This is a genomic window from Paenibacillus campi (genome assembly GCF_034659835.1).
Lineage (GTDB): Bacteria > Bacillota > Bacilli > Paenibacillales > Paenibacillaceae > Saccharibacillus > Saccharibacillus campi.
Genome location: NZ_JAXSQZ010000012.1, coordinates 1 through 57,671, shown reverse-complemented (window position 1 = coordinate 57,671; position 57,671 = coordinate 1). Strand labels below are relative to the sequence as shown.

Annotated in this window: 48 protein-coding genes, 1 tRNA gene, 1 rRNA gene, 1 pseudogene and 2 other annotated features (1 of these 53 running past the window's edge); of the genes and pseudogenes, 45 read left to right on the top strand and 6 right to left on the bottom strand. The window is 47.8% G+C overall.

The features are described 5' to 3' along the window. The 3 genes from U1I11_RS20195 to U1I11_RS20185 all read left to right on the top strand — a co-directional run. Positions 1-305: the 3' portion of an STM4013/SEN3800 family hydrolase gene (locus U1I11_RS20195; RefSeq protein WP_322907932.1), read on the top strand. Its footprint begins 484 nt before the window's first position; the window shows 305 of its 789 coding nt (coding positions 485-789); the start codon falls outside the window, past its left edge; it ends in the stop codon at positions 303-305. A 97-nt stretch (positions 306-402) separates the two neighbouring features. Beyond that, positions 403-2,019 (top strand): STM4012 family radical SAM protein, encoded by a 1,617-nt coding sequence (locus tag U1I11_RS20190; RefSeq protein WP_322907931.1) that lies wholly within the window; start codon positions 403-405, stop codon positions 2,017-2,019. 86 nt (positions 2,020-2,105) lie between these two features. Beyond that, positions 2,106-3,020, top strand: coding sequence for an STM4011 family radical SAM protein (locus tag U1I11_RS20185; protein WP_322907953.1), 915 nt, complete (start codon positions 2,106-2,108; stop codon positions 3,018-3,020). Positions 3,021-3,223: 203 nt separating this feature from the next. On the opposite strand, the gene U1I11_RS20180 is transcribed toward U1I11_RS20185, so the two are convergent. After that, complete coding sequence (locus U1I11_RS20180) at positions 3,224-5,086, bottom strand: DUF342 domain-containing protein (RefSeq protein WP_322907930.1); 1,863 nt, start codon at positions 5,084-5,086, stop codon at positions 3,224-3,226. 640 nt (positions 5,087-5,726) lie between these two features. On the opposite strand from U1I11_RS20180, the gene psiE reads away from it, so the two are divergent. Both psiE and U1I11_RS20170 read left to right on the top strand, forming a co-directional pair. After that, a complete protein-coding gene (psiE, locus tag U1I11_RS20175) occupies positions 5,727-6,140 on the top strand; it encodes a phosphate-starvation-inducible protein PsiE (RefSeq protein WP_322907929.1) in 414 nt (137 codons plus the stop codon). Between the two features lie 133 nt (positions 6,141-6,273). Next, entirely contained in the window at positions 6,274-6,717 is a 444-nt protein-coding gene (locus U1I11_RS20170; RefSeq protein ID WP_322907928.1) for a hypothetical protein, read from the top strand. Positions 6,718-7,047: 330 nt separating this feature from the next. Here U1I11_RS20170 and U1I11_RS20165 read toward each other — a convergent pair whose 3' ends face one another. After that, positions 7,048-8,088, bottom strand: a complete 1,041-nt coding sequence (locus tag U1I11_RS20165; protein WP_322907927.1) for a helix-turn-helix transcriptional regulator — start codon at positions 8,086-8,088, stop codon at positions 7,048-7,050. 152 nt (positions 8,089-8,240) lie between these two features. On the opposite strand from U1I11_RS20165, the gene U1I11_RS20160 reads away from it, so the two are divergent. Further along, a complete protein-coding gene (locus tag U1I11_RS20160; RefSeq protein WP_322907926.1) occupies positions 8,241-9,533 on the top strand; it encodes a Gfo/Idh/MocA family protein in 1,293 nt (430 codons plus the stop codon). A 256-nt stretch (positions 9,534-9,789) separates the two neighbouring features. Next, positions 9,790-10,977 carry a DNA-3-methyladenine glycosylase family protein gene (locus tag U1I11_RS20155; RefSeq protein ID WP_322907925.1) on the top strand — a complete coding sequence of 396 codons (1,188 nt, stop codon included), beginning with the start codon at positions 9,790-9,792 and terminating at the stop codon, positions 10,975-10,977. Between the two features lie 230 nt (positions 10,978-11,207). Here the strand turns inward: U1I11_RS20155 and U1I11_RS20150 are convergent. Beyond that, positions 11,208-11,281 (bottom strand) — tRNA-Arg (locus tag U1I11_RS20150). Between the two features lie 362 nt (positions 11,282-11,643). Here U1I11_RS20150 and U1I11_RS20145 point away from each other — a divergent pair. The 15 genes and pseudogenes from U1I11_RS20145 (at position 11,644) to U1I11_RS20075 (ending at position 31,650) form a co-directional block, all read left to right on the top strand. Continuing rightward, positions 11,644-12,615 carry a hypothetical protein gene (locus U1I11_RS20145; protein WP_322907952.1) on the top strand — a complete coding sequence of 324 codons (972 nt, stop codon included), beginning with the start codon at positions 11,644-11,646 and terminating at the stop codon, positions 12,613-12,615. A gap of 227 nt (positions 12,616-12,842) precedes the next feature. Continuing rightward, positions 12,843-14,156, top strand: a complete 1,314-nt coding sequence (gene tig / locus U1I11_RS20140; RefSeq protein WP_322907924.1) for a trigger factor — start codon at positions 12,843-12,845, stop codon at positions 14,154-14,156. Between the two features lie 271 nt (positions 14,157-14,427). After that, the gene (clpP, locus tag U1I11_RS20135) at positions 14,428-15,018 is read left to right on the top strand and encodes an ATP-dependent Clp endopeptidase proteolytic subunit ClpP (RefSeq protein WP_188777103.1); all 591 of its coding nucleotides are present in this window, start codon (positions 14,428-14,430) and stop codon (positions 15,016-15,018) included. 14 nt (positions 15,019-15,032) lie between these two features. Beyond that, positions 15,033-16,289: an ATP-dependent protease ATP-binding subunit ClpX gene (gene clpX / locus U1I11_RS20130; protein WP_322907923.1), complete on the top strand. Its 1,257-nt coding sequence runs from the start codon at positions 15,033-15,035 to the stop codon at positions 16,287-16,289. A gap of 161 nt (positions 16,290-16,450) precedes the next feature. Beyond that, positions 16,451-17,572: a flavodoxin-dependent (E)-4-hydroxy-3-methylbut-2-enyl-diphosphate synthase gene (gene ispG / locus U1I11_RS20125; RefSeq protein ID WP_322907922.1), complete on the top strand. Its 1,122-nt coding sequence runs from the start codon at positions 16,451-16,453 to the stop codon at positions 17,570-17,572. Positions 17,573-18,248: 676 nt separating this feature from the next. Further along, positions 18,249-20,585 (top strand): endopeptidase La, encoded by a 2,337-nt coding sequence (gene lon / locus U1I11_RS20120; RefSeq protein WP_322907921.1) that lies wholly within the window; start codon positions 18,249-18,251, stop codon positions 20,583-20,585. A gap of 58 nt (positions 20,586-20,643) precedes the next feature. Beyond that, positions 20,644-21,255: pseudogene (gene yihA, locus U1I11_RS20115) on the top strand (ribosome biogenesis GTP-binding protein YihA/YsxC); the annotation flags it as partial. Between the two features lie 582 nt (positions 21,256-21,837). Further along, on the top strand, positions 21,838-23,223 hold the full coding sequence (gene hemA / locus U1I11_RS20110; protein ID WP_322907920.1) for a glutamyl-tRNA reductase: 1,386 nt from the start codon (positions 21,838-21,840) through the stop codon (positions 23,221-23,223). A gap of 140 nt (positions 23,224-23,363) precedes the next feature. Next, on the top strand, positions 23,364-24,065 hold the full coding sequence (gene ccsA / locus U1I11_RS20105; protein ID WP_322907919.1) for a cytochrome c biogenesis protein CcsA: 702 nt from the start codon (positions 23,364-23,366) through the stop codon (positions 24,063-24,065). After that, entirely contained in the window at positions 24,062-24,808 is a 747-nt protein-coding gene (locus U1I11_RS20100) for a precorrin-2 dehydrogenase/sirohydrochlorin ferrochelatase family protein (RefSeq protein ID WP_322907918.1), read from the top strand. The genes ccsA and U1I11_RS20100 overlap by 4 nt, the downstream gene beginning before the upstream one ends. 4 nt (positions 24,809-24,812) lie before the next feature. Beyond that, positions 24,813-25,763: a hydroxymethylbilane synthase gene (hemC, locus tag U1I11_RS20095; RefSeq protein ID WP_322907917.1), complete on the top strand. Its 951-nt coding sequence runs from the start codon at positions 24,813-24,815 to the stop codon at positions 25,761-25,763. 4 nt (positions 25,764-25,767) lie between these two features. Beyond that, entirely contained in the window at positions 25,768-27,315 is a 1,548-nt protein-coding gene (gene cobA, locus U1I11_RS20090; protein ID WP_322907951.1) for a uroporphyrinogen-III C-methyltransferase, read from the top strand. 411 nt (positions 27,316-27,726) lie between these two features. Next, positions 27,727-28,740 (top strand): porphobilinogen synthase, encoded by a 1,014-nt coding sequence (gene hemB, locus U1I11_RS20085; RefSeq protein WP_322907916.1) that lies wholly within the window; start codon positions 27,727-27,729, stop codon positions 28,738-28,740. Between the two features lie 534 nt (positions 28,741-29,274). After that, entirely contained in the window at positions 29,275-30,576 is a 1,302-nt protein-coding gene (hemL, locus tag U1I11_RS20080) for a glutamate-1-semialdehyde 2,1-aminomutase (RefSeq protein WP_322907915.1), read from the top strand. Between the two features lie 15 nt (positions 30,577-30,591). Then, complete coding sequence (locus tag U1I11_RS20075; protein WP_322907914.1) at positions 30,592-31,650, top strand: RluA family pseudouridine synthase; 1,059 nt, start codon at positions 30,592-30,594, stop codon at positions 31,648-31,650. Between the two features lie 296 nt (positions 31,651-31,946). Here U1I11_RS20075 and U1I11_RS20070 read toward each other — a convergent pair whose 3' ends face one another. The 3 genes from U1I11_RS20070 to U1I11_RS20060 all read right to left on the bottom strand — a co-directional run bounded on the left by U1I11_RS20070 (position 31,947) and on the right by U1I11_RS20060 (position 33,306). Further along, on the bottom strand, positions 31,947-32,246 hold the full coding sequence (locus U1I11_RS20070) for a hypothetical protein (RefSeq protein ID WP_322907913.1): 300 nt from the start codon (positions 32,244-32,246) through the stop codon (positions 31,947-31,949). Between the two features lie 211 nt (positions 32,247-32,457). Further along, on the bottom strand, positions 32,458-32,745 hold the full coding sequence (locus U1I11_RS20065) for a hypothetical protein (protein ID WP_322907912.1): 288 nt from the start codon (positions 32,743-32,745) through the stop codon (positions 32,458-32,460). A 78-nt stretch (positions 32,746-32,823) separates the two neighbouring features. Beyond that, entirely contained in the window at positions 32,824-33,306 is a 483-nt protein-coding gene (locus tag U1I11_RS20060) for a hypothetical protein (protein WP_322907911.1), read from the bottom strand. Positions 33,307-33,541: 235 nt separating this feature from the next. Further along, positions 33,542-33,855 (top strand) — a binding site (T-box leader). 88 nt (positions 33,856-33,943) lie between these two features. On the opposite strand from U1I11_RS20060, the gene U1I11_RS20055 reads away from it, so the two are divergent. The 23 genes from U1I11_RS20055 to U1I11_RS19945 form a co-directional block, all read left to right on the top strand. Then, positions 33,944-36,610 (top strand): valine--tRNA ligase, encoded by a 2,667-nt coding sequence (locus U1I11_RS20055; protein WP_322907910.1) that lies wholly within the window; start codon positions 33,944-33,946, stop codon positions 36,608-36,610. Between the two features lie 11 nt (positions 36,611-36,621). Next, on the top strand, positions 36,622-37,998 hold the full coding sequence (locus U1I11_RS20050; RefSeq protein WP_322907909.1) for a bifunctional folylpolyglutamate synthase/dihydrofolate synthase: 1,377 nt from the start codon (positions 36,622-36,624) through the stop codon (positions 37,996-37,998). Positions 37,999-38,004: 6 nt separating this feature from the next. Next, positions 38,005-39,390, top strand: a complete 1,386-nt coding sequence (gene murC / locus U1I11_RS20045) for a UDP-N-acetylmuramate--L-alanine ligase (protein WP_322907908.1) — start codon at positions 38,005-38,007, stop codon at positions 39,388-39,390. 183 nt (positions 39,391-39,573) lie between these two features. Continuing rightward, positions 39,574-39,816, top strand: coding sequence for a DUF4321 domain-containing protein (locus U1I11_RS20040; protein ID WP_322907907.1), 243 nt, complete (start codon positions 39,574-39,576; stop codon positions 39,814-39,816). A 65-nt stretch (positions 39,817-39,881) separates the two neighbouring features. Then, entirely contained in the window at positions 39,882-40,493 is a 612-nt protein-coding gene (locus U1I11_RS20035; protein ID WP_322907906.1) for a Maf family protein, read from the top strand. Positions 40,494-40,518: 25 nt separating this feature from the next. After that, positions 40,519-41,208: a RadC family protein gene (radC, locus tag U1I11_RS20030; RefSeq protein ID WP_322907905.1), complete on the top strand. Its 690-nt coding sequence runs from the start codon at positions 40,519-40,521 to the stop codon at positions 41,206-41,208. Between the two features lie 39 nt (positions 41,209-41,247). Continuing rightward, entirely contained in the window at positions 41,248-42,282 is a 1,035-nt protein-coding gene (locus tag U1I11_RS20025) for a rod shape-determining protein (RefSeq protein ID WP_322907904.1), read from the top strand. Between the two features lie 58 nt (positions 42,283-42,340). Then, entirely contained in the window at positions 42,341-43,213 is an 873-nt protein-coding gene (gene mreC / locus U1I11_RS20020; RefSeq protein ID WP_322907903.1) for a rod shape-determining protein MreC, read from the top strand. Continuing rightward, positions 43,213-43,743, top strand: coding sequence for a rod shape-determining protein MreD (gene mreD / locus U1I11_RS20015; protein ID WP_322907902.1), 531 nt, complete (start codon positions 43,213-43,215; stop codon positions 43,741-43,743). The genes mreC and mreD overlap by 1 nt, the downstream gene beginning before the upstream one ends. A 107-nt stretch (positions 43,744-43,850) precedes the next feature. Then, on the top strand, positions 43,851-44,537 hold the full coding sequence (locus U1I11_RS20010) for a septum site-determining protein MinC (protein WP_322907901.1): 687 nt from the start codon (positions 43,851-43,853) through the stop codon (positions 44,535-44,537). A 3-nt stretch (positions 44,538-44,540) separates the two neighbouring features. Next, on the top strand, positions 44,541-45,335 hold the full coding sequence (gene minD / locus U1I11_RS20005; protein WP_322907900.1) for a septum site-determining protein MinD: 795 nt from the start codon (positions 44,541-44,543) through the stop codon (positions 45,333-45,335). Between the two features lie 6 nt (positions 45,336-45,341). Continuing rightward, positions 45,342-46,484, top strand: a complete 1,143-nt coding sequence (locus tag U1I11_RS20000; protein WP_322907899.1) for an FtsW/RodA/SpoVE family cell cycle protein — start codon at positions 45,342-45,344, stop codon at positions 46,482-46,484. 540 nt (positions 46,485-47,024) lie between these two features. Then, the gene (locus tag U1I11_RS19995) at positions 47,025-48,272 is read left to right on the top strand and encodes an Rne/Rng family ribonuclease (RefSeq protein WP_322907898.1); all 1,248 of its coding nucleotides are present in this window, start codon (positions 47,025-47,027) and stop codon (positions 48,270-48,272) included. A 54-nt stretch (positions 48,273-48,326) separates the two neighbouring features. Beyond that, positions 48,327-48,410 (top strand) — a sequence feature (ribosomal protein L21 leader region). A gap of 13 nt (positions 48,411-48,423) precedes the next feature. Further along, entirely contained in the window at positions 48,424-48,735 is a 312-nt protein-coding gene (rplU, locus tag U1I11_RS19990) for a 50S ribosomal protein L21 (RefSeq protein WP_322907897.1), read from the top strand. 13 nt (positions 48,736-48,748) lie between these two features. Beyond that, positions 48,749-49,096 carry a ribosomal-processing cysteine protease Prp gene (locus tag U1I11_RS19985; protein WP_322907896.1) on the top strand — a complete coding sequence of 116 codons (348 nt, stop codon included), beginning with the start codon at positions 48,749-48,751 and terminating at the stop codon, positions 49,094-49,096. A 5-nt stretch (positions 49,097-49,101) separates the two neighbouring features. Continuing rightward, positions 49,102-49,413, top strand: a complete 312-nt coding sequence (gene rpmA / locus U1I11_RS19980) for a 50S ribosomal protein L27 (RefSeq protein WP_188777152.1) — start codon at positions 49,102-49,104, stop codon at positions 49,411-49,413. Positions 49,414-49,678: 265 nt separating this feature from the next. Then, a complete protein-coding gene (locus tag U1I11_RS19975; RefSeq protein ID WP_322907895.1) occupies positions 49,679-50,500 on the top strand; it encodes a Spo0B domain-containing protein in 822 nt (273 codons plus the stop codon). A 50-nt stretch (positions 50,501-50,550) separates the two neighbouring features. Next, the gene (obgE, locus tag U1I11_RS19970) at positions 50,551-51,861 is read left to right on the top strand and encodes a GTPase ObgE (RefSeq protein WP_322907894.1); all 1,311 of its coding nucleotides are present in this window, start codon (positions 50,551-50,553) and stop codon (positions 51,859-51,861) included. Positions 51,862-52,175: 314 nt separating this feature from the next. Further along, positions 52,176-52,613: an ACT domain-containing protein gene (locus tag U1I11_RS19965; protein ID WP_322907893.1), complete on the top strand. Its 438-nt coding sequence runs from the start codon at positions 52,176-52,178 to the stop codon at positions 52,611-52,613. Positions 52,614-52,720: 107 nt separating this feature from the next. Beyond that, positions 52,721-54,010: a homoserine dehydrogenase gene (locus tag U1I11_RS19960; RefSeq protein WP_322907892.1), complete on the top strand. Its 1,290-nt coding sequence runs from the start codon at positions 52,721-52,723 to the stop codon at positions 54,008-54,010. Positions 54,011-54,025: 15 nt separating this feature from the next. Beyond that, a complete protein-coding gene (gene thrB, locus U1I11_RS19955) occupies positions 54,026-55,024 on the top strand; it encodes a homoserine kinase (RefSeq protein ID WP_322907891.1) in 999 nt (332 codons plus the stop codon). Beyond that, positions 55,021-55,932: a prephenate dehydratase gene (pheA, locus tag U1I11_RS19950; RefSeq protein WP_322907890.1), complete on the top strand. Its 912-nt coding sequence runs from the start codon at positions 55,021-55,023 to the stop codon at positions 55,930-55,932. The genes thrB and pheA overlap by 4 nt, the downstream gene beginning before the upstream one ends. Before the next feature lie 719 nt (positions 55,933-56,651). After that, positions 56,652-57,671 (top strand): 16S ribosomal RNA (locus U1I11_RS19945); the annotation flags it as partial.

The following is a 57,671-nucleotide window of genomic DNA, read 5'->3' as shown; positions in this document are numbered from 1 at the left end:
TGCTGGATGATATCGATGAGCAGCAGCGGCTGTTTCTGTTTATGAATGTATCAGCGATTCATGGGCCGAATTATTATTTTATTCCGGGCAATCGTCGTGATTCGGTTGACAGTCAGCGGGCGGCGCTGCGTTATGTAGATGGGGAGCTGGGGCGTTTATTCGCCGCTTTGCGGCAGCGGGAGCGTCCGGTATTGTGTCTCGTCTTTTCAGATCATGGCACCGCTTATGGTGAGAATGGCTATGAAGGGCATCGATTGGCGCATGAGGTCGTTTGGGATGTGCCGTATCGCGAGTTTTTTGTGTAAATTATATTTTGTTATGAATTCTATTGTGGTAGCAAGGTGGAGTCGTACGAAACAAACGAGCAAGTTAGACGAATAGGAAGCGAAGGAGTGAGCACTCATGATACAGAAGCAGACACAATTGCCGCTGCGCGCGCTAACACAAGCACAATGGACACCCGAGCTGCGGACGTGGGAGCAGGAGCTGACGGCGGCACCGTATCGTTCTTATCTGTATTCCTATCCGCACAAGACCGCGTATCGTGAGCTGAATCCTCCGCTTGCGCTGGAGCGCTTATGGGCGCAGGAGCGGCTGGAAAGTTATTTTTTGTATATGCATATTCCGTTTTGCGCGGCGCGTTGCGGATTTTGCAATCTGTTTACGTTACCGGACAAACGATTGGACGTACATACACAATACGTTGATGCGCTGGAGAGGCAGGCGCAGCAGTGGGCACCGTTTATGCAAGGCACACCGTTTTCGCGATTTGCGATCGGTGGGGGCACGCCGACATTGCTTGCACCAGAGCAACTGAAAAGATTGTTCGATATTGCAGAGCGTGTGATGGGAGTACAGCTAGATCAGACGTCGATCTCGGTTGAAACATCACCGGATACGGTGACGGCGGATCGATTGGATATTTTGCGCTCTGTTGGCGTGGATCGGATTAGTATGGGCATTCAGAGCTTTATCGAAGCGGAAAGCAAAGCGATCTATCGTCCGCAAAATCCCGATCTAGCAAGGCGGGCGTTAGAACTGCTTAAACGGTATGAATTTCCATTGCTTAATGTTGATCTGATCTATGGTTTGCCGGGACAGACGGTCGATTCCTGGCTGTATTCGTTACAGGAGGCGCTCGCGTATGAGCCAGGCGAAATTTTTATTTACCCGCTCTATGTGCGTGAACATACGATTTTGAAACCCGGACAGACCGGGTTGGAGCATGATATTCGGATGGAGTTGTATGAAGCGGCACGGACGCGTTTGATCCAGGCGGGCTATACGCAATATTCGATGCGCCGTTTTGCGAAGCCGTTTAGCTCGCATAAGTCATTGTTGCCGTACAGTTGTCAGGAGGAAGGCATGGTCGGTCTTGGCTGTGGAGCACGTTCGTATACACGTGATGTGCATTATGCTTCACGGTATGGCGTAAGCGTTGCAGCAACACGCAGCATTATCGCTAATTATGTAGCTGCCGATCGATATGATGTGGCGGATTATGGATTTGTATTGAATGAACAGGAAAGCCGCCGCCGGTTTGTGCTGAAGGCGCTGCTGCACCGAGAAGGGTTGGAACAGGCGGCATATACGACACGATTCGGCAGTTTGCTGTTTGAAGATTTGCCGGAGTTAAAGCAGCTCGTATGGACGGGATTAGCAACATTGGAGCAGCCAGAGCAGCCAGAGCAGCCGGAGACAGAAGGCGGAACTATATTGACTGAAGCTGCTGTACATGAGCGTGTGACAGATGATGATGCAGATGTCACAGATGCTAACGCTCGTCTGAACGATAGCGCTGTATATGCCGAGCAGCGCTTGGCGGTAGATGCGTCATATGCTGTAGCTTTCGATCATAATGATGCGGCGACTGCCGCTGCGAGCGGATTAGCGGATCAGCTACTGCATCAAGGTGTGCTGCGTTTGAGCGCGCGTGGTATGGCGTTATCCGATAGCATTGGCGACTGGCTCATCTCGCCAGAAGTGTATGCGCTGATGGAACGGTATGAGGGCGTATGAAGCGGTTGACCGAAATTCCCAACGCTGCCTCGGCTGCCCGTAGTCCATTCCTATCGAGCACATCCGCAGTCGTGCCAGCGGTACCGATGTTGAATGCTGCGTCTAAGGATAGTCGAAACTCCTCCTCTATCCCGACAGCAGTATCGCTATATTATCGTGGCAGCTTGTCATCATGCAATTACGCTTGCCCATACTGCCCATTCAGCAAAACGATCGACAGCCGTGAAACGTTGGAGCGGGATCGGCAGCAATTGGAGCGGTTTATCGATTGGGTGCGAGCGCAGGCGGGCAAGTCGTATCGACTGTCGATCTTTTTCAATCCGTATGGAGAAGCGCTTGTGCATGGCTGGTACAGACGGGCGATGATTGAGCTGTCTCATTTGCCGCATGTCGATAAGGTAGCTGTACAGACGAATTTGTCGGTTAAACTGGATTGGACGATGAAGTTACAGCGGGATAAAGTTGCTTTCTGGGCGACCTATCATCCGGGGCAAACGAGTGAAGCACAGTTTGTGCGTCAATGTATGACATTGTACGAGCAAGGAATCGATTTTAGCGCTGGTACGGTCGGATTACGGGAATCGTTTGCTGCGATTGCTGCGCTACGCAAGCAACTTCCGGACGATGTGTATGTATGGATTAATGCGTTCAAAGATCGTCCAGCCTATTATGAGCCGGGTGAGGTGGAAGCGCTGGAACGAATTGATCCGTATTTTCGCTATAATTTAAACGATTATGCTAGCTTGGGGCAAGCTTGTTTGGCAGGGCAATCTGTATTTTATGTACAAGGCAATGGTATGGTGAAGCGCTGTTACCAGGACAAGCGTGTGATCGGCAACATTTACCGTCATGAGCTGGAGCAGATCGCTGCCGAGCGTACTTGCCAAATGAAAAAGTGTGGCTGTTATATCGGTTATATCCATATGCCGGAGCAGCCGTTTGCAGATCAGTATGGGCAGCGTCTATTGGAACGCATTCCGCTGCAATATAACGCTCATTAGCATGAACAACCGAGGTGAAGATGAGTTTGTATCGAGTCATTGTGCCGTATAAATGGAAAATAAACAGCCTGCATGCAAGCTACACAAGCTGCATACAGGCTGTTTGTGATGACGCTGACAGAGAAATAAACTTAGCAGCAGAGCTATCCAGTCGCTCCTTCAAGTCGGTTCCGGTGCTGATTGCCACGCAGTAAATAGGTGTTTCATACGCTTGCCGACGGATGCATCGCTTGCCGGTTTTGCATAAATTCAGCATCAAACAATTGATTTTGCATCGTTTCAAATACATGATGATGATAATCGCCGATCGTAATCGTTCCATTGTACAGCTTGCGCACATACACTTGCTGCTTCGCTTGCAGTATACAGCGTGCATTTGCATCGCTGCCAACCATACCGGCGACGATGCGATCTTCGGCTTGCAGACGGGAACCGCGACAGACCGAATTTTCGAGCATAAAAGCGATCGTACCAGCGGAATACAGATCGCTCTGTACGACACCTTCGCGTGTGATCATAATATCGCCGTTCGATTTAATTTCGCTCGATTGACAGCGATATAGCTCCACATGCACTTCGACTTCCTGCATGCTGCACACACTGGCATATAACCTTTCCAGCAATGTGCGGGAAGTGGATAGCTTTTCTTCATCCAGTTGCTCCAAAATCGTAGTCGAATGCAGAAAATGCTGCAACAGTTCATTCAGTTGCTCGGATTCACGACTTTCCACACGTTGTATACTGGAAAAAACTTGCAAAAGTTCGCGTGCAAGCTCAGGCACATTGCGGAATTTCCGTTCAATTAGCAGCATAATCATCTGGCTATACCGCACTGTTTGTTTGCGTGCTGCCACTTCTTCCGTCAGTTTGTATGCCGCCATATCAAGCTGCCGAATTTCATGGCTAAGCTGTTTGGCAGCAGCATACATACGGTTAAACATGACGCCAAAATAGCCGGAATAAATTTTACCGCCGATAACCGTACCTTCAATAGACACACTTCCAGTCGCCGTAATCGTCGCCTTATACACATTGCCATGCACGTACACATTACCGAGCGATTCGATGATCATATGTTCGTTGACATTACCGTTTATAATTACATCACCGGCAAATACAATATTGCCGGTACGCAGATCGACATCGCCATCCACAATAAACGCGTTGGAAATATCGATCTGGCGCCGATTTCCTTTACCGGTCATACGCGGTCGACCTGGACGAAGTGCTACGATCTGACCAAGTTCGTTCATTTCGGTAAATTCACCGGCGGTGACTTCTAAATCCTGTGCTATGCGGGGTAACAGTTCATTGCCGAACACATCAAAACCCGGAATGCCTTCCACCGGTTCATGTTTAGCGGCGATGACTTCGCCTTCATGTACAGACGGAATGCGGCGATGACTCCGATAATCGATCACACCGCCTGTTTCATGAAATACCGTTTCGATCTGTTCGGGGAAAAATAGTTCCAGTTGCGCATCCGTACCCGGCACCGCTGCCTGCCCGCGCGCGATGACAATCCGCTGGCGGGTCGGTGACTCCAGCTCCTGCAAAATAGCAGCTTTGTCGATGTTTTTGTAAATACCACGATGCTCCAGCGCATTAATAACATGTTTGAACTGCACCGTATCGATAATACGTTCCCGGTTCGGCACAGCACGTACCGTAACGGAAGACGATGCCGGAACATCAACCAGATTCCATTCGAAACGCTCACGTGTATTCAGCAGCAGATACGCTTCCATCTGATCAGCTGAAATGTGAACTTCGAACATCGGTGCATGTTGCAGCTCCCAAGTGAGCGTATCTTCTTCGCTCACATTAGCTTTACCGGAAATCGTATTTTGATTTACGATCAATGCGACCGGAGGCAGTGCATGAATAGACGCCATTTTGCCGCCAGACTTCGGTGAGAACACATGGATGTTGTTGTCTTTTATTTTGATCCAGCCATCTTTGCCATCTGCAAATAGTTGTTCTGTCGGTTGCTGGCTGCTTTTGTCATTGTCGTCAACGTCTTGAATCATGCGTCCCAATTCCTCGTCGGAGATGGGCCAGGACATTGTATATCCCTCCAATGAAATTTATTTGTATTACATGTTTGCGCACGCACAGAAGATTTTTAATAGTGTACTGTAGACGCTTGGAAAATTAAATAGTTCGACTTGCCTGAATCGCTTCGACTTTGTATGGATGAGTACGCTTACAGTAGGATGGGGTCAAAACCAATCAAGCGGAGTATGTAAATTAGTAATATAGTCATATTGTATTATAATACATATTTTCCCATTTAAAACTTATTTTTGGGTGGGAGGAGTAGTTTGCTTGTAAAGTTTAGTAAAACAGGTTAATGTGCACTGTTATCGTAACCGTTTGCAATCTATATGTCTAGATGTTTATAGGACTTTTAGCCTGAATTTGCAAAGAAAATTTTATTTGAGAAATAGGGGATGTCATGTATAATATTTTGGCTTGTGCACAGATTTGTTTGTGTTTGTACATATCGACCTGATTCGGTCAAGGAATCGGTGTAAAATGGTGGTGAGGCAAACTGCTCGTCGCTATCAACGCATCGTAATATATCCTTTACCGCTTACAAGTTTGAAAAAGGTTGCTGTATTGCAGCTTGTTTTAGTAAAATGTATACTTTATTCACTTCAATCCTTTCAAAATTACATCATCTAAAAAGGGGTATCGAACAAAATGAATTTCTGGATGCGTTATGTGTACAAATTTCCCATTTTTTTGCAAGCATTGCTGAATGTGACGCTCGCTTTAGTTGCGCTGACGTTATGCTTTTTTCTGTTAAAAGAAACTTGGCATATTTTCAGTTTTATTTTTTTGGAAGAAACGGAGGTGACCGCATATGATTTGGCAGCACGGTTGCTTGTGTTTTTTCTGTATTTTGAGTTTATTGCGCTCATTATTAAGTATTTTAAAAGCGGCTTTCATTTTCCGTTGCGGTATTTTATTTATATCGGGGTGACCGCGATCATTCGACTAATCATCGTCGATTATGATACAGCGTCCAATACGGTGATGTGGGCGTTGGCGATTCTGATTTTGCTGGGAGCACTGTTTTTGGCGAATTCACGCCCGATTCGTAATGAGGATTAATTCGGTCAGGTAGCTATAATGGATTGGATCATATGATGGATGCGGAGCAGTTGGAGTTTTAAGCGATTGGAATTGTAAGCTGAGTAACGACCATTTGCATAATGACAATCCGGGTAATGATGGAGGCATACAGATGACGAATACAAACGTCAAAATTTCACAGCGTAGCGCCATACTAATCGAACGTCTGCGCAGCGAAGGCATAAGCGATGAACAATTACTGGCGGCAATCGAGCAGCATAGCGTGGCACCGTTATCCGGCTCGGCTACAGCCGCCGGAATCGATCTGCTGGAATGGCTGGATTACGCCGCCGAGCACGGCGAGCAGCTGACGAACGCTGTACGGGAAGGGTACCGCATGACTTTTACAACTGTGCCGGGAGCAGGTAACTGGCTGCGGTTTGCGCTCGGACTGGAGGAAGGGGCGGATTATACCGTTCCGGCGGCAGGACGAATAGATGGATTGCAGTTAAATGAGGCACAATTTCAGCGTATCGCCAGCGCGCTCGCGATCAACTGGATCATCGTGCGTCAGCCGGATGGCAACGCTTCGGTTATGCTCACGTCGCTGCAATAACGATGAACAGATGCCAAAAAGGATAAACGGCGACAACAACCGTATGCTGCGCCAGGCATGCTAAAATGTGTAGCACAATCACAAACCATTTACAGCCTGCTCAAACGTCATTGCGTACAACAGAAGCGCGCAAACGAATCATCATTTACGATTTACAGATGAACGGTTTGCAGATGAATTCACGAGCCGGACGTCCAACTAGTAATCGCCTAAACAAATAGCACGATCAACAAGCGACATGGGGGACGGTATCCAGTCGCTTGTTTGCTTTGTTTGAATGGAGATGATCGCACTTGTCCTATCATTGCATTTACCCGGTTGTATTTTCCTTTATCGTGATCGCGTCTCATCCGTATTGCCGTGACTCATTTTGGCGGCATGGCGGTATTCGCGTGGACTGACATGGCAGAACAGCTTGAATATTTTGCCGAAATGAGAAAAGTTGCCAAAGCCTGCGGCGGCAGCAACATCGATAATTTTCAAATTCGTATCGCGCAGCATGCGTTGCGCTTCATGTACGCGCACCGTATTAATATACTCAGTTAAATGAAAACCGGTCATACGTTTGAACGTCCGGCTCAAATGGGCAGGGCTGAGATGCACATAGTTTGCTAGCTCTGGCAATGAGATCGGTATATTATAATTGTGTTTAATATAACGTGCGGCTGCGGCAATCTGCTCTTGTGCTGCATGCGGGGGCGCGGTTGAGGGCAATGCGATACGCTTTGGCAGACGCGCACAATGCAGCAGCAATGTGATGGCAAGCTGCTGTACCATCAGCGTATAGCCTGGCGGTTGTACGGTCAGTTCGCGCACTAGCTGCTGAATGATGGCGGTGAGCAGTGTATGCTTACCTTCTTTCCGATCGGTATGTAGCACCGGATAAGGTTGCTGAAATAGCGATAACAGCCATTCCCGCTGCTGACCAAACTGCCGCTTCGCAAACTCATCGCCAAAATAAAGCACAATCCGTTCATGCTCCGGCAACTTGCCTGGCAACGTACGATGCAGTTCATGTTTGCCGATAAACACGATGTCCCCTGCATGCACATCATACACCTGATCTTGCACAAAATAACTGCGTTCGCCAGCCAGCAAAATATACAGCTCATAATGCGGATGCACATGATCGCTTGGCATCGCAAAATAATCGCTGCGCGCCGTATGCTCAGCAACGAGCAGATCGGGCATGCGGCTGTTCGTTAAATCGCTCGGCATAAAAAGGTTTGCTGTATGTTCTGTCGATTGATTGGATGTATCGATCGAAGTATCCGTAGTATCGCTAGCTTCTATATCACTGGCGGACAGCGCACGCTGGGCAGTATTTGTTGCCTGGATGTTATGATCGATTGCGGAACGATCGGGCAGCATGTTCATCCCTCTTTCTTGTAAGCGTTATCTTTATTTCAGTATAACATGACAAAATAAGCGGTGTTTATAAAAGAAAGCACGATTCGCGGCGAATCAGCCCGTCTGTTTTGTTAGGCTGGAGGGGAATCCAACTGAAGCGGAGGAACCAAGCTATGGAACGTAAACGATATGCACTCGTAGGCACAGGTGGACGCGCTGAATTTTTTTATGGCGCGATTGCCCAAGATTTTGGCGAAACAGCGGAACTGGTCGCTTTTTGTGATATGAATCAGACGCGTGCCCGGTATGCAAATCAGCTCCTTGAACAAAAGTATGGTGGCAAAGCGGTCGATGTGTATCCGGCGTCCGAATTTGAGCGTATGATCACCGATCAACGTCCACATACGATCATCGTCACCAGTGTTGACCGTACACATCATCATTATATTATTCGGGCGTTAGAGCTAGGTTGTGATGTCATTACCGAGAAACCGATGACAGTAGATGAGCAGAAATGCCAGCACATTTTGGATGCGGTGGAGCGCACTGGACGCAGTGTACGGGTGACGTTTAATTATCGATATGCCCCGCATCATACAAAAGCACGCGAGCTTATTCGCGATGGTGTGATCGGTCAGGTCACATCGGTGCATTTTGAATGGTTGCTAAATACAGAGCATGGAGCGGACTATTTCCGGCGCTGGCATCGTGATAAACGCAATAGTGGCGGATTGCTCGTACACAAATCGACACATCATTTTGATCTGGTCAATTTCTGGATTGATTCGCAGCCAGAGACGGTGTTTGCGTTTGGCGATCTATTATTTTATGGACGCGAAAATGCCGAGCAACGCGGACAGACGAGCTTTTACAATCGTGCGACTGGCAATGATTATGCACAGGATGACCCGTTCGCTCTGCATCTGGATCGTAATCCGAATCTGAAAGCGATGTATCTCGATGCCGAGCATGAAGATGGCTACGAGCGAGATCAAAGTGTGTTTGGCGACGGGATTAGTATTGAAGATACGATGAGTGTCGTCGTACGTTATCGAAATAAAGCGATGCTGACGTATTCGCTCAATGCCTATATGCCGTGGGAAGGATACCGGATTGCCTTCAACGGTACAGCTGGACGGATCGAAATGGAAATCGTCGAGAAATCGTATGTAAACGCAGGTGGTGAGAAGGCGGATGAAGGCGCGCTAGAAGGCAAACGTATGACCGTCTATCCGATGTTTGGCAAACCGTATGAAGTGCAAGTTGAAGAACGTGCAGGCGGTCATGGCGGCGGTGACCCGGTGCTGCTGAACGATCTGTTCGGTCAGCCGCAAGCAGACCCATTCCAGCGTGCTGCCGATCATCGTGACGGAGCGCGCTCGATTTTGACTGGCATCGCCGCCAATCAGTCGATTCGTACCGGGTTGCCGGTCAAGGTGGATCAGTTGGTACGGTTTTATGATTGAAGTGAGCGTGTGTGAATCGTGCATAAAGTAGCTGGGAGAGCATGATGAGTAGGCAGTTTCTTCCAGCTTTGGTGTTGATAAAATATACAGGTTATGCAGAACGAAGTGGGAAATCGGGTATATAGGAGAACAGGAACATTGCTGTACAGCAGCGGAGCATATCGATAACCGGATGACATCTACCAAACAGATGATCATCGGCTTACACTCCCGGCAATCGTTTCGCCAGCCCGATTATACACAGGAGGAACACATCATGACCGAGCATCATTCCCGCTTGCCAGCCGACGACGATCCAACGATACATGTACAGGCAGAGGATCATAAAATTATAAATGCAGAGCAACATGCTCTTATAAATAATGACCATGAAAATAATGAACATGAACGTGCCCACCAGCAGTCACATCATACCGTATCAGCGACCACTCAGCCTAAGCGAACAACTGCCGAAGTTGTACCAACCGAGAGCAAGTCGGCATATTATGCCGGCTTATCGCTGGAAGAAATTCAGCGCTTCCAGCAGCAAGGACGATGGGCGGATTACGGTGATCGACTAGTGCTGCCGGTTCCAGTCGAGTTTAGTTTTCGGATGAATGTTGATTTTTTGCGCAGTTCGCCTAACGAATGTTTATTTAGCGTCCGTGAACAAACAGTGTACAAAGCGCTTGCGGTAGGAAAGTCGCGCCCGTTGCTGCGTATTGTGGAAGCGCAAGCTGGAGGGATCGAAGTACAATTTCTCGCTGGCAGTGCGCCACAAGATGAATGGGAACGTGTTGCAGTTGCCGCTTATGTGAGCGATTGGTTTGATCTCGGAATCGATCTGTTGCCTTTTTATAAGCTGGCGAGGGGGGATGTGTTGCTCGGTCATGCGGTTGAATCGTTTTATGGTTTGCGTAATATGGGCATTCCTGATCTGTTTGAAACATTATGCTGGGGCATACTCGGTCAGCAAATTAATATCGGTTATGCGCATACGCTAAAATGTCGATTAACCGAAGCATTTGGCGAGCATGTCGATTATGAAGGGGAACGGTACTGGATTTTCCCAACTGCTGAACGCATTGCGACACTCACGATGGCAGACCTCGAATTGATGCATATGACCGTCAAAAAATGCGAATACATTCTCGATGCTGCCCGACTTGTCGCTAGCGGTGAACTGAGCAAAGCGAAGCTGCTGGCGGCAGGCGATCATAAAGGAGCGGAAAAAATGCTAACCCACATTCGTGGCATCGGGCCGTGGACAGCTAACTATGTGCTAATGCGTTGTCTGCGTCTGCCGACCGCGTTTCCGATTGATGATGTCGGGCTGCACAATGTAATCCGCCATCTAACCGGCGCCACCGCCAAGCCGACACGCGAACAACTGCTCAAGCTTGCCGCAGGCTGGAGCAACTGGGAGTCGTATGCGACGTTTTATTTGTGGCGTGTGTTGTATTAAAGGTAGCAGGCAATTTTGTCTAGTTCTATCTCTATCTAATTCTATCTATGATACGTAATGATTAAATACGAATCATACAGATATAAGCGGAGCAGTCCTGGCAGCTTCGTATGTATAGATGTCCAGTACGATGATCCAGCATAGAAGTTTTAAACATTATACGAACTTAAACGCATAAGCGAGTACACGCAAAAAAGCATCTCCACCTAATGGAGATGCTTTTTGTGTAACGTCCCAGGAGGGATTCGAACCCCCGACCGACGGCTTAGAAGGCCGTTGCTCTATCCTGCTGAGCTACTGGGACATATTAAAAATTCATTTCGAGCGCAACAAAAATATTTTAGCATATACTCGAAAAGGAAGCAAGCTCTTTTTGCCCAAATCGAGTTGTATCATATTTTATGTTTATTGAAGCTTTCAAAATAATACTGTTTTGAACGATAAAATGACGATCCTAACGAGACGATGCTATGTATTTAAATGTACTTAAAATAGTCAGAATAATGGTGATGTGAACACGCTAACTATAAAGTTTAATTTGTACAGCATAGAGGATTGCAAAGTGTGATGTAAATCTATTATTACATCTATAATCACATGAACGTTTGCTCATAGCTGTCAGCAACGACCAGCTATGCTATAATCATGAAGTCACGCGCACAAGTGATGAATGTAGGAGGTGCCATTATCGCTGATTCAACCCATTCACATACAGGGCAAAACCGGAATGTAGTTTTGTTTCCGAAGACGCTCGACTTTTATCAAATTGAACTGACCCGTATGCTGGAAACCGAGCGCTATCATGAAGCGATCGAGTTGCTTGAATTTTTACTGCAATGCCAAGGGCAAGAGGAGCGCCAGTTGGAAGAATGGCAATCGCTGCTTGGCTGGTTGCGCACAACGTTTCCCGAGGCGGCTTATGGAGATCGTGATCATGCTGAATTGTACGATGATCCAGAAGTCGATGACCCGTCAGGCACGCAGCAACAGATGATGCGTGATAAACTGCGTCTTAAACTTGCCGAAGATCGAGATTACGAGGACAAGCTGCTGCAAACGGCAATGGAGCGTCCAGTATCAGAGCGTACATTGCTTGCATTGGAACAGCTTGCTTATTTGGAGCAGCCGGAGATCGATGAGCGGATCGTCGCTTGGCTGCAAAACGATTCGCATATTCACCCGCTGATCCAGTTCCGTATTTTACAAACGTTGCGTCGCCGTGGTTATCGTGGAAATGTACATTATATGCATCAGCAGGAACAGGTTAATGTGGAAGTGGAGACGGTTCCACTTGATCCGACCGAGTTTCCGTTGCCATTTATTCAGATTTTGGAACGGGTAGCGGATAAGGCAGAGGTGAATGCGCCGAATCTGTTTTATTTTGCCCAGGAGCTGTGGTCGCAATTTATGATGAGCATCTATAGTACGCAAAATTATTGGTGGGTTTCACGTGGTGACGATGCAGAGATCGACATCTGGGCAGCAGCGCTGCACCAGACTGTTGCTATGACGCTGGAAGGTACAGCCGATGAGGAAGAAATACGCGGGCTATACGGTGTGACTGACAGTATCCGTTTTCGTTATGAGCAGGCGCATCGTGCGTTGCAACAGTTCGTTTCCAGCGGCATGCCGCATTAATTAATCGACTTGCTCGTTTGGTGAGCCATATGGAGTGGCGACAGTCGCTTGTTTGCTCTATTATGCACTTGGATAGCAGCCATTTTAGGTCATGCTTACTATATAAAGAAACGAACTTGATAAAAAATGAATAGTTGTATATACTATAGTGGTTATTCTGCACGTGAAAACGATACAACTTATTCGCAATCATTCATGTTAATATTTTTTGGAGGGGAATTCTTGAAATGACAGCAAAATGGGAAAAAACAGAAAAGAACCTTGGCGTTCTTGAAGTAGAAGTCGCTGCAGAGCGTGTAAGCGCAGCGCTTGATAAAGCATTCAACAAAGTAGCAAAAACATTGAACGTACCAGGCTTCCGTAAAGGTAAAGTACCGCGTTCGATCTTTGAAGCGCGTTTCGGTATCGAAAGCTTGTACAATGATGCAATCGACATCTTGCTGCCGGAAGCATACTCCGAAGCAATCGATGAGACTGACATCTTCCCGGTTGATCGTCCTGAAATCGAAATCGAGCAATTCGAAAAAGGTCAACCATTCAAATTCAAAGCAAAAGTAACCGTAAAACCAGAAGTTAAACTGGGTGAATACAAAGGTGTGGAAGTTCCTGCATCTGCGGTTGAAGTTACAGAAGAAGACATCAACAGCGAGCTGGAGCGTCTGCAACAGCGTCATGCTGAGCTGTCCGTCATCGAAGAAGGCGCTGCTGAAAATGGCGACACCGTATCGATCGATTTCGAAGGCTTTGTTGATGGCGAAGCATTTGAAGGTGGACAAGCAGAGCGTTATTCGCTGGAACTCGGTTCTAACTCCTTTATCCCTGGCTTTGAAGATCAAGTAGTCGGTATGGCTACTGGCGACTTCAAAGATGTTACAGTAACTTTCCCAGAAACATACCATGCAACTGAGCTGGCTGGTAAAGAAGCGGTATTCAAAGTGAAACTGCACGAAATTAAACGCAAAAACCTGCCTGAGCTGGACGATGAGTTTGCGAAGGATGTTAGCGAATTCGACACATTGGACGAATTCAAAGCAGACCTGAAACAACAGATCGCTTCCCGCAAAGAAAACGAAGTCAAAGCTGCTAAAGAAGCTGCTGCAGTAGACAAAGCAGCTGAAAATGCAGAGATTGAAATTCCAGATGCAATGGTGAACTCCGAAACCGAGAATATGGTTCGCGATTTCGACAACCGTCTGCGTCAACAAGGTATGAACTTGGAAATGTACACTAGCTTCTCCGGTCAAACAACAGATGACCTCAAAGAGCAAATGAAAGAAGAAGCTGCTAAACGTGTACGTAACAACCTCGTGCTGGAACAAATCGCCAAAGAAGAAAACATCGAAGTTTCCGAAGACGAAGTAAGCGCAGAGCTGGAGAAAATGGCTTCCCAGTTCCAACGCAGCGCAGAGGAAGTTCGCAGCATTTTGGAAGCGAACGGTTCACTGGCAAGTCTGTCCGAAGAAATCAAACTGCGTAAAACGATCGAACTGCTGGTTGATAACAGCAAAGAAGTTGAAGCAGTGGTTGAACAAGCCGAGTAATTTAAAAGTTCATAATCCGGTAGTGTACTTGCTACCATTTGGAATAAGGCACGTATTACTTGCGTGCCTTATTTTTACCTATATACAGATATATATCGGTTGCAGGTCATTATGAACATCGTGGAGCGTTATCATTTTATTCATTAATATTTCCCAAAACTTTACCTTTGAAAAAATGACATGCGCCAACGTACATGTTAAAATAGAAACTGCATCGTATTTTAAAGCATTATCTGTCGTCATATTCCTGGATAAGAAAGAGGTTGGTTGTATGAGTCTGGTACCTATGGTTGTTGAACAAACCAGTAGAGGTGAACGATCTTACGATATTTACTCAAGATTGCTCAAAGACCGTATCATTTTCCTGAATACGGCAATCGATGATCATGTAGCCAATCTTGTTATTGCACAATTATTATTTCTCGCTGCCGAAGACCCGGAAAAAGATATCCATCTGTATATCAATTCCCCGGGTGGTTCTGTAACGGCAGGGATGGGTATTTACGATACAATGCAATTTGTGAAGCCGGACGTTTCTACCATTTGTATGGGGATGGCTGCAAGTATGGGATCGCTCCTGTTAACCGCAGGTGCACCAGGCAAGCGTTTCGCGCTGCCTAACAGTGAAGTTATGATTCACCAGCCGCTTGGCGGCATCAGTGGACAGGCGTCCGATATGAAGATTCATGCGGAATGGATCATCAAAACGCGTCAGAAACTGAACCAGATTTACGTGGAGCGCACAGGTCAGTCGCTGGACAAAATCGAACGTGATACCGATCGCGATTACTTCCTCGATGCTGAGGATGCAAAAGCGTACGGCTTGATCGATCAGGTGATTACCCGTCCGCTCACAAGCTAAAAAGGGGTGTAAACATGTTTAAATTCAACGATGAAAAAGGACAGTTGAAATGTTCCTTTTGCGGCAAATCCCAGGATCAAGTTCGCAAACTGGTAGCAGGTCCTGGTGTATATATATGCGATGAGTGTATTGAACTGTGCACAGAAATCGTAGAGGAGGAGCTCGGTCACGAAGAGGAGCTTGATCTGAAAGATATTCCAAAACCACAGGAAATTCGCTCTATCCTTGACCAGTATGTCATCGGTCAGGATCAAGCGAAAAAGTCGCTGTCTGTAGCGGTATACAACCACTACAAACGTGTAAACACACAGAGCAAGATCGAAGATGTAGAACTGCAAAAAAGTAACATTATGCTTGTCGGGCCAACAGGTTCCGGTAAAACATTGCTGGCGCAAACGATGGCTCGCATCTTGAACGTGCCGTTTGCGATCGCTGATGCAACTTCCTTGACTGAAGCCGGTTATGTCGGTGAAGACGTGGAAAACATTTTGCTGAAGCTGATTCAAGCTGCTGATTATGATGTGGAAAAAGCTGAGCGTGGCATCATTTATATCGATGAAATCGATAAAGTGGCACGCAAATCCGAAAATCCGTCGATTACACGCGACGTATCCGGTGAAGGCGTACAGCAAGCATTGCTGAAAATTTTGGAAGGTACGGTTGCTTCTGTTCCACCGCAAGGCGGACGCAAACACCCGCATCAAGAATTTATTCAAATCGATACAACGAACATCTTGTTTATCGTCGGCGGTGCCTTTGATGGACTGGAACAATACATTAAACGTCGGATCGGCAAAAAAGTCATCGGCTTTAGCTCTGACAGCCAAGGTCAAAAAGACTTGAAAGCAGGCGAATACTTGAGCATGGTATTGCCGGAAGATTTGCTGAAATTCGGTCTGATTCCAGAGTTTGTCGGTCGTCTGCCAGTCATCTCCGCGCTTGAGCCGCTGGATGAAGAAACGCTCGTACGTATTTTGTCCGAGCCGAAAAACGCACTGACCAAACAGTATTCCAAAATGCTGGAAATGGACAATGTGGAGCTTGTATTCGAGCCGGGTGCGCTTAAAGCGATTGCTCGTGAAGCGATCAAGCGTAATACAGGTGCGCGTGGTCTGCGTGCAATCATCGAAGGCATTATGCTGGACGTGATGTACGAAGTGCCATCCCGCGACGATGTAACACGTTGCGTCATTACTGAACAAGTTGTGGAGAGCAAGGTTGTGCCTGAACTGCAAACCGGTAAAAATAAAAAACAAGAAGAAAGCGCCTAAGTGATTACGGCATCATGGGAAAAGTGGGTTCATCAGCGGATGAGCGGTCTCATGATGCCGCCGCTTTGTGCGGCTCTTTATAAACGATTGCGCCGGCCTTTTTCCTTTTGCAGGATAAAGGCTGGTTTGCAATAAAGCCCAAATGCAAGGGAGAAGAAACCATGTTTTTGAGAGAAAACACGAGACCTGTCAAAGTTGGCGATCTGACGATTGGCGGCAACAATGAAGTAATTATCCAAAGTATGTGCACGACGAAGACGGCGGATGTTGAGGCAACGGTAGCTGAGATTTTGCGTTTGGAAGAAGCGGGTTGCCAAGTTGTCCGTGTAACGGTCAACAATGAAGAAGCTGCCGCCGCAATCAAAGAAATTAAACAGCGTATCCATATTCCACTCGTAGCCGATATCCATTTTAACTATAAGCTGGCATTGATGGCGATTGAGAACGGCATCGATAAAGTGCGGATTAATCCAGGCAATATCGGTAAACGTGAAAAAGTGGAAGCGGTCGTACGCGCATGTAAAGAGAAGAACATTCCGATTCGGATCGGCGTTAATGCCGGCTCGCTCGAAAATCATTTGCTGGAAAAATACGGATATCCAACGCCGGAAGCGATGGTTGAAAGTGCGTTGTATCATATCGGCATTTTGGAAGAACTCGATTTCCACGATATTATCGTATCGCTCAAAGCGTCCGATGTACCGATGGCGATTGCTGCTTACAGCAAAGCGGCTGAAGTGATTCCATATCCGCTGCATCTGGGCATTACCGAAGCAGGCACATTGCATTCCGGTACGATCAAAAGCGCTGCTGGTATCGGTGCATTGCTGTCAATGGGTATCGGTTCAACTGTACGTATTTCACTTAGTGCCGATCCGGTCGAAGAAGTGAAAGTAGCGCGTGAGCTGCTGAAAACATTCGGCTTGATTTCGAACGCAGCTACGCTCGTATCGTGCCCGACGTGCGGTCGGCTTGATATCGATCTATTCTCGATTGCGAACGAAGTGGAAGAATACATTTCCAAGCTTAAAGTGCCGATCAAAGTATCTGTGCTCGGCTGTGCAGTTAACGGTCCCGGTGAAGCTAAAGAAGCGGACATCGGCATCGCTGGTGCACGTGGTGAAGGCTTATTGTTCCGTTACGGTAAAATGATCCGTAAAGTGCCGGAAGCTGACATGGTGCAGGAGCTGAAAAAGGAAATCGATGCGATTGTGGAAGCGTTCGAAGCGACTGGCAAAATCCCGGGCCGTGAAGAACGTCACCAACCGGCAGTCAAATCCTAATTGGCGACGAGCCTTTAGGCGTACATGTGTAAATAGCTACTAACTTATGATTGGATATACGTGTTATGTAGCTGGTAACTAAGTACGTCTACGCGTATATATTTATCAAGTACGCGCTGTTCCTAACAATTTCCGACTTCAATCAGACTGCAAGGTCGATAAGTGGGAGAGTTCAAGTATGTAAGACACTATACGTGTGGCTGAATGAACGCGATATAGCTGCATACCTGCGCGTAATGTGCATGCTTACAATGTTTGCGTAACCGCATCGTTCGATCTGATCTTGTTTACATGAGCATAATTGAATGAGTTTGATAGTGCATTTAATGCTTTATGTCGGGATACTGATGAATACTCGTTCATCAGTATCCTTTTTATATGGGCAAGTATGAGGTATGGCTCTGTTTGGAAGCTAGTGCCAATCTCGGTTTATGTTTGCCCAATGATTGGTGTTTCGCTGGGATATTTGTTAAACTAGGGCGTATACGCAAACTCACCACATGATCCGAGTTGATCTTTATCGTTTTCCGAATGATCAAAAGGAAAAGGCGATTTGCGTGCGCAAATACGTATGTTGTAAGCTTTCCCGTAGTGGTGGATGCCCCATCATATGAGTTTGCATGAACGCCAATTATACAGGCAGTACGATATGCACACTATAGGAGGTAAGAAAGCGATGGGACCACATAAAAATAAGGCGCGTCGTTTTCCTTTGCTGCCTTTAAGAGGACTGCTCGTCTATCCAAGTATGGTGCTTCATCTGGATGTCGGGCGGGATAAATCCGTGAAGGCCTTAGAAAAGGCAATGGTGGATGATAATCTAATTCTGCTCTGCTCTCAGTCCGAAGTTAATATCGAGGAGCCGAGCGAGGACGAAATTTTCAGAATTGGGACGATTGCCAAAGTGAGACAGATGCTGAAGCTGCCAAACGGCACGATTCGCGTCTTAGTCGAAGGTTTGGAACGTGCCGAGATTTTGGAATATACAGACAATGATGAATTTTACGAAGTGCAAGCGCGTGAACTGTCCGAAGTTGAAACCGATGACCCGGAAGTATTTGCGTTAATGCGCACGGTGTTGAACGAATTTGAACATTATATCAATTTGTCCAAAAAGGTGACACCAGAGACGATGGCTGCCGTTTCTGATATTGAGGAGCCGGGTCGTCTTGCCGATGTGATTACGAGCCATTTGGTGATCAAAGTTAAAGATAAGCAGCATATTTTGGAAGCGATTGATGTGCGGGCGCGGCTGGAACGTTTGCTTGATATTTTGCATAGTGAGCGGGAAGTGCTAGAGCTGGAACGAAAAATTAGCCAGCGTGTGAAAAAGCAAATGGAGAAGACACAGCGCGAGTATTATTTGCGTGAGCAGATGAAAGCGATCCAGAAAGAGCTTGGCGAAAAGGAAGGGCGTGCAGGGGAAGCGGAAGAATTGCGTCTGCAACTTGCCGAGCTGACCGTACCGGAAAAAGTACAGGAGAAGATCGAGAAAGAGATCGATCGCTTGGAGAAAACGCCTGCTAACTCGGCGGAAGGCGGCATTATTCGCAACTATCTCGATTGGTTGCTAAGCTTGCCGTGGGATCAGCGTACGACCGATGATCTTGATCTGAAACATGCCGAAGATATTCTCAATGCCGATCATTATGGGCTGGATAAGCCCAAAGAACGTGTGCTGGAATATTTGGCTGTACAAAAGTTAGTCAAAAAGCTCAAAGGCCCGATTCTCTGTCTCGTTGGCCCACCAGGTGTCGGTAAAACATCGCTCGCACGCTCGATTGCAAAGTCGCTTGGACGTGAATTTGTGCGTATTTCACTCGGCGGGGTACGGGATGAAGCCGAAATTCGCGGTCATCGCCGTACGTATGTGGGCGCGATGCCAGGACGAATCATTCAAGGCATGCGCAATGCCGGCAGTATGAACCCGGTGTTCCTGCTTGATGAGATCGATAAAATGGCGTCTGATTTCCGTGGTGATCCGTCGGCGGCATTGCTGGAAGTGCTTGATCCGGAGCAAAATAATACGTTTAGCGATCATTTTGTCGAGGTGCCGTTTGATCTGTCCAACGTTATGTTTGTGACGACAGCGAACAGCGTGCAGAGCATTCCAAGACCGCTGCTCGATCGGATGGAGATGTTGTACATTCCGGGCTATACGGAGCTGGAAAAGCTGCAAATTGGCAAACAATATTTGCTGCCGAAGCAGACCGGCGAACATGGTCTGACCGAGCAGCAACTTGAAGTTGGCGAAGATACGCTGCTGAAAGTAATCCGTGAATATACGCGTGAATCCGGTGTGCGTAATCTGGAGCAACAAATCGCCGCCTTGTGCCGTAAAGCAGCGCGCGCGATCGTTGCAGAGGAAAAGGCACAAGTCATCATTACACCGGATGATGTAAAAGATTTCCTCGGCACGCCCAAGTTCCGTTACGGGCTGATCGAAAAGGAAAATCAGATCGGCAGTGTGACCGGGCTGGCATGGACGGAAGTTGGCGGTGAGACGCTGACGATTGAAGTTACGGTCGTACCAGGTAGCGGCAAGCTGATGCTGACGGGCAAGCTAGGCGATGTGATGAAAGAATCGGCGCAGGCAGCATTCAGTTATACACGCTCTAAAGCGGCAGAACTCGGCATTGCGACCGATTTTTACGAGAAAAATGATATTCATATTCATATTCCGGAAGGTGCAATTCCAAAAGACGGCCCATCCGCCGGTATTACGATTGCTACCGCGCTCATCTCGGCGCTAACCGGTCGTCATGTTGCCAAAGAAGTGGCGATGACAGGCGAGATTACGCTGCGCGGACGCGTATTGCCGATCGGTGGACTGAAAGAGAAGACGCTTGCTGCACACCGTGCGGGGTATAAGAAGATTTTGCTGCCACAGGACAATGAACGCGATTTAAAAGATATTCCGGCAAGCATCAAAGATGAGCTGATCCTTGTGCCGGTTGCTCATATGGATCAAGTGCTGGAACATGCGCTTGTTCAGAAAAGCGGACTGCATTAGTGGAAGCCCGGCTGCTCGCTGGGAACGCGCCACGTAGAACAGGAAGGAAATGAATCGAATGAAAGTGAATCAAGCCGAATTTATTATTAGTGCCGTCAAACCGGATCAATATCCGGAAGACGGTTTGCCGGAAATTGCGCTGGCAGGACGCTCTAATGTGGGCAAGTCCTCCATGACTAACCGGATGATCAACCGCAAAAATCTGGCGCGTACCAGTGCGACACCGGGTAAAACACAGCATTTAAACTATTACAAAATTAACGATATGATGTATTTTGTCGATTTTCCCGGTTATGGTTATGCCAAAGTATCCAAATCCCAGCGTGAAGCATGGGGCAAAATGATCGAACGCTATTTGTTAGAACGCGAGCCGCTTAAACTCGTATTGCTCGTGATCGATCTGCGTCATGAACCGTCCAAAGACGATATTTTGATGTATGACTGGCTTAAACATTACGATTGCAACATTTGCGTCGTAGCGACCAAAGCGGATAAAATCCCGCGCAGCAAATGGGCAAAACACGTCAAAATCGTCAAGCAAGCGCTCGGCTTCGTGCCGGAGGACGATTTTGTAATGTTTTCCTCGGAAACCGGTTTGGGCAAAGATGAGCTATGGGCGATTATCGAACGTCATGCTTTTCACAGTGAAGCAGAGGATGACGAGCAGGATGTTGAGGCAGAAGTTATTGGTGGTAGCTATGCCGAAGCAAGCGCCGATACAGACGAAGCTATTGGTGGTAGCTATGCCGAAGTGAGCGCCGATACAGACGAAGCTGTTGACAGTGGTCATGCCGAAGCGAGCACTCGGACAAACGAAGCTGCCGACAAATAAGCGCTTGTTTGTCCGAGTGGCAGCCGCTTTAGCCGATCCGATTTGCTGGCACATTCCGGTAAAAGCAAATCTGAATATCCGGTGAAGTTTTGCGTGAATCGCTTTACGTTCAAATTGAATATGTTAAAATAAGAAAAAAGCATCTGACAGCGTCCATTATCGACGAAACGGATGCTTTTTTTTCGGCAGTTACCCTGTTCGTTAGACACTTGTAAACCGATATAATGAGCAAATCGTTTCGATTTGGACACGTATGTGATGAGTGTGACGAACTAGTGGCAGTTTAGAAATCTGCATCTCAATTTCATAAACATTTCATAAAAACGACGAAATTGGGCAAATTGATGTGATATAATTAACGTATTGTTAAAACGTGAACAGATGTTGTTATAACTTTTAGACTAGGCAGGTGAACTTGCAATGCACATTGTTGTTGTCGGACTCAACTACCGCACAGCACCGATTGAAGTACGAGAACGGTTTGCCATTGCGGATGAGGATTTACCGGAAGCTCTCCGGCAGCTTAAAAGCACGCAAAGTGTATTGGAAGGCACAATCGTCGCCACATGCAATCGGACAGAGATTTATGTCGTGCTGGATCGTTTGCATATGTGCGGTCATTACATCCGTAATTTTATGGAGCAATGGTTCGGTATTCCCCGTGCGGAATTTACACAGCATTTGTATATATATGAAGATGAGCAGGCGATTGAGCATCTGTTCCGGGTGACGTGTGGACTCGATTCTATGGTCATTGGCGAGACGCAGATTCTCGGTCAAGTGAAACGTGCATTCCAGCTCGCCCAGGAAAACAAAGCGACCGGAACATGGTTCAATATGCTGTTCAAACAAGCGGTGACGCTGGGCAAACGTGCTCATGCGGAAACGATGATTGGCGAGAGCGCAGTTTCGATCAGCTATGCGGCGGTCGAACTGGGCAAACGGATTTTTGGTGCTTTTCATAACAAAACGATTATGATTTTGGGCGCAGGCAAAATGAGCGAACTGACCGTCAAGCATCTGTATGCGAACGGTGCAGCCGAAGTGATCGTTGCCAACCGTACGATCGGACGTGCACAGGAGCTGGCGCATAAGTTCGACGGTACCGCTTGTACGATCGAAGAAGGGTTGCAGCGTCTGCATGAAGTGGACATTGTGATCAGCTCGACCGGGGCGCAAGGTTATGTGTTGCAGCAAGAGACGATTGAACGCAGCATGAAGCAGCGCAAATCGCGTCCGCTGTTTATGATCGATATCGCCGTACCGCGCGATATTCATCCTACAGTAGCCGAAGTGTCTAATGTGTTTCTGTACGATATCGATGATTTGGAAGGGATCGTGGAAAGCAATATGGCGATGCGCCGTGCCGAAGCGATTAAGATCGAGCGTATGATTCGCCAAGAGATCGAGCTGTTCCAACAATGGCTCAAAACACTCGGTGTGAAGCCGGTCATTCGCGCGCTGCAAGAACGTGGAGCACGTATTCACGAAGATACGTTGGAAAGTTTGTTTAACAAGTTGCCTGAACTGGACGAGCGTCAACGTAAGGTGATTAGTCGTCTGACCAAAAGTATTGTCAATCAGATGAATCACGATCCGATCAACCGGATCAAAGAAATGGCATCCGACAAAAATGGCGCCGATGCACTTGAACTGTTTACCCGTATGTTTGCGCTTGAAGATGACGTAGAGACGGCATCTGAGCCAGCTACAGAGCGTAAGGCAGTGCCGGAACGTGCACCTGTTTCTTCCCATCCACCGGTTGTTGAAGGAAGCCTGGCTTACTTTGCTTCCGCAACCCTGTAGGCAGGTGATTTGTGTTGACACTGTTCAACCTGTTATACGATGTTATTATTTACCTATACGCCCTGAGCCTTCTGTTTTATTTCTCGGATTGCATTCGTCGCAATCCGAGGGCGAAGCGGATTGGCACAGGGTTTCTTATTATGGTGAGTATCATTCAAGTCGTCAGCATTACGATTCGTACGGTGGAAGAACATACATTACCGTTATTTTCGACGTATGACTTTTTCTTTTTTCTGACGTTTATATTGATTTTGATCTCCTTTTTTATCGAAAAGGTGCTGAAGACAGACTATGCGGTTTTGCTGCTAAATGTGATCGGCTTTTGTGCGATGGTGCAAAATCGGCTCCATTCGCCCGGTGAAGGAGCATTGCCGTCCGGCTGGGATACGGTGCACGGTTTGCTCATTTTGCATGTGGTGTTGGCGAATTTAAGCTTTGCTTTTTATACGGTATCGGCGGTATTTGCGGCGATGTATTTATTTTTGCATCGTAAGTTAAAGTTGAAAAAGTGGGACAATACGGTGCGCAGATTGCCAAGTTTGGAAAGTATGGAAAAGTACACGTATGCATCGATGTTGATCGGTACGCCGTTATTGATCGTATCGCTGATCGTGGCGTTAATGTCCATTTTTGCGGAAGGGCGTTATATGCTGCTGCTTGATTTGAAAGTGGTGTTTACATTGCTGGCGCTTTGCGTGTATATCGCTTATTTTGCCACACGCACAATGCGCAGTTATTCGCCGGTCATTATGGCGCGCTGGGCACTGGCGGGATATATCGTATTTATTTTGAATTTTGTGGCGAATTCGTGGTCGGCGTTTCACCAGTGGGTGGGCGCATGAGCGGGGTTGTACCGTATTTGCCGCTAATGCTCGATTGCCGTGCTCAGCCTGTACTCGTTGTCGGCGGGGGCAAAGTAGCGGAACGCAAAGTGCTGCATATGCTAGAAGCAGGAGCGCATATAACCGTCATTAGCCCGGAAGCGACCGCTACGCTTCAGCAACTGGCTGTAACGAACAAGCTGCTCTGGTGGCAGCGGAGTTTTGAAACGGGTGATTTAAGCGACGGTTTAAGCGAGACGTTTGCGGATGGGATGACGGCGAATGCAGCGGATCGACCGGATTGCACTTCCGCTTCGCAAAGCAATGTGCAGCGTTATCTGTTAGTGTATGCTGCCACATCGTTGCCCGATGTGAATCGTCAGGTGGCGGAAGAAGCGAAGCGGCTCGGTATTCCGGTCAATGTAGCGGATCAGCATGAGCTGGGCACGTTTATTAATCCGGCGGTCATTCGGCGCGGGCGTTTGGTCGCATCGGTATCGACTTCCGGTGCCGGGCCTGCCATTAGCCGGCGGATTGTGCGTGAGCTAGAGCATTATTTGGACGAGGACTATGAGCTGTATATGGAGTTCATGTATCATTTGCGTCACCATATTAAAACGATGGTGCATGATCCGCAGGAGCGCAGACGATTACTTGAACATGCCGCGACATTAGATGTACTGGCTCAAATCCGACATAAGCAATTTGTATGGTGGGATGAACAACAGATCGAGCAATGGATCATACAGTATCGGGGGAGATAACGTCATGCGCAAAATTATCGTAGGAAGTCGACAGAGTGCTCTTGCATTAACCCAGACCGGGCATGTGATCGAAGCGTTACAGCAACTTGCTGCCACACAAGGACTGGAATTCGAATTTGAAATTAAAAAGATCGTCACAAAAGGCGATCAGATTTTGGATGTTACGCTGTCCAAAGTGGGCGGTAAAGGTCTGTTCGTCAAAGAAATCGAGCAGGCGCTTATCGATGGCGAGATCGATATGGCGGTGCATAGCATGAAAGATATGCCGTCTGTATTGCCGGACGGATTGGTGAACGGGGCGATTCCGAAGCGAGTCGATCCGCGCGATTGCATGATTACGCGTGCTGGCAACGGATTGGACGAGCTGCCACAGGGCGCCAAAGTAGGTACAAGCAGTCTAAGACGCGCTAGCCAGCTAAAAGCATATCGCCCTGACCTGGACATTCAATCGATTCGCGGCAATATCGATTCCCGTCTGCGCAAGCTGGAAACGGAAGGCTTTGACGCGATTATGCTGGCAGCGGCAGGGCTGGAACGGATGGGCTGGAGCGATCGCATTAGCGCGTATTTACCGGCTGAACTTTGTTTGCCTGCTGTCGGTCAAGGTGCGCTTGGCATCGAATGTCGCAGCGATGATCTGGAACTGCTCGGGTTGCTGTCATTGTACAATGACGATCATACCGCGACGACGGTAACGGCGGAACGCACCTTTTTAGCGGAATTAAATGGCGGCTGTCAGGTGCCGATCGGCGCGTATGCGGTACGTTTGCATCCTTCCCATTCCGATCAAGGCGAAAACGTTATACAATTAACGGGAATGGTAGGCACACCGGACGGAGCAACCGTGCTGAAAGAAACGCGGCACGGGCATGATCCTGTACAGCTTGGCATCGCTGTGGCGGATGAGCTGAAACGGCGTGGGGCAGACCAGATTTTGGCAGAAGTTAGGGGATGAACGAATGACCGGCAAAGTGTATCTCGTAGGCGCAGGGCCAGGAGCTTTAAAGCTGATTACACTGCGTGGCTGGGAATGTATCGCACGGGCGGACGCGATCGTGTATGATCGTCTCGCCAGCCCACGTTTGCTTAAGCAGGCAAAGCCGGGTGCAGAGAAAATTTATGTCGGCAAATTGCCTGATCGACATACGATGAAGCAGGAGGAGATCAATCAACTGCTAGTCGATCTGGCGCTGGCAGGCAAAACGGTCGTGCGGCTAAAAGGTGGCGATCCGACGATTTTCGGTAGGGTAGCAGAGGAAGCGGAGCTGTTGCGGCAACATCATGTTCCATACGAGATCGTACCTGGCATCACATCTTCGATTGCTGTGCCAACATATGCGGGCATTCCGGTGACGCATCGGGACTGGGCTTCATCCGTATCGATCATTACCGGGCATGAAAGTCCCGATAAGCTCGATCATAGTATTCATTGGGATAAAGTAACCCATGCGACCGGTACGCTCGTGTTTATGATGGGTGTGGCGAAGATCGGTTATATTAGCGAGCAACTTATTCGTTACGGTCGTCCGGAACATACGCCGGTTGCACTCGTACGCTGGGGCACACGTGCCGAACAGGAGACGCTTGTCGGCACGCTGAAGGATATCGCCGCGAAAGTGGAAGCAGCGAATTTTAAACCGCCAGCGGTGATCGTTGTCGGTGAAGTGGTCAATTTGCGCGAGCGACTGCATTGGGCAGAGCAATTGCCGTTGTTTGGCAAACGGATTCTCGTTACCCGTGCGCGCAGTCAGGCGAGCGAGCTGGTCGATCGCATTGACGAGCTCGGCGGCGAGCCTTATGAATATCCGGTAATCGAGACGGTCATGCCGACCGCGCCGGAAACGCAACAAGGAATCGCTCAAGCATTGGCGACGCTGGAACAGTATGATTGGGTCTTTTTTACGAGTGTGAACGGGGTCGACTATTTCTTCCGTCATCTGGAGCAGCAAGGACGAGATATTCGCGCACTTCATCGCGCCCGCATTGCGGCGGTTGGCCCGGCGACACGTGATGCATTGCGCAATCACGGTATCTGCGCGACGACACTGCCGCAAAAGTTTCATGCCGAAGGACTGTTGGAGCATTTGACCGGAGAGCTGATGACAGGGCAAAAGGTACTGCTGCCACGCGGTGATCTGGCACGCGCCTGGTTGCCACAGGCGTTAACTGAACTGGGATTGTCCGTCACCGAAATCGATACGTACGAAACGGTATTGGTCGGGGAAGACGATTTGGAGCTGAAAAAGCTGCTGGCAGAGCAAGCGATTCATGCGGTCACATTTACAAGTTCGTCTACCGTTACCAATTTACTGACCGCACTGCGCAAGCTCGGTTTTGATGATCCGGTTGCTGCATTGGCGAATAGCACGATCGCCTGTATCGGGCCGCAGACAGCCAAAACTGCCGCAGAGAACGGCTTACAAGTCGATTTGTTGGCAGAATCGTCTACGATCGACGGCTTGATCGATGTGTTATGCCGCTGGAATCAAGGTAGTCACACGGTATAACGATCCGCTTGCCTAGTAGGCTGTCTCCTATACATTCAGGGTATGTCTTTGTCATCATCGCTTGATCATGTACGTATTCAGGTACGTTCGAACCTGATTTTTAATGGAGACAATCTACTAGGGAGTGTCTTCAAACCTTCAGCGTGGTCATTTTATTATTCAAGTGGGTCGCGTTTGAAGTGAGTTAAGCTGCGTATACAAGCGTAATCTAATGAAAAAACGCAGCGAACTGCCTGCGAAGCAGTTTGAAGACACCACCTAGTGCGCTTACGTCTACACGAGTTACACGATAATGATGATGAACGATGTTGATGATCGACATCACCGTATGCCGACCAGAGCGTTAAGCAGGTCGGCCTTCTTTTTCGTTCGATATGATTTTAATTTCACAAATATGGAGGAGTTACAATTATGAGTCAATCTTTTGCAAGACATCGTCGTTTACGCAAAACGCCTGCGCTGCGCGGGATGGTCAGAGAAACACAATTGCACAAACATGATTTTATCCAGCCTGTATTTGTCACCTACGGAACCGATGTGAAGCTGGAAATTTCTTCGATGCCAGGTGTATTTAACTTTTCGCTGGATCGTCTTGGTGAAGAAATCGATGAGATTGTAAGCTTGGGCATTCCAGCGGTCATGGTATTCGGCGTACCGGAAACAGAAGCAAAAGACAGCGTCGGTACGGGTGCTTATTCCGATCAAGGTATCGTACAGCAAGCGATTCGGATGATTAAACAAAATCATCCTGATTTGGTCGTAATCGCAGATACGTGTTTGTGTGAGTTTACCGATCACGGGCATTGTGGGGTCGTGCATACTCATGAACATGACGGTCATATCCATGCTGATGTCGACAATGACGAATCGCTTGTATTGCTTGCGCAAACAGCGGTATCTCAGGCGCAGGCGGGTGCTGACATTATCGCACCGTCGAATATGATGGACGGTTTTGTACAGGTCATTCGTGCAGCGCTGGATGAAGCGGGTTTTCAGGACATTCCGATTATGTCGTATGCGGTGAAATATGCATCTGCTTTTTACGGCCCATTCCGTGAAGCTGCTCAATCGGCACCACAGTTTGGCGATCGTAAATCGTATCAAATGGACCCTGCTAACGTGCGTGAAGCTTTGCGTGAAGCAGAAAGCGATGTGCAGCAAGGTGCTGATATGCTAATGGTCAAACCGGCGCTTGCGTATATGGACGTGCTGCGTGTCGTACGTGATAACTTTGACCTGCCGCTTGTCGCTTACAATGTGAGCGGTGAATATGCGATGGTCAAAGCGGCTGCACAACAGGGCTGGATTAATGAGCGTGGCATCGTAACCGAGATGATGCTCGGTCTGAAACGTGCTGGTGCCGATATGATCATTACGTATTTTTCGAAGGATGTTGTGCGCTGGTTGCGTGAGGAATGGGTCTGATACGGACAAGTCTGGGCATGTGCCAACCTGATGTTTGCTAAAGAATTCCCAATACATTGACTATGTTACGTGTTAATTTGGATTGTGTACTGGAATCGTTACGAGTCAGGGATTTGACCGGATTTAAAACTTAAATTAATCTCGTTTAAGGTCATACTACCTTGACCGCTTTAAATGTTAGCTTGATCGCAGCAATTTCAACATTCAAATGAATGATGATCGAGGCATCAGCAACGCAGCACCGGTATCGCTTAAAGGTGCTGCGCTACATACCGCTTGAACTGCTACGCTACATACCGTAAATCGTTATCGTTGCTGTTGCAGCATCTGTTTATCTTAATCTCACTGTGCGGAAATGGCAGGAAACGGGTAAGGGTAAAGATGAGCCAATAGCAACAAACGGCGGTTTGGAGTAAAGTAGTGGGCACTGTCTGTGCTCCACAGCAACAAGTGGCAAAAAGTAATCTGTATCTGATTGGATATCCGATTAATCTACAATTCACAACATAATTATGCTATGGAGGTGCTTGTTCAATGAATCAAATGAAATCCGTACGTCGTGATGAGCGTTCCCGCGCAGCATTTGAGGAAGCAAAACAGTATATTCCGGGCGGAGTCAACAGCCCGGTGCGTGCATTTAAAACCGTCGGTTTGACACCGGTGTATGCCGAGCGTGGCGAAGGCTCGCGACTGTACGATATCGATGGCAATTCGTTTATCGATTATGTCGGCTCTTGGGGTCCGCTCATTATGGGTCATGCGCATCCACAAGTTGTCCAAGCATTGCAAGAAACGGCGGCACGTGGCACGAGCTTTGGCGCGCCAACCGAGATTGAAACTAAGATGGCAAAACTTGTTGCTGAGCGTGTGCCATCGATCGATATCGTGCGGATGGTCAATTCCGGTACGGAAGCGACGATGAGTGCGATTCGCCTGGCGCGTGGTTATACGAAACGCAACAAAATTTTGAAATTTGAAGGCTCCTATCATGGACATGGCGATAGCTTGCTCATTAAAGCTGGCTCTGGTGTGGCGACGCTTGGTTTGCCGGACAGTCCAGGTGTACCGGAATCGATCGCATCGAATACGATTACAGTACCTTATAACGATCTGGAAGCGGTAAAGCTTGCCTTTGAACGGTTTGGTGAAGATATCTCCTGTGTGATCGTCGAGCCGGTTGCCGGTAATATGGGTGTCGTACCGCCGCAAGCAGGCTTTTTGCAAGGGCTGCGTGATGTGACAGCGCAATATGGCACATTGCTCATTTTCGATGAAGTGATGACCGGTTTCCGGGTGCATTTAAACTGTGCGCAAGGTCGGTATGGCGTAACGCCGGATTTGACCTGTCTTGGCAAAGTGATCGGCGGCGGCTTGCCGGTCGGCGCATATGGCGGCAAACGCGAAATTATGGAGCAGATCGCGCCGACAGGGCCGATCTATCAGGCGGGTACATTGAGCGGAAATCCGCTGGCGATGATTGCCGGGTTTACGACGCTTAGCTTGCTTACCCCTGATGTATACGACCGCTTGGAGACCGCTTCGGCGCGTCTGCAAGCCGGATTTGAGGCAAATGCACAGGAAGCGGGCATTCCGCTGACGATCAATCGTGTCGGTTCGATGGTATGTCCGTTTCTAACCGAAGGCGCAGTGACAAATTATGATACCGCCAAGCTAAGCGATATGGAGCGCTTCAAAAGCTACTTTGGCGGCATGCTGAATCACGGTGTTAGTGTGGCACCATCACCGTTTGAAGGTATGTTTGTGTCGGCGGTGCACAGTGACGACGATATTGAAGCAACGATTGCGGCTCATCGTGCAGTGATGAAGTCGCTGTAATGGAGGCGGATCAATATGACGGATGCAGGTCAACATAAACCTACGCAACCATTCGTTTCATCCGCAGATCAGCAGGCACAACAGGAGGCGGCAGTGAACGATACTGCTGCTTCCGGGCGTTTAGACATAAACGACTATAGCGCTGCACACCGTCCCGCACGCTGGTCACCGATCGAACATACGACGCGGCGCGGCGAATGGCTGGAACTGCTGCCAGACAGCAGCCTTGATCTGGAGCAGCCGGAAGGCAGACATATGCGGATGATGGAATGGCTAAAAGGCGAAGCTTTTCCAGCGCGCATCATCGGACTATTGCATTCGCGCGGCGAGATTGTGTTGGAAGGCAATGTGATCCGGCTGCGCCTGTTTCCCGATACCGCTTACGGGTTTGAACCGGATCACAGCTATATTCCTACTGTGTTGTATGAGGATGACTATGTGCTAGTCGTGCACAAACCAGCCGGGATGAATGTGCATCCAGCCGATACGAATGACAAGTCGGCTACACTCGCGCATGCGGTAGCCGCTTATTATAAAAGCACGGAGCAGCACTGTGCTGTACGGCATGTGCACCGGCTCGATGAAGATACAACCGGCCCGGTATTGTATGCGAAAAACGAGCTGGCGCTCTATTTGCTTGATGAACAAATGCGCAGCAAGTCGATCCAGCGCCGCTATATCGCACTCGTGCACGGCAAAGTGAGCGAGCGACTGCGCATCATCGACGAGCCGATCGGTAAAGATCGCCATCACAAGCAGCGCCGCCGCGTTTCACCAGGTGGACAAACGGCAATTACGCATGTGCAATGTTTGCGTACTGCTGCAACCGCCAGCCTGGTCAGCTTACAACTGGAAACGGGACGTACGCATCAGATTCGGGTGCATATGAGTCATGTCGGTCATCCGTTAATTGGTGATACATTGTATGGTGGCAAGGCGGGGATGTTATCTCGTCAGGCACTGCATGGCGAACAGCTTGGCTTTGTGCATCCGTGGACAGGGGAGTCGCTACGTATTGACGACCCGTGGCCTGCGGATTTGGAGGGGGCAGCACGGGCGCTGAAGTTGGTATAGTTTTAAAACTTATCCGTATTATTGCCGCGACTACTATGTAGTACGGCTGCGTTGAGATTGTAAATAAGCATGTAATGCGCATGGCGCGAACAATCTACATGCAGCCATACAATGTATTGCGGAAAAGACGAGTCAAACATGTGATCTAAACTATACTAAAAAACCGGTTCTTATTTATGCAATAAAGAACTGGTTTTTAGTATAGAAATAGGGGCTGAATCGCCATCGGCAAACGTAATCAAGATCGAACTCTTTGTATTATCTCTATTCAAGACAAATTTGTCGTTTCTTGCCTATTATGATTCACGTTTCAACAGTGTTTCTTCCACCACATCCATCCCTAACGCGGTAATAAAAATAGAGATTTCGTGTGGAAAATCTTCTGTAGAGTCAAATTCGTGAATATCGATCCATTTTTTATCGTGCAAGTACGTAATCGCTCTTTGCATTTCGCTGTCAGGGTGTGCGTATATTTCTTCTTTGGTGCCTTGAATAGATATATTCGTTCTAGTAGCGAAGCTTTTCCAATATAGCTGCTCTAAAAACATCCATCTCAATTTTTGGCGCTCCACAATCAACGATTTTTGATCCGTCATGTGCAAAGACTCCTTTCATAAATGGACGCCAAGTTTATGTTTTTACGCGGTTATATTCATCTGTTTGATTCAGTTGAATACAGTTGCATATAATTGGCATGATGCTGGTTAAGCAAACCGGTTACAAATTTCGTTAATGATAGGTTGATGTCTTCAACATTATGCAGTAATACAATCATAATCGAAATCGCATCTATCGCTATTAAAAATTTCAACTGTTTAAAATATGATCTTCTACATAATCAATACCTGTAGCTGTAATCGTTAATATTAGTTTTTCTTCTCTTGGATTTGTTGGATTTTCACTCACATCAATAGTGATGAAGCCTTTTTCGTGTAAATAAGCTACAGCAAGATGTTCATCGGTAAGGACTTTTCCGTAAATCTCCTTTTTAGTACCGATCAGTGATCGTGAACTTTCAAACCATTTCCAATATAGTTTTTCTAAAATGACAAATCGGAGGTGCTGCCTGTCTGTTATAATTTTTTTGACATCCATATCGTGATCTGTCCTCCTTAAAAATAGACCTGCTCTTGCAAAAACAATTAAGAGCAGGTCTATAAAGTTAATATAAGCTTAAAAATAATTTACAGCATTGGACACACAACTGCTTGTCCCTGTACTTGTCGTAGTTGTAAATTTGCCGGATAAACTAACGCGATAAACCCCTGCTTGGGTAGGACGGTATTCGACTTGATTTTCTTCACTGGAGCCTTGCCCTCCACGGTATGCAGATGTGATTTTTTTGACATTTGTCCAATTTGCATCATAGCTATGCTTTTTGTATTGAATCGTAGCTGTAACCTCGACAAATGTAATTGTAGCCCCAGACCGATTATACCGCCAATCAAACAACAATTCATTACCAGAACGATAACCATTCGCAGTAAAACTAGACGAAGACGACTCGGCATTGGGTTGGATCATTGGCGGCGAGAAAGGTGAAGGAGAACTTAAAGAGGAGTCCGTGCTGTACGTATCTTGCTGCACCGTAACTGGTGCTGCATACATAAAACTTATCGGAAGCAACACCAAAAGCGACATGACCAACAGTAACATACGAATCCTGCACTTTATTTCTTCTAACAACTCATTTTCACTGTTTATACGTGCATTCTAATTCATATCATGTAAAAATTTCAAGATGTTTCCTAAATTTGTAATGATCAAAAAATTCGATCAGCCTATTCCTATATCATTCCCTCGATCAAGCGCAATTCAGCCGTTTTCATTGACTTTCATTCAAGTACAAGTTATGATAATCAACGAAATATTTTCATTGAATCATACAATCATACAGACTATGAACGGGAATAGTAGAGGTCATCGGCCTTTAGAGAGCGGAACTGTTGCGCTGGAAGGTTCTGCAGGATACGAGACATCGAAGTCGCCCGGAAGTCGTTTATTTGAATACCGTAACAGTCCGAATAGCAGTCATGGACTCGTTCGTGCACGGAGCTAGAATAAACCGGTAGCAGCCGTTATCTGCCTTCGAGTGTCGTTACCACGCACATAGCGATCTGTTTGGATCAAGCTATGATTGCACTGCCCTTCAGCAGGTGACGAAACAAAGGTGGTACCACGAGAGCAATGCCTTTCGTCCTTTGAGACGAAGGGCTTTTTTTAGTTTATGCGCCGAATGGTAGGGGTGCTTGCTTTGCGAGATGATAATGTAAAATTGAGTGGAGGGATTTGCATGACAGAGACGAACAACACGGCAACAACTTCGATGCCAACGACGTATGACCCTAAATCTGCTGAACGCAAATGGTACGATTATTGGATGGAACATGGATTTTTCAAAGCTGGTCAGCGCCCGGACGCGCAGCCATATACGATTGTAATTCCACCGCCAAACGTAACCGGGATGCTGCATATCGGTCATGCACTTGACTGTACATTGCAAGACATTATGATTCGCACGAAACGGATGCAAGGCTATGATGCGCTCTGGCTGCCGGGTTCGGACCATGCAGGTATCGCCACACAGACAAAAGTAGAACAAAACTTGCGCGCCGAAGGCATCACACGCCATGATCTTGGACGCGAGAAGTTTCTGGAAAAAGTATGGGAATGGAAAGATACGTATGCACAGACGATCCATGAGCAATGGGCAAAAATGGGCTTCTCGCTCGACTATTCTCGTGAGCGTTTTACATTGGATGAAGGATTGTCCAAAGCCGTTCGTCACGTATTCGTAACTTTGTATGAAAAAGGGCTGATTTATCGCGGTAAACGCATTATTAACTGGGACCCGCAAGCACGTACCGCATTGTCTGATATTGAGGTAGAGTACAAAGAAGTGAACGGTCATCTGTACCATTTGGAATATCCGCTTCAAGACGGCAGCGGCTCCATTGTCGTAGCGACCACACGTCCAGAAACGATGCTCGGTGACGCGGCGGTTGCGGTTCATCCCAAAGATGAGCGCTATACCGACATGATCGGCAAAATGCTCGTTCTACCGATTACCGGTCGCGAAATTCCGATCATTGCCGACGATTATGTAGATCGTGATTTCGGTAGTGGTGCGGTAAAAATTACCCCTGCGCATGATCCAAATGACTTTGAGATGGGTCAACGCCATAATCTGCCACAGATCGTAGTGATGGACGAAGGCGGTATGATGAACGAAAATGCTGCCCAATACGAAGGCATGGATCGCACTGATGCACGCAAACAGCTCGTACAAGATTTGCAAGCAGCAGGTGTATTGATCAAAATCGAAGACCATATCCACCAGGTAGGGCATAGCGAGCGCAGTGGCGCCGTAATCGAGCCGTATTTGTCCACCCAGTGGTTCGTAGAAATGAAGCCGCTCGCAGATCAGGCGATCGCAGCGCAGCGCAGTGGCAAAGGCACGAACTTTGTACCGGATCGGTTTGAGAAAACATATCTGAATTGGATCGAAAATGTACGCGACTGGTGTATTTCTCGTCAGCTTTGGTGGGGACATCGCATACCGGCATGGTACTGTGATGAAACCGGCGAAATTATCGTTTCCGCCGAAGACCCGACCGGGTTGCCGGAGCATGCGGGCAAAACGCTGCGTCAAGATGAGGACGTACTGGATACATGGTTTAGCTCTGCGCTATGGCCGTTCTCTACACTCGGTTGGCCGGATCAAACGGAAGATTTGCAGCGTTATTACCCGACTGATCTGCTCGTTACCGGCTATGATATTATTTATTTCTGGGTTGCGCGGATGATCTTTACCGGGCTGGAATTTACCGATGAAATTCCGTTTAAAGATGTGTTGATCCACGGCCTTGTTCGTGCAGCCGATGGTCAGAAAATGTCCAAATCGCTCGGCAACGGCGTTGATCCGCTTGACGTTATCGACCAATACGGTGCGGACGCGATGCGTTATATGTTGTCGACGGGCAGCACGCCAGGTCAAGATTTGCGTTTCCGCTGGGAACGTGTAGAGCAGGCGCGTAACTTTGCCAACAAAATCTGGAATGCCTCCCGTTTTGCATTGATGAATATGGAAGGCTTTACGTTTGACGATATCGATCTGTCCGGCTCGCTTAGCACCGCGGATCGCTGGATTTTGCATCGTATGAACGAGACGGCACGCGATATTACCCGTCTGATGGATGCGTATGAATTTGGCGAAACCGGACGTCTGCTGTACAATTTTATTTGGGACGATCTGTGTGACTGGTATATTGAGATTGCCAAGTTGTCGTTATATGGCGACGATGCAGCCGCTAAGAAAACGACGCAATCGGTGCTCGCGTATGTACTGGATCGCACGATGCGTATGATTCATCCGTTTATGCCATTTATTTCCGAAGAAATTTGGCAGCATTTGCCGCATGAAGGCGATACGGTTACACTTGCCGCATGGCCAACATTTGATCCAGCACTGAACAACAAAGCGGCTGAAGCAGAAATGACGTTGCTGATCGACATTATTCGTGCCGTGCGCAACATTCGTGCCGAAGTGAACGTACCGATGAGCAAAAAGATCGAATTGCTCGTTAAAGCAAGCGATCAGCACACAATGGATACGATCTCTGCCAACGAGCATTATATCCGCCGTTTCTGCAACACATCCGACTATGCGGCAGGATTGGATATCGCCGCACCGGATAAAGCGATGTCAGCGGTTGTAACCGGCGTGGAGCTGTACTTGCCGCTGGCGGGTTTGCTGGACATTAGCCAAGAAATCGCCCGTCTCGAAAAAGAGGTGGCGACGCTGAACGCTGAAGTGGAGCGGGTTGACAAAAAGCTATCCAATCCAGGCTTCGTAGCCAAAGCACCGGCTAAAGTGATCGAGGAAGAACGCGCTAAACAGGCTGACTATTCCGACAAACGCGACAAGGTTCTTGCCCGTATTGCCGAACTGAAAGGTTAAAGGTGATCACGATGACCTATGATTCTGCGGAGGGGCAAACTGCCCCTCTACATACGTATGATGAAGCGGTGACATGGATTAATGGACTGATTCCATTTGGAATTCGTCCGGGGTTGGAGCGGATTGAGCGGCTGATGGAGCTGCTCGGTCACCCGCACCGTCGTTTGAAGTTTATCCATGTGGCAGGCACGAATGGCAAAGGCAGCACTTGCGCTTTTTTGACAAGTGCGTTACTCTCTTGCGGATACGATGTGGGCACATTCACATCGCCCTATATTACAAAGTTTACGAATCGGTTTCAGTACAATGGACAAGATATCGAGGAGGAAGCATTGCTCCGCTTGTCCAATCGGTTGCAGCCACTCGTAGAGGAGATCGCGGCGAGCGAGCTTGGTTCACCGACGATGTTTGAAGTGGCAACCGCACTGGCGATTTTGTATTATGCCGAAGTGTGTTATCCCGATGTCGTCGTCTGGGAAACCGGGCTGGGAGGACGGATGGATGTGACGAATATCGTGCATCCGGTCGTGTCGGTCATTACAAATGTCGGTTATGACCATACCGATATTCTTGGCGATACGCTGGAACAGATTGCCGCCGAGAAGGCGGGCATTATTAAGCCGGGCGTACCTGTCGTGACAAGCGTACAACAGCCGGAAGTGATCGAAGTGCTAAGTCGGCGTGCCGAGCAGTGCAAGAGCCGGATGTATTTAGCGAATCGCGATTACAGTGCCGTCCGTTTGTCCGGTAATGCACAGAGCCAGACATTTCATTTTCAAGGGCTGTTTCGTGAGTTGACGCTGGAAATTGGAATGCAAGGCGAGCATCAATGCGCCAATGCCGGGCTAGCGATGATGACGCTGGAAGTGTTGCGCCAGTATATGGCATTTGTGCTGGATGATGAACCGCTGGCAGCGGGCTTTCGCAATACATTTTGGGCGGGGCGATTGGAGACGGTAACAACCGAGCCGCAGATCGTGCTGGACGGTGCGCACAATCCGGAAGGCGCCGCTTCGCTCGTGAACAGCATTCCGCAAACGTATACGTACAACAAGCTGCATGTGCTTGCAGGCATGCTTGAAAATAAACAGCATGAGCCGGTATTCCGCCATCTGTTATCGATTGCAGACAGTCTTATTTTGACGGAGCCGGATTTCCGGCGCAAAATGCCGGCGGACGAGCTAGCTGTGCTAGTGCGTCGTCTGGCAGCTGAAATGGGCAAAACTGATGTGCAAATTACAGTAGAACGAGACTGGAAGCAAGCGATCAAGCTGCTTCAGTCGCAGACAGAACGGGAAGATTTAGGGGTCGTTACCGGAACGCTGTATTTAATTTCAGATGTAAGAGCGACTCTTTTGCATCAAACCGATTCTGAAAAGGGCTGGTGAGACAGGATGAACAAGACACAACATATACACTTTATCGGTATTGGTGGATACGGTATGAGCGCGATCGCCAAAGTATTGCTGGAAATGGGATATAAAGTTACCGGTTCCGACGTAGCGATGAGTGCATTGGCGCAAAAGCTGCAACAGCAAGGAGCAGACATTCATATCGGTCACTCGCCAGAGATGGTACATGGCGCAGATGTGCTCGTCTATTCCTCGGCAGTAGCGCAGGACGATGTGGAGCTGGTGGAAGCGCGCAAGCTGAACATTCCGGTACTACATCGCTCCGAAATGCTGGCACGCTTGCTGAATGAGCGCAAAGGCGTTGCCGTAGCAGGTGCACACGGCAAAACGACTACATCGTCGATGATCGCGCTCGTGCTCGAAGAATGTGCGACCGATCCGACGTATATTATCGGCGGTGAAATCGTCAATTTGGGCACCAATGCCAAAGCAGGCAAAAGCGACTATGTAGTTGCCGAAGCCGATGAAAGCGATGGCACATTTCTGCAATATCATCCGGCGATTGCCGTCGTGACGAATATCGAAGCCGATCATCTGGAAAACTATGATGGCGATTTTGCCAATATTAAGGCGGCTTATGTGCAATTTCTGAGCCAACTGCAATCAGGCGGCAAAGCGATTGTCAATGCGGATGATGACAATATCCGTGAGCTGTTGCCCAATATCGCAGGCGATACCATCACGTTTGGGATCGAGCGAGTTGCCGATTATACAGCAAGCGAGATCGAGCCGGGCGACCGCCGCATTTCGTTTATGATGAGTTATCGTGGCGAGCAGTTAGGTACAGTACATTTGTCTGTGCCAGGCATTCACAATGTGTACAATGCGATGGCAACGATCGTCGCCTGTTTGCAAACCGGGTTGTCGTTTACCGAAGCCGCAGCGGCGATCGTGCGTTTCCAGGGGGCAAAGCGACGTTTCCAAGTTATAGGGGAAGCGAATGGTATTTTGATCGTGGATGATTATGCGCATCATCCGACCGAGATCGAAGTGACATTGCAGGCAGCGCGTGCAACCGGCAAACGCATTATCGCGATTTTTCAGCCGCAGCGTTATTCGCGTACGTATTTTCTGCTCGATGAGTTTAGCCGTGCGTTTGGCGAAGCTGATGAAGTGATTATTACCGACATTTACGCACCAGCAGGTGAAAAGCAAATCGAGGGTGTACATTCATCCGTACTCGTTGATTTGATTCGTCAGCAAAGCAACGAAAATGCAACGTATGTGGCGGACAAAGAAACGGTCATTGCCGAGCTGTCTGCCCGTATGAATGCAGGCGATCTGATCATCACGATGGGTGCAGGCGACATTTGGAAAGTAGCCAAAGCGCTCGCTGAGCAGCTGGAATCGTCAGCAGCGAGCGACTGATCGCTTAGCGCTGAAAGTTACAATACGTGTTCATCGCAGGCGAATATGCGAAAAAGACTGTCATCCGGCAGTCTTTTTCACTGCTGCTCGCTTGATCTGTGCCAGCTTTCTTTTTTGTTTGTATTGCCGCTGGAATCAACGTATAATAATGTGGTGTCAAATTAAAAGCAGGGGAATACTCGTATGAAAAAGAATGCAGGAACGTTAATTTTGTTTGTGCTGCTCGGCTGGCTGCTGGGCACTTGGGTGTCTACGTTGCTGGAACCGGTAGCGATACTGTCTTTTTTGACGCGATCGACGACGATCGATTGGTCTCCCAGTGCCAATTTGAACATTATTCGCTATACGATTGATCTTCATCTCAAAATGAGCCTGCTTAGTCTGATCGGCGTTATCGCTTCGATTTGGCTATATCGCAAGCTGTAACAGCGGATGAAGTCTACATGATGAAACGACTGACTTTGCTATCGTAAAAGGAGAGGGCCTTTCTTATGAGCAGACCACATTTGGATCGCATGATCGTACTGGCGTCCGCGTCTCCACGGAGAAAGGAACTAATGGCCTCTTTGCAATTGGAGTTTGAGGTAGTGCCCAGTGATGCCGATGAATCCGTGCCGTCCGAATGGACGCCGGAGCAAGTCGTAACCGAGCTTGCGTTACGCAAGGCGAATGCGATTCGGCAACAGGTGCAGGCGCGCTGGCAAGATGCGCTGATCATCGGCAGCGATACGATCGTTGTGCTGGATGGACGTATTTTTGGCAAGCCGGCGCATGAAGCGGAATCCGCAGCGATGTTAACTATGCTGCAAGGTAGAATGCATCATGTGTACACAGGCATCGCCTGCGTAGACGCTGCCACTGGACATACACGTACCGATTACAGCCGTACATCCGTACATATGAAGCCGCTCACACCGGAGCGTATCCGGGCTTACGTGCACAGCGGTGAGCCTGCCGACAAGGCGGGATCGTATGCGATTCAAGGAATTGGTTCGACGCTGGTTGAGCGGATTGAAGGTTGTTATTTCACTGTGGTTGGACTGCCGGTGCCCTTGTTAAGCGATATGCTGGAGGAGTTTGGCGTATCGGTGCTTGAAGCTTGATTCCTTAAAGAAAAGAGGAACGTGCATGGAGTCGTCAACCTATCTGTTGCGTGATATTCCCCATGAAGATCGTCCACGTGAACGGATGATGAACTATGGGGAGGAGTCGCTAAGCCACGCTGAATTGCTGGCGATTTTACTTCGAACCGGTACAAGGGACGAGTCTGTCGTTCATCTTGCTGCGCGTATTTTGCAGCAGGTTGGCAGCATCCGTCAATTGGTCGATATGAGCATTGAAGAATTGACATCGATCCGTGGCATCGGTACAGCCAAAGCGATTCAGATTAAAGCTGGCATCGAGTTAGGAAGACGGATTGCACGCACCGGACGCGACGAAGCACGAATTGTACGCTCGCCCAAAGATGCGGCGGATTTGCTAATGGAACAGCTACGTTATTTGCAAAAAGAACATTTTGTATGCCTGTTTCTGAATACGAAGAATCATATTATTTCCCAGGAAACATTGTCGATGGGCAGCCTGAATGCATCGATCGTGCATCCGCGCGAAGTTTTTCGCGCCGCGATCAAATGCAGCAGCGCTTCGGTCATCTGTGCACATAACCATCCGAGCGGCGATCCAACGCCAAGCCCGGAAGATATTGCACTGACGCGGAGGTTGGTGGAAGCTGGGCAATTGATCGGAATTGAAGTGCTGGATCATCTTGTGATCGGGGATACTAGATTCGTAAGTTTGAAGGAACAAGGTCTAATGTAATATAATAGTCGAGATTCAGAGGAAAGGGAGTTAAAAGTTATGTTGGGGAGCTTTACAAAATATCTGGGGATTGACCTCGGAACTGCAAACACACTCGTATATGCAAAAGGAAAAGGAATTATCGTAAGGGAGCCTTCTGTCGTGGCGATTCGTACCGATACGAATACGATTGAGGCTGTTGGCGAATCCGCCAAAAAAATGATCGGACGCACACCGGGCAACATCCGTGCGATTCGTCCAATGAAGGATGGCGTTATCGCTGATTTCGACACAACGGCGACGATGATCAAGTATTTTATTCGTCAAGCGCAAAAGCAGCGTTCGATGTTCCCGCAACATCCGTACGTTATGGTTTGTGTGCCTTCCGGAATCACAGCTGTTGAACAGCGTGCTGTGGAAGATGCAACTAAACAGGCAGGTGCGCGTGAAGCGTATACGATCGAAGAACCATTTGCGGCAGCAATCGGTGCGGACTTGCCGGTATGGGAGCCAACAGGCAGTATGGTCGTTGACATCGGTGGCGGTACGACCGAAGTTGCGGTGATCTCGCTTGGCGGTATCGTAACAAGCCGTTCGGTGCGTGTGGCAGGTGATGAGATGGATGAAGCGATCATCCAGTATATTAAACGTCAGTACAATCTAATGATCGGTGAACGTACAGCCGAACAGCTCAAAATGGATATTGGTTCTGCCACACCGTTTGAAAAAGTGGAAACATTGGAAATCCGTGGTCGCGATCTCGTGACAGGCTTGCCAAAAACGTTGACCATTACCTCTGACGAAATCGCTGAAGCATTGTCTGACACTGTAACTGCAATCGTGGAAGCTGTCAAAGTAACACTGGAAAAATGTCCACCAGAACTGGCGGCTGACATTATGGATCGTGGTATCGTGTTAACAGGCGGCGGCGCATTGCTGCGCAACCTAGACAAGCTGTTGGCAGGCGAAACGGGCATGCCGGTAATCGTTGCTGAAAACCCGCTCGATTGCGTAGCGATCGGTACAGGTAAAGCGCTTGAAAATATCGATATGTTGAAAACTCGCAGTAGCTCGGCTGTTCGTGCCAAACGATAAATGACGGCCATTGTGGTCAACCCCTATCAGGGAAGAATAACCGTTAATTAAGAGGGTGTTGAAACTGTTTAAGCTGCTGGGTAACAAAAAACTGTTTATCCTGCTGGTAGGACTGATTTTATTCATCGCGTTAATGGGATATACGTTGACCAACCGCAGTTCTATATCTTTGCCGGAGAAATTCGTGCGGGATACAGTCGGTTTTGTGCAAGGTGTATTTTACAAGCCCGCTTCTTACATAGCGGGCTTCTTTGAAGATATCAGTGACCTGAATGGATTATACGAGGAAAACCAGCAATTAAAGTTGACCGCTGCACAATATATGTTGCAGCAGGCGAATTATAATAGCCTCGTACAGGATAATGAACGCTACAAGGAGCAACTGAGATTTACACAAAACCAGCTTGCTCAAAACAAATTTGATCTGCATATTGCTAATGTAACCGCTGTGGACAATGATGAAGATACCGGAACGATCGTCATCGACCTTGGCAGCAAGGACGGTGTGCGTAAAGATATGCCGGTCATCTCGTTGCAAGGTATGGTGGGCATTATTAGCCAGACGAGCAATTATCATTCCACTGTCAAACTGCTGACGACACTTGATCCGCTTGATCCGAATTCCAAAGCGATTGCGGCGACGGCAGTCGGCAAAACGAACGAATCGTTTGGTATGGTGGAAAGCTATGACAAGGCAACCGGCATGCTGACGATGACTCAGATTAAGGAAAACGATCCACTCGCTGTTGGCGACACGATCATTTCTTCGGGTAGTGGCGGATTGTTCCCGCGCGGGATGATTATCGGTAAAGTAGTGAGCCGCCAGGTCGGTGACTTCGGTCTGACCAATACGGCTACGATCGACCCTGCCGCTGACTTCAAAGACTGGAAAGAAGTGTTTGTCGTTTATACGAAGGAGGCACAGCAATAATGGCGCGCCGTATCGTTTTGCTGCTGCTGTTATTCCTCGTCTTTATCTGGGAAGGCACGATCGTACCGTGGTTGATTCCGGATTCTATGCACGGACGTCTAATTCCGCATCTGACGTATATATTGATTTTGTTTGTTGCGATTTACTATCATCGTCATACAGCGCTTGTACTCGGATTGATATTCGGTTTGCTGCAAGATGTAGTATTTTATGGTGATATGATCGGGGCTTATGCGTTTGCGATGGGGCTGTCGGCTTATGTGCTCGGCTTGCTCTTTCAATCGACCAAAGCTCCGTATCCGCTAATGATGACCGTTGTGCTGATTGGCAGTCTGCTGCTGGATCATTTGCTGTACGGTATTTATCTAGTGTTCGGATTGACGCGCGATTCATATGCATGGGCACTCGGACATTATATGTTTCCGAATTTGCTGCTGCATTTTGTGTTTGCACTGCTCATTTGTGTGCCTGTGCGCCGTCAGCTTGAGGAGGTTGCAAAGCTGCGTAGACGCGCTGCCGAAGAAGAATAGGCGCGCGCGTAGCGACCGTGACCGGGAAGGTCGCGGTCTTAATTATTAGTTCAGGCAGGATTTCCCGCCGTCAGCACGAACTGATAGTAGGTGGGGGTGAGCGATGAATGGCTGTAAAAGCGTCACGCTTTGTAACGATAAAAGGGATAAAAGATGGATTGATTTTCCAATTTAATGATACATGTGATTTTGATGATCTGGTGAAGGAGCTACGCTTTAAACTAGAGCACACACATCAGAATATTTTGACCGGGCCACTCGTGCACGTTGACATCCGTACCGGAAAACGCCAGATGACCGAAGAACAAAAAGATAGTCTGCTCGATATTTTGAGCCAGAAGGGGAACTTGCTTGTTCGCTCCTTTGAAGAACCTGCGCCTGTTGAAGCTGCGCCTGAACCGATGCCGGAAGTATACGACCGGCATCGCGTTCAGATCATTACAGGGATGGTGCGTTCCGGCCAGGTACTTCAGCATCAAGGATCGGTATTGTTTTTGGGCGATGTGAATGCAGGAGGTACGATTACGAGCACAGATGACATTTATATCCTCGGTGCCTTGCGCGGTATGGCACATGCCGGTATCGACGGCAATAAAGATGCGGTTATCGCCGCTTCATTCTTTTCACCGACTCAGCTGCGTATTGCCGATCTGATCAGTCGCCCGCCGGATGAAGGCGAGAACCGTGAATCGCATATGGAATTTGCGTATTTGCAAGATGGTGTGATGAAGATTGATAAAATGGCAAATATGGCTAAACTTGGTCGGGATTTTAATGTGTTCAAAGGGGTGTAGTACATGGGAGAGGCTATTGTCATCACTTCAGGCAAAGGCGGAGTCGGAAAGACAACCACTTCCGCAAATATAGGTACCGCGCTCGCGTTACTCGGCAAAAAGGTTTGTCTCGTTGATACCGATATCGGCTTGCGCAATCTCGATGTCGTGATGGGCTTGGAAAACCGGATCATCTACGATCTGTGTGACGTTGCCGATGGTCGTTGTCGGCTAAGTCAGGCGCTAGTAAAAGATAAGCGTTTTGATGAGCTGTACATGCTGCCTGCTGCACAGACTAAAGATAAAAATGCCGTTTCACCAGAGCAGGTTAAACAGATCGTGCTGGATTTAAAAAAAGATTTTGAGTATGTATTGATCGATTGTCCTGCTGGGATCGAGCAGGGCTTTAAAAACGCAATCGCTGGAGCGGATCAGGCGATTGTGATGACGACACCGGAAAATGCATCGGTGCGTGATGCCGATCGTGTCATCGGTTTGCTGGAAAATTCGCATATTCAATCGCCCAAGCTAATTGTGAATCGGGTTCGCCAAAGTATGGTGAAGGCGGGGGATATGCTGGATATCGATGAAGTATTGCAGGTGCTAAATATTGATCTGATCGGTGTTGTACCTGATGATGAACTGGTGATCAAGGCAGCCAACTCCGGCGAACCAACGGTCATAAACCCTGACTCCAAAGCAGCGATTGCATATCGTAATATCGCCCGCCGTATTTTGGGTGATACGGTTCCACTCATGCCACTGGATCAGAAGCCAAGTACGTTTTCTCGCTTTAAGAAGTTTTTTGGAATGGGTTGATGGAGTTTGCTTAACAAGTTTAAAAAGCTGGATTGGGGCATTATTTCGCTGCTCGGTGTGTTTATGGTGTTTAGTACATTACTCGTGCGCAGTGCGATTGCGCCCGATCCGAAGTTTGCGGGTTATGATGTACGAACATTGATCTTTTATGTGGTCGGTTTTATCGTCTTATTTGCGGTTAGTATGGTCGATTATCGCTTTTTTCTGCGTAGACATTGGTATTGGTATGGACTTGGACTGCTGTCCTTGCTGCTACTGTATCCGTTTGGCTCTGAAATTAACGGAGCGAAGTCGTGGTACAATTTTCCAGGCTTTCAATTCCAGCCTGCCGAAATGGTCAAAATTGTCGTCATTTTGTCGACCGCTTATTTGCTAGGCAAGCGCGAAGGGGACCCATTACGGTTCCGTTCGGATTTGCTGCCGACGGCATTTATCGTATTAGTTCCGTTTTTCCTCGTCATCATTCAGCCTGATCTTGGTAACGGGATTATTGCGCTCGTTATTTTTATGGGGATGCTCTGGATCGGCAATACGAAATATACGCATGTTATTATCGGGCTTGGTGCGGTCATTGCTGCATTGATCGTGATCATTATTATGTTCACTACATTCAATCAGCAAATTCATGATTATTTGTATTCGCACAATAAATTCCACTGGTATGAACGGATCAATACGTTTGTTGATCCAAGCCAGGCGACCGATGATGCGAAGCACCAGTCCAGTTATGCCAAAATTGCCGTCGGTTCCGGTGGCTTGTTCGGTGACGGCTACATGCAAGGGCAGTTGAAAAACAACAAATTCGTACCTTATCCGTATTCGGACTCTATCTTTGTCGTGATCGGGGAAGAATTCGGTTTTGTCGGTGCTTCGGTATTGTTGCTGCTGTATTTCCTGCTCATTTACCGGATGATTTTGATCGCCTTGCAATGTTATGATCGACGCGGCTCGTATATTATCGTCGGCATCGTCAGTATGTTCGTATTTCAGATTTTTGAAAATGTCGGCATGATGATCGGTCTGATGCCGATTACGGGAATTACGCTCCCTTTTATTAGTTATGGAGGCACCTCGTTATTGCTCAACATGTTTAGTATCGGGCTTGTGCTTAGCATTAAGATTTATCAGGAAAAATATGAGGTCGAGTAAGGCGGGAATTGCCCGTGATCCGTATGTCAGCTTATGATGACATGACGGCAAACGGTCGTAATGAATGCAATTGAAACATGCGATTGAACGGAGCGATCTATCGCTCTAGGTCTGTCCATAGTTGCAAACATTTCTATTCGTTTGATGATCATCATTGCACTCATTAGATTGAAGCACGCAAACAGTCGGCATTCTAGCCGGCTGTTTTTGTTTTTAACGCTACATGCAGGTGGAAACATCATCTGTCATCTGCATGCAGTTTCGACTCGATCGGTTTGAGCATTCATACTTAAATGCCGATGATTAAAGATAGCTCATCGCATCGTATCACCTAGTGTAACGATAAAGTGCTAGTGATAGCTTCCCGTTTGCACTGAAACCTTTTACAGGCGGCAATCGTCTAGGAAATAAGGAAACAACTGTTTGTTGCATCGATACAGACAGCTCCATCTTATCAGCTGTCTGTATCGGTGCTGTATCCTTCCGAGCATTGCTGTTGTTTGTAAACAGAGCCTGAAAAGATAGAGGTGGAACATTCTGATGAAGCAGATGATCGTGAGCTGTGATCCGACCGAAACGCGTATGGCATTGCTTGATCAAGGTGAACTGGTAGAATTTGCTTCCGAGCGTTTATCCGGCAAAGGCATTGCCGGTCATTTTTATAAAGGGAAAGTGATGAATGTGCTGCCTGGCATTCAGGCGGCATTTGTTGATATCGGGCAAAAGAAAAACGGTTTTTTGTACATCGATGATGTGCTGCACCCCCATATGGACAAGCAGCCAAGCGTCAAACCGAATATCGCTGATCTGATTCGTCCGGGTCAGGAATTGATCGTACAGGTGACCAAAGAACCAGCTGGCAGCAAAGGTGCCAAGCTGACGACTCACTATTCCTTACCTGGACGCTGGCTCGTCTATATGCCGCATGCCGATTATATTGCTGTTTCCAAAAAGATCAGCACCGAGCAGGAACGAAGCCGGCTGCGCCAGCTCGGTGAGCAGTTACGGCAGGACGAAGAAGGATTGATTTTGCGTACGGTAGCGGAAGGGGAGCGTAACGACGCCATTGCAAGCGATCTGCTAATGTTGCGTAATCTATGGCGGCAAATTGTCGCTGCCGCCGAGCAGCAGTTAGCGCCCGCGGAATTGCATCGTGATCTTGGATTGGTCGAGCGGATGTTACGGGATGTATTTCAGCCGGCTAACGACCGCTTTATTACCGATGATCCGCTCTGTTTGGAACGTGTACAGCGCTTTTTAAATGGAATTACAGCTGCTGATGTAACGCCGACAGCGGAGCTTTATCGCGACAGTGAACCGATTTTGCGGCGTTTTGGGATAGAGGAACGATTATATCGCGATTTTCAGCGACGTATATGGCTGGAAGGCGGCAGTTATATCGTTTGGGATCAGACGGAAGCGTTGACCGTCATCGATGTGAACACCGGCAAATTTACCGGCGGTGCTACATTGGAAGAAACGGTCACCCAGACGAATATCGCCGCCGCGCAGGAGATCGCCCGTTTGCTGCGTTTGCGTGATACCGGCGGCATTATTATTATCGATTTTATCGATATGGATCAAGATGCCAACCGACGGCTCGTTGTGGAAGCGCTCGAAAAGGTGTTGCTGCAAGATCGCACCAAAGCGCATACGGTCGGTTGGACTCGTCTTGGTCTGTTAGAACTGACCCGCAAAAAGGCGCGCGAGGAGACCAGCAGCTTTGCGTATACGACATGTACGGTCTGTCATGGTACCGGTAAAATTGCATCATGGATTAGGGATTGATTTATTAAGTTCGCTGTGCTACAATCATTTGGTATGTGTCGGATATAACTCCCTCACATGCTGTAACCGCTCCGATCGGGTTATAAGTTCTGTTATGTACGTAACAGACACCTGCATTAGGCGAGTCTGAGACATGAGGAGGTGCAAGAAAATGTACGCAATTATCGAAACAGGTGGTAAACAATACAAAGTGCAAGAAGGCGACGTATTGTTCATCGAAAAATTGGATGCTGGCGACGGCGAAAGCGTAACTTTTGACCGCGTTCTGGCTGTATCCAAAGAGGACGGTCTGGTAACAGGTCTGCCACTGGTAGAAGGCGCAACCGTAACAGCGAAAGTTGAAAAACACGGTAAAGGGCACAAAATTGTAGTTTACAAATACAAGCCTAAGAAAAACTACCACAAAAAGCAAGGTCATCGTCAACCTTATACTAAAGTGACTATCGAGAAAATCCAAGCGTAAGAAGGTGCGGTAATTGATTATCGTGCGAATGGAACGGCTTGAGGACGGAACAATTCACGGTTTTTCATCACGTGGTCATGCAGGCTATGCCGATTCTGGTGAAGATATTGTATGTGCGGCGGTTTCAGCCATTACGGTCGGAACAGTCAACTCGATTGAAGTGCTGGCAGGCATAGAAATGAAGGCTCGGATGAAAGACGGATTTTTAAGCGCGTATTTGCCGGAGCTTCCGGAAAATGCGGCACAGGACAAAATTCAATTGTTGCTGGAATCAATGCAAGTTATGCTTGAAAGTATCGAGGAGTCTTACGGTCAGTATATCCAAATAAAGCAAGTTACAATAACGGAAAAAAGGAGGTAGACAACATGTTGAAGCTTAATTTGCAATTGTTCGCTTCGAAGAAAGGTGTAGGTTCCACGAAGAACGGTCGTGATTCCCACTCCAAACGTCTGGGAGCAAAACGTGCAGATGGCCAATTCGTACTTGGTGGCAATATTTTGTATCGTCAACGCGGTACTAAAATCCACCCAGGAACAAACGTGGGCATCGGCAAAGACGACACATTGTTTGCAAAAGTTGACGGCGTCGTGAAATTCGAACGTTGGGGCCGTGACCGCAAAAAAGTGAGCGTCTACCCGGTTGACGTTGCTCCAGTAGCAGCAGCAATCGAACAATAATTCTGTCTTCGGATAGGATGAAGCAAGCCTCCGGTACGTGTTAGTGCCGGAGGCTTGTTGTATTTATGAAAGCCCTATGTTGAAATTGCATGCTCGCTTGGTGCAACCTAAACGACAGATTCGTATTACTCGCTAAATAGCAATAAACGATGCTAATAAAATCGTGCGCTTTGCTGCGGATTCCCCTTCGTTTTCCTCGTTTGACAAATCGTGGTTGTGTTATACTTATCATTAACAATATGCACTTAACGATTGGAGCGAAACGATGAAGCATTTTGGCTGGCGTCCGGCTGTACTTGCTGGAACGATTATTTTACCATTGGCAGCGGCATATCGCTGGAATACGCTCTCTGCTTTTATTTTGCTAGGCATATGGATCGCATTGGTGTATTGGCTCGGTTTGAAAATGGTGCATGGCGAGCTGGAAGAACAGCATCGGTTGGAGCGTCTTGCCGCACGGTTAAAAGAGGCGAAAGACGAATCAGAGCTGGCGACGCATAAAGTATCTCAAGCGCACAGGTTTGATGCGGATGCAGACAAACAACTGTACGAAACGGCAATCGAAGCGTTTAGTCATCATCGTCATGATTGGATGAATGATTTGCAGTTATTGTACGGTTATGTGCAACTGGGCAACCGAGAACGACTTGTTGAAAATATCGAACGCATTAAAGAACAAATGAATGCGGACAGTCGTGTGTCAAGGCTCGGTATTCCGAAGCTCGTATTTTATTTGCAAACATTTACGGCAGTCAATCGTAATTTGAAGTTGGAATTGGAGATCGAAGATGGAATAACGCTTGCCGCACGGCTTACGCCGGCACAGAGTGAGGCGTTGACCCGAGTGATGCAGCAGACGATCTCCGCTTATGAACAATATGGAGGATCGTCCTGGGGTGAATGCCCCACACTGTTGATTATGATCCGTAGTGATGATAACGGCGTTGAAGTTATTTTTGAGCCGGAAGGTGATTATCCGGATGCGGATGCACTTTGGCTTGAAGTGACAAAGTATGTGCAGCAGACCGATTTACAGGTATCTCGATTAGAGGAAGACCCTGCATCGATCACACTGCATATCCGCTAAATGATTCCCTCGTATAGTAGGGAAAGTATTTTGAAAATAGAGGTGCAATAATGTTTGTAGATAAAGCGAAGATTTTTGTAAAAGGCGGCGACGGTGGTAATGGAACGATCTCGTTCCGTCGTGAAAAGTACGTACCTAATGGAGGACCAGCAGGCGGTGACGGCGGTCGTGGCGGCGATGTTATTTTCCGTGTAGATGAAGGCTTGCGGACGTTGATGGATTTCCGTTATCAGCGCCATTTTAAAGGACAACGCGGTGAAAAAGGTCGTACGAAAAACCAACACGGTGCAGGTGCCGACGATATGATCGTGCGCATTCCGCCCGGTACGGTTATTATTGATGAAGATAGCGGCGAAGTGCTGGCTGACTTGACACGTCACAATCAAGAGATCGTTGTGGCAAAAGGCGGACGTGGCGGACGCGGAAATACCCGTTTCTCCACACCGGCGAACCCGGCGCCTTATCTTGCCGAAAACGGTGAAGAAGGTCAAGAACGCAACATCGTGCTGGAATTGAAAGTGATGGCAGATGTCGGGCTGGTCGGTTTCCCAAGTGTCGGCAAATCGACGCTGTTGTCGGTCGTCTCGGCAGCAGAACCGAAAATCGGTGCTTATCATTTTACAACGATTACGCCAAATCTTGGTGTGGTCGCTGTTGGTGATGATCGCAGCTTCGTCATGGCTGACTTGCCAGGTCTAATCGAAGGCGCTCATGAAGGTGTAGGTCTCGGTCATGAATTTTTGCGTCACGTTGAACGTACGCGCGTCATTATTCACGTCGTTGATCTGTCCGGTTCGGAAGGACGCGATCCGTTCGAAGATTGGGTAAAAATTAACGAAGAATTGAAGCTGTATAGCGCAGAGCTGGAAAAACGCCCGCAGATCGTAGCAGCTAACAAAATGGATATGGAAGAAGCGCAGCAAAATTTGGAGGCGTTCACGCGCCAAGTGCGTGAAGTGAAGCCGGACATCCAGATCATCCCGATTTCTTCACTGACACGTCAAGGCATTCAGGAGCTGCTGTACAAAGCGGCGGATCAATTGGATCAAATGCCTGAAGCGGTTGCGGTCGAGGAAGTGCAAGAAGTCGCTGAGCGTAAAGTGTACCGTCTGGAAAAACAGGAAGACGACGGTTTCAAAATTTATCGCGAAAACGAAATTTTTGTGGTCGAAAGCAAAAAGATCGAAAACATTATGAAACGGATGCAGCTCAATTCCGAAGATGCGATCATGAAACTCGGTCGTACGTTGCGTCATATGGGCGTAGACAGCGAGCTGCGTAAACGCGGTGCTAAAGACGGCACCGTTGTGCGGATCGGTGAATTGGAATTTGAATTTGTTGAAGGAAGCAGCTACTTTTAATTAACTGCTCTAAGCTGGGTCATCCAACGCTGTACGTTTCGGATAAGCGAATTTGTATCGTATAATCAGGCGATCACGATGGATGTAAACATTGTATTTTATCGCATCATTGCCGTGACGACGCCAAAAATAAATGAGCACGATATCCCCCCTAGCGATCTGAAGCAGCTATATCTTCGGACGTGAACAGAGGTATCGTGCTTTTTTTTATGTCTGTAGCTAAGTCCCATTATGTAAATTAGGGTTGCCTGACCTACACAGTTACTTTATAATGTCCACTATATGAAAACATGAGTCTTTGAGGAGAGGACGTTGTGAAAGAAAAATATTATCTCGTGCGCGAAGACATTTTGCCGGAAGCGGTACTGAAGACGATGCGTGTCAAAGAATTGCTTGCTTCAGGCGAGACGCGTACGATCAATGAAGCGGTGGAGAAAATAGGCTTAAGCCGCAGTGCCTTTTACAAGTACAAAGATGGCATTCACCCGCTTAATCGATTGGAGAAAGATCGAATTATTACCGTTTCCTTTGACCTGGATCATCGTTCCGGTATTTTATCTCATGTGTTAGGTTTGATGGCTGAATATGGGGGCAATGTGCTGACGATTCATCAAAGTATCCCGTTGCAGGGCAGAGCCAATGTAGTGCTGTCAGTAGAAACGACTCGTTTAACTGAAGATTTGGATACAATGGTGGAAGCGATGCAAAATGTAACCGGTGTACGACATATTCATATTATCGGTCAAGGCTAATGCAGACTGTCGCCGCCTGATATACAATGGATAAAAGCAAATCATTCCCGCATATAACAGACGAGACAACAAATGAGCAGAAACCGTTTCAGGAGGGGAAGCGCAAAATGAAACCAGTAAAAGTAGGCTTATTAGGATTAGGTACAGTAGGAACCGGTGTCGTACGGATCGTACAGGGCAATCAGGAAGACCTTAGCAGTCAGGTCGGTTCACCGATTGTGATTGAGAAGATCGCTGTTCGCAACATCGATAAAGTACGGAATATCGATATCGATTCTACCTGTCTGACGATCGATCCGTGGGATGTGATTCGTGATCCAGACATCGATGTGATCGTTGAAGTGATGGGCGGAATTGACGCCACACGCGAGTATATTTTGGAAGCGCTGGAGCGCGGTAAGCATGTAGTCACAGCCAACAAAGATTTGATGGCGCTGCACGGCAGTACGATTTTAGCCAAAGCACAGGAAAAGCAGTGTGATGTATTTTATGAAGCGAGCGTCGCCGGTGGCATTCCGATTATTCGCACATTAATCGAAGGGTTCTCCTCTGATCGGATTGTGAAAATTATGGGCATCGTTAACGGTACAACCAACTATATTTTGAGCAAAATGAGCCAGGAGGGCGCTTCATACTCCGATGTGTTAAAAGAAGCGCAAGAGCTTGGTTATGCGGAGTCCGATCCGACGAGCGATGTGGAAGGGTTGGACGCGGCGCGCAAAATGGCAATTCTCAGTACGCTCGGTTTCCGCACCAATGTGGAGCTGTCCGATGTGACCGTACGAGGCATCTCGTCGATTACAAAAGAAGACATTACGTACGCCAAAAATTTGGGCTATGAAATGAAACTGCTCGGCATTGCCACCAGTCAAAACGATCATATTACGATCGAGGTACAGCCAACGATGATTCGCAAAAATCATCCGCTTGCTTCGGTCAACGGTGTGTTCAATGCCGTATATGTACATGGACAATCGGTCGGCGAGACGATGTTTTATGGAGCAGGAGCCGGGGAATTGCCGACTGCGACTTCCGTCGTGGCAGACTTGATTGCAGTGATCAAAAATCTGAAGCTAGGCGTCAATGGGTTAAAGGCGATTGTACCGTATAAGCCCAAAAAGCTACAGTCGGACGATCAGGTTATGTACAAAAACTTTATCCTGCTGCACGTGGATGATAAAGCAGGCGTACTAGCGCAGATCACTCAAGTTTTTGCCGAATATAATGTTAGTTTGGCATCGGTTGTACAGCAACCAAACGCAACGAATCCAGATGCAGAAATCGTAATCATTACCCATCGTGCGAGCAAAGCAAGCTTTGACCGGGTATTGCAGCATTTCGATAATCTCGATGTGATTCAGCGCATCAAGAGTGTATATCGGGTTGAAGATATTTAAAGGAGTAATGTAACGATGACGACAAATGAAAGCTTTCAAAAAAGTTATGTTCCAAGAAAGGCAGTTCGCGTTGCTGTCCCAGCAAGTACCGCCAATTTGGGCCCAGGCTTTGACACGCTGGGTATGGCGCTTGGGTTATATTCCTGGGTTGAAATGAAAGAAGCCGAGCAGACCCGGATTACACTGCTCGGTGACCAATTGCAAGGCATACCGACAGATAAGACAAATCTGATCTACAAAATGGCTCAGGCGGTCTTTAGCAAAGTAAATGTCTCGATGCCTGAATTGGAAATTACGATGTATTCCGATATTCCACTAACCCGAGGTCTCGGTAGCAGTGCATCCGCATTAATTGGAGCACTGACAGCAGCCAATGCATTGACTGGACATATGCTTTCGGATGAAGAACTGCTCAATATGGCAACCGCTTTTGAAAAGCATCCTGATAATGTAGGCGCTTCTTTGTATGGTGGCATCATAGTGGCTACCTGGGATGGACAAAAAGCCAATTGTCTGCGCATTTCACCGCCAGCCGAGTTGCAAGCACTTGTCGTTGTCCCTGATTTTCAGCTATCCACAAGCAAAGCACGTGAAGTGCTGCCGACACAACTATCGATAGCAGATGCGATTTACAATATTAGCCGCAGCTCTTTGCTAGTAGCAGCACTTTCTTCGGGCAAGTTGCATTTGATCGGTGAAGCGATGCAGGATCGTCTGCATCAGCCTTATCGTGCTACACTTGTACCTGGTATGGAACAGATTTTGGAGCAGGCAACCGAGTACGGAGCGCTTGGCATTGCGCTCAGTGGAGCAGGTCCAACGATGATTGCATTTGTAGATCGTCATTCTGCCGACAAACAACAACTGGAAAGTTATCTAATCGATACGATGAAAGCACATCATATTGAAGCAAGCACATTATGGCTTGAACCTGTAACTGAGGGCGTAATATACTATTACGATACCGAAACCTATCCATTTATGGATATTGTCAAAGGAGAAGTTCGTTTATGATACGTATTGCTGCCCTGCCATCCGGTTCTGTGTCGCATGAAGCATTGCTCCATATTGTTGGAGATGAGCCGCTTGAGATCGTTCACCACAAAATGATTGCCGATGTATTTTTGTCGACCGCTCACGGCAAGACCGACTATAGCGTAATCCCGATTGAAAATACGATTGAAGGTTCAGTTACTTTGCATATGGATTGGCTTGTACACGAAGTAGACATTCCGATGCAATTGGAATGGGTGTATCCTTCGATTCAAAATTTGATTGGGCGCCGCAGCGAACTGATCGCTGGCGGTGAACATACATCTTCGATCGAGGCGGCAAATGAGCTTCATTTTGACCGTATTCGTAAAGTGTTGTCTCATCCGGTTGCGATGGCGCAATGTCATCAGTTCATTCGTAGCACATTGCCTGAAGCAGAGCTGGAGCATGTAGGCAGTACTGCCGAAGCGGTGCAGATGGTCAGTCAAAATCCGGGTCAAGGATTAGTGGCAATCGGCACATCGCTGGGCGCGCAAAAATACGGGCTAGACATACTCGCTGAACGCATCACCGATCACGATAACAACCATACCCGGTTTGTACTGATTGGCAATCGTCCAATTACAGTGAAAAAAGAAGCCGATCATATCAAAACCAGCATGCTTATCACATTATCCGAAGACTTCGCTGGTGCGTTGCATCAAGTACTGGCTGCATTTTCATGGCGCAAACTAAACCTGTCCCGCATCGAATCCCGGCCCACTAAAAAGAAGCTGGGCAACTACTATTTCTATATCGATGTGCTCGCCTCACAAGATTCCGTACTGCTAACAGCAGCAATGGAAGAAATCCAAGCACTCGGTTGCCAGGTACGTATACTTGGCTCCTATCCATGTTATGAGTACAATTTGGCAAAAGCTAAAAGCTAAAAGCTAAAAGCTAAAAGCTAAAAGCTAAAAGCTAAAAGCTAAAAGCTAAGCGAAAAATAAAAGTAGGGCAGGCAAGACGTGGCTTTCTTAGAAAGCTACGTCTTTTCTACTTCAATCAAAACGTGATTTTTGCAAAGAAAAATATCTTTCCTTAAATAGGGAGCTGCGGCTACTGACACCTTACTGATTTGTAAATTCACTACACGGAAGACGGTTTATGAAACGTACAAGTACACAATCGGCGTCCTACCGATTTGTCGACTCCTTACCTTGGCAATTAAAGCGATTGTGTTATAGTTTGTTAGCTATTTGCCTACGATTGATTTGGGTAAAAACAGTTCCGAAAATAAAATTAAGAAAAATGCTTGCCAAATATCTGAGATCATGATATATTATAAAAGTTGTCACGAACGAGTGATAACGAAGCGGAAAAAGCTGATTTTAGTTTTTCAGTAATAGAAAAGAATGCAAAACAGCTCGCTAGTCAATAACTTCTGAACTTTTCGATCAGAAAACGATCGAAAAAGGCTTCGAAAAAAGTTGTTGACAGAAAAGAAAGAAAATGATATGATATAAGAGTTGCTGCGAGAGACACCGAGCAGTAACGAAAGAGTTTGATCTTTGAAAACTGAACAACGAGTGAGTGAAGAACTTCGGTTCTTCAAACAATAGAGAACAGCAATGTTCTCGCCAGCAACAAAATGAGCAAGTCAAACACTTTATTGGAGAGTTTGATCCTGGCTCAGGACGAACGCTGGCGGCGTGCCTAATACATGCAAGTCGAGCGGACTTGACGAGAAGCTTGCTTCTCTAATAGTTAGCGGCGGACGGGTGAGTAACACGTAGGCAACCTGCCCTTTAGCCTGGGATAACTACCGGAAACGGTAGCTAATACCGGATACTTTCTTGTCCTGCATGGGAGAGGAACGAAAGACGGAGCAATCTGTCACTGAAGGATGGGCCTGCGGCGCATTAGCTAGTTGGTGGGGTAACGGCTCACCAAGGCGACGATGCGTAGCCGACCTGAGAGGGTGATCGGCCACACTGGGACTGAGACACGGCCCAGACTCCTACGGGAGGCAGCAGTAGGGAATCTTCCGCAATGGGCGAAAGCCTGACGGAGCAACGCCGCGTGAGTGATGAAGGTTTTCGGATCGTAAAGCTCTGTTGCCAGGGAAGAACGTTTTCTAGAGTAACTGCTAGAGAAGTGACGGTACCTGAGAAGAAAGCCCCGGCTAACTACGTGCCAGCAGCCGCGGTAATACGTAGGGGGCAAGCGTTGTCCGGAATTATTGGGCGTAAAGCGCGCGCAGGCGGCCGTTTAAGTCCGGTGTATAATCCCGAAGCTCAACTTCGGGTCGCACTGGAAACTGGAGGGCTTGAGTACAGAAGAGGAGAGTGGAATTCCACGTGTAGCGGTGAAATGCGTAGAGATGTGGAGGAACACCAGTGGCGAAGGCGACTCTCTGGGCTGTAACTGACGCTGAGGCGCGAAAGCGTGGGGAGCAAACAGGATTAGATACCCTGGTAGTCCACGCCGTAAACGATGAATGCTAGGTGTTAGGGGTTTCGATACCCTTGGTGCCGAAGTTAACACATTAAGCATTCCGCCTGGGGAGTACGGTCGCAAGACTGAAACTCAAAGGAATTGACGGGGACCCGCACAAGCAGTGGAGTATGTGGTTTAATTCGAAGCAACGCGAAGAACCTTACCAGGTCTTGACATCCCTCTGATCGGT

Coding starts and splice junctions, on each gene's coding strand:
- ispG (WP_322907922.1), top strand. CDS start 16,451: ATGTTTTTGAGAGAAAACACGAGACCTGTCAAAGTTGGCGATCTGACG.
- hemC (WP_322907917.1), top strand. CDS start 24,813: ATGCGCAAAATTATCGTAGGAAGTCGACAGAGTGCTCTTGCATTAACC.
- pheA (WP_322907890.1), top strand. CDS start 55,021: ATGATACGTATTGCTGCCCTGCCATCCGGTTCTGTGTCGCATGAAGCA.
- radC (WP_322907905.1), top strand. CDS start 40,519: ATGGAGTCGTCAACCTATCTGTTGCGTGATATTCCCCATGAAGATCGT.
- U1I11_RS19960 (WP_322907892.1), top strand. CDS start 52,721: ATGAAACCAGTAAAAGTAGGCTTATTAGGATTAGGTACAGTAGGAACC.
- U1I11_RS20165 (WP_322907927.1), bottom strand. CDS start 8,088: ATGCTGCCCGATCGTTCCGCAATCGATCATAACATCCAGGCAACAAAT.
- U1I11_RS20055 (WP_322907910.1), top strand. CDS start 33,944: ATGACAGAGACGAACAACACGGCAACAACTTCGATGCCAACGACGTAT.
- murC (WP_322907908.1), top strand. CDS start 38,005: ATGAACAAGACACAACATATACACTTTATCGGTATTGGTGGATACGGT.
- U1I11_RS20190 (WP_322907931.1), top strand. CDS start 403: ATGATACAGAAGCAGACACAATTGCCGCTGCGCGCGCTAACACAAGCA.
- U1I11_RS19975 (WP_322907895.1), top strand. CDS start 49,679: ATGAAGCATTTTGGCTGGCGTCCGGCTGTACTTGCTGGAACGATTATT.
- U1I11_RS20075 (WP_322907914.1), top strand. CDS start 30,592: ATGACGGATGCAGGTCAACATAAACCTACGCAACCATTCGTTTCATCC.
- psiE (WP_322907929.1), top strand. CDS start 5,727: ATGAATTTCTGGATGCGTTATGTGTACAAATTTCCCATTTTTTTGCAA.
- U1I11_RS20070 (WP_322907913.1), bottom strand. CDS start 32,246: ATGACGGATCAAAAATCGTTGATTGTGGAGCGCCAAAAATTGAGATGG.
- clpP (WP_188777103.1), top strand. CDS start 14,428: ATGAGTCTGGTACCTATGGTTGTTGAACAAACCAGTAGAGGTGAACGA.
- cobA (WP_322907951.1), top strand. CDS start 25,768: ATGACCGGCAAAGTGTATCTCGTAGGCGCAGGGCCAGGAGCTTTAAAG.
- U1I11_RS20180 (WP_322907930.1), bottom strand. CDS start 5,086: ATGTCCTGGCCCATCTCCGACGAGGAATTGGGACGCATGATTCAAGAC.
- rpmA (WP_188777152.1), top strand. CDS start 49,102: ATGTTGAAGCTTAATTTGCAATTGTTCGCTTCGAAGAAAGGTGTAGGT.
- U1I11_RS20100 (WP_322907918.1), top strand. CDS start 24,062: ATGAGCGGGGTTGTACCGTATTTGCCGCTAATGCTCGATTGCCGTGCT.
- hemL (WP_322907915.1), top strand. CDS start 29,275: ATGAATCAAATGAAATCCGTACGTCGTGATGAGCGTTCCCGCGCAGCA.
- U1I11_RS19995 (WP_322907898.1), top strand. CDS start 47,025: ATGAAGCAGATGATCGTGAGCTGTGATCCGACCGAAACGCGTATGGCA.
- U1I11_RS20065 (WP_322907912.1), bottom strand. CDS start 32,745: ATGGATGTCAAAAAAATTATAACAGACAGGCAGCACCTCCGATTTGTC.
- U1I11_RS20145 (WP_322907952.1), top strand. CDS start 11,644: ATGAATGTAGGAGGTGCCATTATCGCTGATTCAACCCATTCACATACA.
- ccsA (WP_322907919.1), top strand. CDS start 23,364: ATGGTGAGTATCATTCAAGTCGTCAGCATTACGATTCGTACGGTGGAA.
- mreD (WP_322907902.1), top strand. CDS start 43,213: ATGGCGCGCCGTATCGTTTTGCTGCTGCTGTTATTCCTCGTCTTTATC.
- U1I11_RS20185 (WP_322907953.1), top strand. CDS start 2,106: ATGTTGAATGCTGCGTCTAAGGATAGTCGAAACTCCTCCTCTATCCCG.
- hemA (WP_322907920.1), top strand. CDS start 21,838: ATGCACATTGTTGTTGTCGGACTCAACTACCGCACAGCACCGATTGAA.
- obgE (WP_322907894.1), top strand. CDS start 50,551: ATGTTTGTAGATAAAGCGAAGATTTTTGTAAAAGGCGGCGACGGTGGT.
- U1I11_RS20010 (WP_322907901.1), top strand. CDS start 43,851: ATGGCTGTAAAAGCGTCACGCTTTGTAACGATAAAAGGGATAAAAGAT.
- clpX (WP_322907923.1), top strand. CDS start 15,033: ATGTTTAAATTCAACGATGAAAAAGGACAGTTGAAATGTTCCTTTTGC.
- tig (WP_322907924.1), top strand. CDS start 12,843: ATGACAGCAAAATGGGAAAAAACAGAAAAGAACCTTGGCGTTCTTGAA.
- U1I11_RS20035 (WP_322907906.1), top strand. CDS start 39,882: ATGAGCAGACCACATTTGGATCGCATGATCGTACTGGCGTCCGCGTCT.
- U1I11_RS20050 (WP_322907909.1), top strand. CDS start 36,622: ATGACCTATGATTCTGCGGAGGGGCAAACTGCCCCTCTACATACGTAT.
- U1I11_RS20060 (WP_322907911.1), bottom strand. CDS start 33,306: ATGTTACTGTTGGTCATGTCGCTTTTGGTGTTGCTTCCGATAAGTTTT.
- U1I11_RS20040 (WP_322907907.1), top strand. CDS start 39,574: ATGAAAAAGAATGCAGGAACGTTAATTTTGTTTGTGCTGCTCGGCTGG.
- hemB (WP_322907916.1), top strand. CDS start 27,727: ATGAGTCAATCTTTTGCAAGACATCGTCGTTTACGCAAAACGCCTGCG.
- lon (WP_322907921.1), top strand. CDS start 18,249: ATGGGACCACATAAAAATAAGGCGCGTCGTTTTCCTTTGCTGCCTTTA.
- U1I11_RS20160 (WP_322907926.1), top strand. CDS start 8,241: ATGGAACGTAAACGATATGCACTCGTAGGCACAGGTGGACGCGCTGAA.
- thrB (WP_322907891.1), top strand. CDS start 54,026: ATGACGACAAATGAAAGCTTTCAAAAAAGTTATGTTCCAAGAAAGGCA.
- U1I11_RS20170 (WP_322907928.1), top strand. CDS start 6,274: ATGACGAATACAAACGTCAAAATTTCACAGCGTAGCGCCATACTAATC.
- U1I11_RS20155 (WP_322907925.1), top strand. CDS start 9,790: ATGACCGAGCATCATTCCCGCTTGCCAGCCGACGACGATCCAACGATA.
- rplU (WP_322907897.1), top strand. CDS start 48,424: ATGTACGCAATTATCGAAACAGGTGGTAAACAATACAAAGTGCAAGAA.
- minD (WP_322907900.1), top strand. CDS start 44,541: ATGGGAGAGGCTATTGTCATCACTTCAGGCAAAGGCGGAGTCGGAAAG.
- U1I11_RS20025 (WP_322907904.1), top strand. CDS start 41,248: ATGTTGGGGAGCTTTACAAAATATCTGGGGATTGACCTCGGAACTGCA.